This window comes from Streptomyces sp. NPDC034086 (assembly GCF_055575515.1).
The window spans coordinates 442,216-499,025 of record NZ_JBVISM010000003.1 but is presented as its reverse complement, the minus strand read 5'-3'; the positions used below and the strand labels follow the sequence as shown (position 1 = coordinate 499,025).

Below are 56,810 nucleotides of genomic sequence, written 5' to 3'. Positions count from 1 at the left end.
CACCAGCAGGCCGACGGCTCCGTGCGGGTCCCCCCGGTGCTCCGCCCCTACCTGGGCGGTCGCGAGGTCCTGGAGCCGATCACCAAGTGAGCCCCGCTCCGTTCCCGTACAAGCTCGTCGCGACCGACCTCGACGGGACGCTGCTGCGCAACGACGACACCGTCTCGGAGCGCACCCGTGAAGCGCTCGCCGCGGTCACCGCGGCGGGCGCGGCGCACATCGTCGTCACCGGCCGTGCCGTGCCCTGGACCCGGCACGTGCTGGACGATCTCGGGTACCGCGGGATCGCCGTGTGCGGGCAGGGCGCCCAGGTCTACGACGCGGGGGCGCACCGGCTGCTCACCTCGGTGACCCTGGACCGGCAGCTGGCCGGCCTGGCCCTGTCGAAGCTCGAGGCCGAGGTGGGGCCGCTGGCCCTGGCCGCCAGCCGCGACGGGGTGGAGGGCGAGGTCCTCTTCGGCCCCGGCTACCAGGTGCAGGGGGGCCTTCCGGCGCTCTACCTGGAGGACACGGCCGAGGTCTGGACCGCCCCGCTGAACAAGCTGTACATCCAGCACCCCGGGATGGGCGAGGACGAACTCGTCAAGGTGGCCCGGGAAATCGTCGGCAACCTCGTCGACATCGTCATGGCGGGCCCGGGGATAGTGGAGATCCTTCCGCTGGGCCTGAGCAAGGCCACCGGCCTGTCGCTGGCCGCACGGCGCCTCAAGGTCAAGGCCGCCGAGACCATCGCCTTCGGTGACATGCCCAACGACATCCCCATGTTCGGCTGGGCCGCGCACGGTGTGGCCATGGCCAACGCCCACGCGGAGCTGAAGGCGGTGGCGGACGAGGTGACGACCTCCAATCAGGAGGACGGTATCGCCGTGGTCCTGGAGCGCCTGCTGGGCGCCGGCTAGGAGCGGACGCAGCTCCCGGGAACCCCGCACCCCGGGATCGGACGGACGTACGAGAGGTCCGGGACGGCCCGCGCCGTGAGGCGCGCTCGAAGTGGCCGTCCCGGACCTTTTGTTACTCCCCGCACCACTCACTGTGCCCCTGCCGAACGGCCCGTACCAGCGAATTTCCCGGTCGGCCGCCGGTTCGGGGCGTCATCGGCGTGCCGACGCGGAGCGTGTTTCACGTGAAACGTCGTACGGGAGATCGGGGTCAGCTTCGTGTTTCACGTGAAACATCGGCCGTCCATCGGCGCCCCTGAGGGCCCCGGTGCAGTGTCAGCGGCCAGGCGAGGAGGCCGACGGCGAGCGAGACGGCATGGCCGTAATCGGTGAAGGTGCCGCCCGTGAGGAGGGGAAGGCCGAAGAAGGCGACCGCCCCGATGAGGTAGAACCACCGCCAGGGGCCGGGAAGCCGGTAGGTCAGCACGCCGACGGAGGCCGCCAGCCCGTAGCTGACGCCGATGTCGACGACGTGGGTCATGCTGTGGGGCGCACGGTGGTCCTGGATGGCCATCAACAGCAGCTTCTGGCTGACGAGGGTGGCGACGACATGAGCGGTCGCGACGATCAGGAGCCAGCGCAGGGTGCCGAGCCAGCGCTCGACGGGGGCGTGGAAGAACTCGAAGAGTGCGGCGTAGAGGGCGAGCGAGGCCGGGTTCTCGATCCAGAAGGCACTGCTGAGCAGCGCCCGGACCGGATACCTGTCCAGCTGGTGGATGTTGCTGCTGCTGCGGTGGAGCAGCACGTGGTCGAGCCGGTCCGGAGCGAGCGCGACGACCAGGCTGGTGACGGCCACGATCAACAGCCATATGTGCGTGCCGGGCGAGGACCGAATCCAGGACCGCACGGGCCTGGACGCCTCAGGCTCGGGGCGCTCGATCATGCACCGATGATGCCTGGCGAAGCTGTGCCCCGCCTGGCCGGTGGGCCGGGCGGGGCACGGTCGTCGACGCGTTCGCCGGCGCGGTGTGCGGCGGGTTCGCGGTGGGGCTCGCAGCGCGGTGTGCGGCGCTCCTACTCCTCGCCGGCGATGGTGAGGCGGCGCAGCTTCTGGCCCGCGTACAGGGTGGCGCCGACGGTGACCGCCAGGAGCAGGATCACCGCGGTGGGGAGGCCGACGCTCGCGTCGACGTACCCCTGTCCGGCGACCTTCTCGGCGAGGGCCAGGGCCCACTGCTGGACGCTGAGCGTCTTGGCTCCGGAGACCAGGCTTCCGAAGAGGGACTCCCAGATCAGGGCGTAGACGAGACCGAAGACGACCGCGTGCCGGCTGACGGTGCCCAGCAGCAGGAACAAGGCACTGTAGGCGATCGAGGCGACGAGGGCCGCGACCGTGTAGGCGATGGCGATCTGCTGGCCGTTGCCGTTGAGGATGAGGCCCGCGATCAGGGTGGGGATCGCGGAGAAGGCCATCGTGACCGCGATCGCGACGATCAGCTTGGTCATGATGATCGTCGGACGCTTCACCGGCTTGGAGAGCAGGTACACGATCGAGCCGTCGTCGATCTCGGGACCGATGGCGCCGGTGCCGGCGATGACACCGATCAGCGGGACCATCGTGGCGAGGGCGAAGCCTCCGAGGAGATCGGCCGCCACCTTGTCGTCCACCCCGGTGAAGAAGCGGACGGCGAGGGAGATGACGATCAGCAGCGCGGGCAGTGCGAAGAGGATCAGCGCACGGCGGCGGCCGAGCAGGGCGCGGTAGGTGAGCCGGGCGACGGTGGGGTTGTACATGGGTGCCAGCTCCTTCAGGCCGCGACGAGGTAGGAGAAGACCGACTCGAGGGACTCGTCGGAGGGCGAGACCGTCAGCAGCCGGATGCCGTGCGCGCGGGCGACGCGCGGCAGCAGCTCGGTGAAGCGTCCGAAGTCGACGGCCTGGATGCGCAGGGCGCCTTCCTGGAGGTCGACCTCGATGCCGGCGGTGGACGGGTCGGCGATCAGGGCCGCGGCGAGGGCCCGGTCGTCGGAGGAGCGGACGAGGTAGCGGTGCGGGCGGTCCGTCATCAGGCGGCGGATCTTGCGGAAGTCGCCGGATGCGGCGTGCCGGCCGGCGACGACCACCTCGATGTGGGAGGCGAGCTGCTCGACCTCCTCCAGGATGTGGGAGGAGAACAGGACGGTGCGTCCCTCGTCGCCCATCCGCCGCAGCAGGTCCATGAGCTGCATGCGCTGACGCGGGTCCATGCCGTTGAAGGGCTCGTCGAGAAGGAGCACCGACGGGTCGTGGACGAGGGCGGAGGCCATCTTCACGCGCTGGCGCATGCCCTTGGAGTACGTGGAGATCTTGCGGTCCTGGGCGTACTCCATCTCGACGGTGGCGAGGGCCCGGGCGGCCGCCGCGTCGTCGAGCCCGTGGAGTTCGGCGTTGGCGACGACGAATTCCCGGCCGGTGAGGAAGTCGTACATCGCCTCGCGCTCGGGTACGACGCCGATCTGCTGGTAGACCTGCTCGTTGCGCCAGATCGGTGCTCCGTCGAGGGTGACGGTGCCCGTGGAGGGGGCGAGGAAGCCGCCCATCATGTTGATGAGGGTGGACTTGCCCGCTCCGTTGGGGCCGAGGAGTCCGGTGACGCCGGGACCGATGCGCATGGTCACGTCGTTGACCGCGACGACGTTCCCGAACCAGCGGGAGGTGTGGTCGATGTCGATGATGGTCATGGGCGCGGCCCATTCCTTAGGGGGGTGGTGGTGGGCGACGGGTGGGAGGTCACAGCCCGGCCTTCCGGTAGCGGGCCATCAGGGCTGCGTAGGAGCCCACGATGAGGCCGAACACGACGAGCAGGTACACGATGCCGGTGGCGGCGGAGGGCCCCTCGCCGCCCGGGAAGGCAGAGGTGGCGCCGAGGAACGCGGTCTGTACTCCGTCGATCAGGGAGACCGGGGAGAACAGGCCCATCCACTCGATGGCACCGTTGTTCCCCGTGGAGTAGGCGACGGCCTGGATGGTGGAGACGGCCCCGTAGGGAATGAGCAGCAGGGCGATGACGGCGGCCACGCCGAAGCCGCGGCGCGGGGTGAGTGCGGCCATGACCAGGCCGAGGCCTGCGAAGAGCAGCGACAGCAGCAGTACCGACACCAGTCCCTGCCCGAATCCCTTGGTCTGGTGACCGAAGTCGAACTTCGCCAGCAGCGAGCCGATCCACATGATCAGCAGCGGGGTGGCGGTGAGGATGAAGAGGGCCGACGCCATGGCGGCGTACTTGGCCAGCACGTAGTCGACCCGCTCGATGGGCCGCGAGAAGTACAGCGGCACCGTCTTGAAGCGCAGGTCCCGCGAGACCGACTGGGGCGCCTGCGAAGCGAGATAGAGGCCGATGACCACCTGGGTGGTCAGGGCGTACGTCGTGTACTTGATCGGCAGATCGCTGGAGCCGGGGACGGCGATGGCCACCGCGACGATGATCAGCGCGGGTACGCACATCACCGCGAAGAGGATCATCGGCAGCACCTTGGACTTCGCGGAGCGGCCGAGGCCGTAGGCACCGCGCAGGGACTGCGAGAACAGCGAGGTGCGGGCGTATCCGCGGCCGAGCCGGGGCCCGTCGTAGGACCGGTAGCCGATGTTGTGGATCTGGGTCGAGGTCTCAGGCGCCATCGGAGCCGGCTCCCTTCGGGTGGGCGGGGGCCGAGGTCCGGTCGCTGTCGCGGAAGACCTCGGCGATGTGGTGCCGGCGCTGCTCCATGCGGACCAGGCCGAGGCCGAGGTCGGCGACGGTGTCGCGGACGGTGTCGTACGTGTCCTCGCCCAAGGCCTCGACGAGGAGGATGTGGCCGGCTCCGGGCAGGCCCTGCTCCTCGCCCGCGTGGAGGCTGACGCCCGCGGCGGTGAGTGCCTTGCGCAGGGCAGCCGTGCCGTCCGGGTGGGCGTCGGAGTCGGTGACCTCGACCGCGAGGGTGGTCGTGGTCTGGGTGAAGTCGCTGGTGGAGCTGGAGCGCAGCAGCTTCCCGCCGTCGACGACGACCACGTGGTCGCAGGTCCGCTCCAGCTCGCCGAGGAGGTGGGAGGTGACCAGGACCGAGATGCCGAAGTCGGTGTGGACGCGGCGGATCAGGCCGAGCATCTCGTCGCGGCCGACCGGGTCGAGGCCGTTGGTCGGCTCGTCGAGGAGGACCAGCTGCGGGTCGTGGACCAGCGCCTGCGCGAGCTTGACCCGCTGCTTCATGCCGGTGGAGTAGCCGCCGATGGGACGGTAGCGCTCCTCGTACAGTCCGACGTGGCGCAGCGTGTCGGCGGTCCGCTCACGGGCGGCGGTCGGCGGGAGCCCGGACATGCGCGCCATGTGGACGACGAACTCGGTGGCCGAGACGTCGGGTGGCAGGCAGTCGTGCTCGGGCATGTAGCCGACCCGCTCCCGGATGGCGCTGCCGTGCGTGGCGACGTCCAGTCCGAGCACGGCGGCGCGGCCCTCGGTGGCGGGGGACAGTCCCAGCAGGATCTTGATCAGCGTGGACTTGCCGGCTCCGTTGGCGCCCACGAGTCCGGTCACGCCGGGCCCGATGTCCAGGGAGAGCCGGTCGAGGGCGGTCACTCGGGGGTACCGCTTGCTCAGGCTTTCGGTCGCGATGACAGTCACGGCTTCGACGTTAGTGCTGCGGGGACCGCGGATCGTCAGACCTGGAGCGGGAACGCGTATCAGCCTTGAGGACTACGAACCCTGACGGAAGGCTGATGCGCCGGAGTTTTCCACAGGTCGGTGCATGGGCCTTGACGCGGTCTCCAGGCATTGTCACATTCATCAGTGTCAAGTTTCGGGAGCGTCGGGCCACAGGGACGGACGGGCGGCATGACTGGGGACACCAAGCAGCGCACCGCGCACGACTCCGGGCAGCTCTCCGCCGGACTGCGCGGCTTCAGAGAGGTCCAGCGGCTCGCGTACGAGTGCGCGGAGACGGTGGCGGCGCAACTGCGCCCCGGGGTGACCGAGCGCGAGGCGGCGCGGATGCAGCGCGACTGGCTGCGCGAGCGCGGGGTGCGGGACTGGTTCCACCTGCCCTTCGCCTGGTTCGGGGACCGGACCGCCTTCGCGAACTTCAGGATCCCGCTCCAGTTCTTCCCGACCTCGCGGCGGCTGGAGCCGGGGATGCCGTTCATCCTCGACATGGCCCCGGTGTACCGGGGTTACGCGGCCGACATCGGTTACTCCGGCAGTCTCGGCCTGAATCCGGTGCAGGACCGGCTGATGTCCGACCTGCGCCCGCACCGGGAGCTGATCCTGGAGCAGGTGCGCGAGCGCCGGCCGTTGCGGGAGATCTACGAGAACGTGGAGCGGCTGATGACCCGGCAGGGGTACGCCAACCGGCACCGCGCCTACCCCTTCGGCGTCATCGCGCACAAGATCGACCGGGTCAGGGAGCGGCGCTGGTCCCCGACCGTGTTCGGCTTCGGCGGCCAGTCCCTCAAGGGGCTGGCCTCCGACGCCCTGCACGGGCACCGGGAGGGCTGGTCACCGCTCTGGAGCCCCTACCGCTTCTCCGACCATCCGCCGCGGCCCGGGCTGTGGGCGGTGGAGCCGCACCTGGGCTTCCGGGGGACCGGCGCGAAGTTCGAGGAGATCCTGGTCGTCACCGACTCCAGGGATCCCGCGGAGAGCGCGTTCTGGCTGGACGACGACCTGCCGCACGTGCGGCGCTGGGCTGAGGAGAAGGCGGCATGAGCGGGATGAGCGGGACGGCACTGGAGGGCGCGCGCGAGCGCCGCGTGAGCACCGGCGGGATCGAGCTGTGCGTCGTGGAGCTCGGTGACCCGGACCGGCCGACCGTGCTGCTCGTGCACGGCTACCCGGACAGCAAGGAGGTCTGGTCGGAGGTCGCGGAGCGGCTCGCTCCCCGCTTCCACGTGGTGCTGTACGACGTACGCGGCCACGGGCGCTCCTCGGCTCCGGTGCCGCTGCGCGGGGGTTTCACTCTGGAGAAGCTGACCGACGACTTCCTCGCCGTGGTGGACGCGGTCAGTCCGGACCGTCCGGTGCACTTGGTCGGACACGACTGGGGTTCCGTCCAGGGCTGGGAGTTCGCCACGGTCGCCCGTACCGAGGGCCGGATCGCCTCCTTCACCTCCATGTCGGGGCCCTCCCTCGACCACTTCGGGCACTGGATCAAGCAGCGGATGGCGCGCCCCACCCCGCGGCGGGCCGCCCAGCTCCTGGGTCAGGGCGCCAAGTCCTGGTACGTCGGCATGCTGCACACGCCGGTGCTGCCGGAGCTCGCCTGGCGCGGGCCGCTCGCCAAGCGCTGGCCGAAGGTCCTGGAGCGGTTCGAGGGCATCCCGGCCGGCCCCTACCCGACGGCTTCGCTGCCCTCCGACGCCGCGCACGGTGCCTGGCTCTACCGGGACAACGTGCGGGCCCGGATGAGCCGTCCCCGCACCGACGCGTACGCGCACGTACCGGTGCAGCTGATCGTCGCGACCGGGGACGCCTTCCTCTCCGAGCGGCTCTACGACGACGTGGAGCACTGGGCGCCGGACCTGGTGCGGCGGACCGTGCCCGCGAAGCACTGGCTCCCCAGGACCCGGCCGGACCAGGTTGCGGCGTGGATCACCGACTTCGTCACCGCCCGCGAGGAGCCCGCCGCACGGGCGCCGGAGCTGCGTGCGCCGGGCAGGTACGCGGACCGGTTCGGGGGGCAGCTGGTGCTGGTCACCGGAGCGGCCAGCGGGATCGGGCGGACCACCGCGTTCGCGTTCGCCGAGGCCGGGGCCCGGATCGTGGCCGTGGACCGGGACGGGGAGGGCGCGGCGCGCACGGCCGAGATGGCTCGGCTCGTCGGCGCCGCCGAGGCATGGGGGGAGTGCGTCGACGTCAGTGACGAGCAGGCGATGGAGAAGCTCGCGGTGAAGGTCGCCGCCGAGTACGGGGTCGTCGACGTGCTGGTCAACAACGCGGGGATCGGCCTGTCGGGCTCCTTCCTGGAGACCGGCTCCGAGGACTGGAAGAAGGTCCTCGACGTCAATCTGTGGGGGGTCATCCACGGCTGCCGGATCTTCGGGAGGCAGATGGCCGAGCGCGGACAGGGCGGTCACATCGTCAACACCGCCTCCGCCGCCGCCTACCTGCCCTCCTCGTCGCTGCCCGCGTACAGCACCTCCAAGGCCGCGGTCCTCATGCTGAGCGAGTGCCTGCGCGCGGAGCTGGCGTCCAAGTCGATCGGGGTCTCGGCGATCTGCCCGGGCATCGTCAACACGAACATCACCGCCACCGCCCGGTTCGCCGGGGTGGACGCGGCGGAGGAGAAGCGCCGCCAGGAGCGCTCCTCTCGGTTGTACGGGCTGCGCAACTTCCCCCCGGAGAAGGTCGCGGACGCGATCCTGCTGGCCGTGGTGAAGAACCGGGCCGTGGTACCGGTGACCCCGGAGTCCAAGGCCGCCCTGTGGATGTCCCGCTTCGCCCCGAACACCCTGCGCCGGCTCGCGAGGCTGGAGCCCCGGCTGTGAGGCCGGCACGCCGCGGGCGGGTCCGCGCGGCCGGAGGGGCGGCCGCGGGGGCGTCGGCCGGCGGGCGTGTCCGCGCCGCCGGAGCGGTGGCCGCGAGGCCGGTCGCCGGCGGGCCGGGCACGGGCATACCCGGCTCCCGCGCGCGGTCGTACCATCCCACGCAGGAGGGCTCGCTGCTCGAGGCGGTCGAGCCCCCGGCGGCGTCTCCTGCCGCGCGGACCGCGGCGGGCGCGGTCGGCCGAGCCGCCATGTCGTAGGGAGCCGGGATTGTCCGATCAGGCGGTAGCCGAGTACCGGATCGAGGATCTGGCGCACCACAGCGGGGCGACGGTGCGCACGATCCGCGCGTACCAGGACCGCGGCCTGCTGCCGAAGCCGGAGCGCCGGGGGCGGTCCAACGTCTACCGGGACACGCATCTGGCGCGGCTGCGCCAGATCGCGGACCTGCTGGACCGCGGCTACACCCTGGCCTCCATCAAGGAGCTGCTGGAGGCCTGGGACGCCGGGCGGGGGCTGGGCGGCGTACTGGGCCTGGTCGCGGAGGTGCACGGGCCCTGGACCGACGAGGAGGCCGACCGGATCAGCCGGGCAGACCTCAACGCGCGGTTCGGCGGCCTGCCCGACGACGACGCGGTGGACGAAGCCTGCGAGCTGGGGGTCCTGGAGCGGATTCCGGGGCGTCCGGACGAGTTCCTCGTGCCCTCGCCGCAGGAGCTGGCGGTGGCGGCCGAGCTGTACGCGGCCGGGGTGCCCCTCGGGGCCATCACCGGGCACCTGCGGGAACTGCGCGGGCAGGTCGAGCACATCGCCTCGCGCTTCCTGGAGTTCACCACCGAGCACGTGTTCGCCCGCTATCTCGGGCAGGTGCCGCCGACGGACGCGGACGCGGCGGAGGCGGCGACGATGGTGCGCCGACTGCGGCCCCTGGCCCAGCAGACGGTCGACGCCGAGCTGGCACGGGCGATGCGGCTGTTCGCGACCCGGCACCTCCAGCGCCATCTGGGGGCACCCGGTGCGGCGCGGCCGGCCGGCCCCGCCCCGGTGGCCCTGCCCGCCGGGACCGTGCGGGCGGTGCAGGAACTGGTGGGTGCGGACCATGTGTCGGAGTTCGTCCGGGCCGCGACGGAACGGGAACTGCAGGCCCGGACGATGAACGATCTGGCGAGCCGAGGCGGCCGGTAATGCTCGATCGGTAGTCCACAGGAGGCCCGGGGGGCGAATCGCTCAGACAGCACCGAAACCCGCTGAAACGGCTGTGGACAACCCCCTTCCCCCTGTGGGCAACGTGGGCTATCGCCTAGACGATGGCCTCGAAGGCCCCGCTCGCACGCGGCATATCGGCCACCACGACCTCCGTCTCGGGCTGCCCGGAGCGCGGCGCTCCGGTGCCGTCGTCGTGGCGCTCGCGCCCGTAGAGGAGTACGGCCAGGGCGAGTCCGAGAGCACCGCCGAGCAGCTGCGCCACGACGAACCCGGGAAGGGACTGCGGGGCGATGCCGGTGAAGGAGTCGCTGAAGGCGCGCCCGATGGTGCCGGCCGGGTTGGCGAAGGACCCCGACGAGGTGAACCAGATCGCGGCGGCGATGTACCCGGCGACCGCGGCGGGGATCAGCTTCGGCCGGCTGATGCGCCCGAGGCCCTGGATGACCAGGACCAGTCCGGCGGTGGCGACGATCTCGCCGATCAGCAGGTGGCCCCCGTCGCGGACCTGGGTGGAGAAGGTGCCCGGGGTGCGGCCGAACATCGTCTCCGCCAGTACGGCACCTGCGATGGCACCGGCGGTCTGGGCGGCGGCGTAGGCGAAGGCCTCCCGCGCGTCGAGGCCGTCGCCCCCGGTGCGCCGCGTCCACCAGGCGGTGAGGGTGACGACCGGGTTGAGATGGGCACCGGAGAGGGGCCCGAACAGGGTGATGATCAGGCCGAGGCCGATCGCGGAGGCGAGCGAGTTGGCGACGAGGGCGACACCGGTGTCGCGGCTGAGGTTCGCGGCCTGGATGCCGGAGCCGATCACCACCACGAGCAGGCCTGCGGTGCCGATGAGTTCGGCAGCCACACGCCGAAGCAGTGAGGCCTTATCGGTCATAGTTTCTCCCTCTGGATACGTCGTGATGCGGAAAATGTATTCCGTATCTTGGAAATGCGATAGAGGGACGTGGGCCCCGCCCGGCCTGGAAAATCGCTGCTGCGAACCGCCTCGAGCCGCCAAGCTGGGCACATGGATGACCGACGCACCGTGAAGGTGTCCAGATACGTCTCGAAACACCTGCGCCACCAGCCGGAACGGATCGGACTGGCGCTCGACCCCCACGGCTGGGTGGAGATCGACGACCTCCTGCGGGCCGCCGCGGACCACGGATTCCCCTTCACCCGGGCCGAGCTCGACCATGTCGTCGCCGCCAACGACAAGCAGCGGTTCGCCGTCGACGGCACCCGCATCCGGGCCAGCCAGGGACACACCGTCGCGGTGGACCTGGACCTGCCGGAGGCCGAACCGCCCGCGCACCTCTACCACGGCACCGTCGCCGCCGCCCTGGACGCGATCCGCGCCGAGGGCCTGCGCCCGATGGGCCGCCACCACGTACACCTCTCGCCCGACCGCGAGACGGCGACCCGGGTCGGCGCGCGCCGGGGCCGGCCGGTGGTCCTCACCGTGGACGCCGGAGCGATGCGGGCGGCCGGGCACGTCTTCCGGATCAGCGCCAACGGGGTGTGGCTGGCGGAGGCCGTCCCGCCGCAATTCATCCGCTTCCGCTGACGGACCGGGCCGTCGGGGGAGCCGCCGGGCCGGTGCGGAATTCGCGGAGTGATTGTCGGATCGTCCACCTACTCTGTTCCTCGTTCCGGCATCAGTGAGGGGGGTACCTCGCGATCGCCGACCACCACGCGAGCAAGCGAGCTGATGCCTGATGACCTCCGTGTCCCCGTCCCCGTCCCCGTCCGAATTCCCCGCCGGTCCACCGGCCGAGGGCGCCGTCAACAACTTCCAGGTCGACCTGCGCGGCCTCGTCGACCTGCTCTCCCACCACCTCTATTCCAGCCCCCGCGTCTACGTGCGCGAACTCCTCCAGAACGCCGTCGACGCCGTGACCGCCCGCCATGCGCTCGAACCGGGCGCGGAGGTCCGCATCCGCCTGACCGCCACCGCCGGCCGCGTCACCATCGAGGACTCCGGCATCGGACTGACCGCCGCCGAGGCCCACTCCCTCCTCGCCACCATCGGCCGCAGCTCCAAGCGCGGCGGTGACGGTGCCTCCGCCGCCGAACTGCACGGCCTGGAGACCACCCGCCAGCAGTTCCTGGGCCAGTTCGGCATCGGCCTGCTCGCCTGCTTCGTCGTCGCCCGCCAGATCCGCGTCGTCACCCGGTCCGCCCGCGACCCCCGGGCGGCGCCCGTCGAGTGGCTGGCCACGGACGACGGCTCCTACACCGTGCGCGAACTGCCCCACGACGCCCGCCCCGAGCCCGGCACCACCGTCCACCTGGAAGCCCGCCCGGGTGCCGAGGAGTGGACCGAACCCGCCCGGGTCGAACGCCTCGCCCGCGACTACGGCTCCCTGCTCCCCCACCCGATCACCTTCGACGACGGCACCGGCGGCGCCCCCCGGCCCGTCACCGACCGGCCCGCCGTATGGGACCGCGCCCACCCCACCCCGGCCGCCCGGCGCGTCGCACTCGCCGGGCACTGCGCGCAGCTCTTCGGCTTCACCCCGCTCGACAGCATCGACCTCGACCTGCCGGTGGCGGGCGTGCGCGGGGTCGCGTACGTACTGCCCGAACCGACCAGCCCCGCCCACCGGGCCGGCCACCGCGTCCACCTCAAGGGCATGCTGCTCACCGACCAGGCCGACAACCTGCTGCCCGACTGGGCCTTCTTCGTCCGCGCGGTCCTCGACACCGACACCCTGCGGCCCACTGCCTCCCGCGAGAACCTCTACGACGACGAGACCCTCGCCGCCGTACGCGAAGCCCTCGGCGCCCGCATCCGCTCCTGGCTGGCCGAACTCGCCGCGACCGAACCGGAGCGGCTGGCGGCCTTCCTGAGCGTCCACCACCTCGGCGTGAAGTCCCTCGCCCGGCACGACGCCGAACTGCTCGGGCTGATGCTGCCCTGGCTGCCGTTCGAGACCAGCGACGGATCGATGAACCTGGAGGAGTTCACGGCGGCCCACTCCGAGATCCACTTCACGCGGACCGTCGAGGAGTTCCGCCAGATCGCCCCGATCGCCGCGGCGCACGGCCTCGGCGTCGTCAACGCCGGCTACACCTACGACGCCGACCTGCTCGCGCTGCTGCCCTCCGTACGCCCCGATCTGAAGGTCACCGAGCTGGACGCGGGAGCCGTCACCGACCGCCTCGACCCGGTCCCCACCGCCGCCGAACTGTCCCTCGCCTCCTTCCTCTCCACCGCCCGCACCCGTCTGGAAGCCCAGAGCTGCGACGTGGTGCTGCGCGCCTTCCAGCCCGTGGCCGTACCCGCGCTCTACCTCGACGACCGTCAGGCACGTCAGGAGCGGGACCGGACCACCGCCCTCGAGTCCGCCGACTCCCTGTGGAGCGGAATCCTCGGCTCGCTGCGCGGCTCCGGCCCGCGCGCCCGTCTCGTCCTGAACCACAACAACCCCCTGGTCCGGCGCATCGCGGGGCTCGCCGATCCCACGCTCGCCGGCACCGCCGTCGAATCGCTCTACGGCCAGGCCCTGCTGATGTCCCAGCGGCCGCTGCGCCCGGCCGACTCGGCCCTGCTCAACCGGGCCTTCATCGGGCTCCTGGAATGGGCGACCCACTCCGCCGAGACCCCGGCCGGCACGTCCCAGGAGGACGAGAAGTGAGCACCTTGACCCCCGAGGAGATCCGGCGCGCCCTGCGCGAGAACCGCGGGCTGCCCCACGGCGCCGCGCGCAACGCCCAGGCCGAGGCGCTGACAGCCGCCGCCGAGGTGTGCGGTGACAGCGAGGTGTTCCGGATCGCGCTGATCAACCAGATCGACTCCTACGAGTACAGCGCCGAACGGAGCCGGATGGTGGTCCCCTTCGCCCGCCTGCTCCAGGAGTACGACCGCGATCCGTCGGCCTTCACCCCGAACGACGCCCACTCCCTCTTCTGGCGCTTCAAGTGGGTCTCGGGCCAGATCATCAGCTCTCCCGACGTACCGGTCTCCTCCGTCACCGGCTACCTCGACGACATGGAGAAGCGCTACCGGATCGCCGGCTACAGCGAGCGGGCGGTACGCCAGTCCGAGTACTTCCTCGCGGACGCCATCGGCGACGACGAGCGCGCGGAGCGGGCCATGGCCCGGTGGCGGGCGGCCGACCGGGACGGGATGAGCGACTGCCACGCCTGCGAGACGAACTCCCAGGGCGTCTTCTGGGCGACCAAGGGCGAAGACGCCAGGGCGATCGAGGTATGGGGGCCCGTACTGAGCGGCGAACAGACCTGCATGGAGGAACCGCACCGGGTCCTCGCCCGGTCGCTGCTCCCCCTGCTGCGCCTCGGCCGCACCGATGAGGCCCGCTCGCACCACCTGCGCGGCTACCGGATGGCGCGGGGCAAGGAAAGCCTGCTGCGCGCGATCGGCCAGCACATCGAGTTCTGCGCCCTCACCGGCAACGAGGCACGCGGCGTGGAGATCCTCGCCGAGCACGGCGCGCACCTGCGGCCGCTCGTGGACGTCAGGACGCAGATGGACTTCTACGCCGGAGTCGTCGTCCTGCTGCGGCGCCTCGTCGACCTCGGCCACGGAGCCGACCCGACGGTGCCGTACGAGGGCTCCGCGCGCACCGTCGGTGAGCTGCACGGCGTCCTCCGCGGGGAGGCCCTCGGCATCGCGGGGCGGTTCGACGTGCGCAACGGCACCACCCGGGTCTCCGACCGGCTCCTGGAACGGCTCTCGCGGGCGCCGCTGGCCGACGCCCTGCCCCTGGGCGTACGCAGTGCCGCGCTACCGCAGCCGACGGCCCCGATCCCGGCACCGGCCGCCGCGGCGGTGCCGGTGAGCGCCACCGAGTTCGCCGGGCTCGTTGAGCGTGCCCGCGAGGCCCGCGACGCGGGCCACCCGGACGCGGACCGGCTGTGGGCGGAGGTGGCCGTACGGGTCTCCGCGCTGCCGGAACCGGAGGTGCACCCGTTGCTGCGCGCCGAGGTGGCCGACCACCGGGCCCTGACGGCCGCACGGGCCGGAGCACCCGAGGCGGCGGAACTGCTGGCGGCCGTCCGCGACGGCTACCGCGCGCTCGGGCAGGCCGAGCGCGCCGCCCTGGCCGAGCTGCGGCTGGCGAGCGCGGCCGCGCAGGCCGGGGCCGCGCCGGAGGAGGTCCGCGCGCTGCTGGCGGCGGGACTGCGGGCCGCCGAGGCGCTGGACGCGGCGGAACCGCTGCGGACCCGCCGGATCGCGGTCGCGGAACTGTCCGCGCTGCGGCTGGAGCCGTACCTGCGCTCGGCGGAGGCCGCCCGGGAACACGCGGCGGATCACGGGGACGGCCACCACGGGCACGACCACGGGAACGGGGACGGGGACGGTCATGACCACGGCCACGAGCTGCTGACGGCCGAACTCTCCGCCTTCGTCTCCTCTTACGGGCAAGCCCTCCCCGACCTGGCGGCCGAAGCCGAGGAGATGCTGGGCCGTCTGTCCCTCTCGCAGGGTGACACCGACCGGGCCCTGGAACTGCTGGCCTCCGCCGCGGAACGTGCCGTGGGGGCCGGGCGGCCGTGGCAGGCGGTGGATCCCCTCGTACTGCGGGCCGGGGTACTGCTCTCGCTGGGACGGACCGAGGAGGCCGAGGCGGCGGCGCGGTCCGGCCTGGAGCACTCCGCCGAGGAGACCGACCCCGAGCAGCATGGTCTCGTACGCCTCACCCTCGCGGACGTCCTGCTGCGCGGGCAGGACACGGTGACGGAGGCGGCCGAGCACGCCCTGGCGGCGGCGCACTGGTTCGACCAGGCCGGTCTGGCTGCCGACGGCGGGGCGCAGGCGCGGCGGATGCTGGCCCAGGCCTACGCCCGGGACGGCCGGACCGCCGACGCGGCGGAGGTGCTCCAGTCGGCGCTGCCCGACCTGCTGGAGCACGGCGAGGGACAGGCCGTCTCCGCCCGGGACTTCCTGGGGAATCTGCTGCGCGACCTGCGCGAGTCCCGGGCGGCCGCGGAGCAGTTCCTGCTGGCCGCCGAACTGGTGAAGGACTGGGAGGACCCGCGGCCGCAGGCACGGTTCGCGCAGGCGGCCGCCGACTGCCTTTCCGACGCGGGCCTGGACGAGGAGGCCGTCGCCGCGTACCGGCGGGCCCTGGAACTGCGCCGGCTGACCGGGGATGCGGTGGTCTCCGAGGTCCGGATCCTGCGTTCGCTGGCCTGGCTGGGGATGCGCGAGGAGGTCACCGAGGAGACGGTGGCAGCCGCCCGGGTCCTGATGGACGAGGCCGCCGAGGTCCTGGAGAAGGCCCTGGCGGCCGATGGCTCGCGGGATCCGGAACTGCTCTCCGAACTCGCTCAGACCTGGCACCAGCTGGCGCAGGTGCTGGACCGGCTGGTGAGTGCCCGACAGCCGGAGGGGGCGGGGGAGTCCCCGGCCGGGGACTCGCTGAGCCCGGCGGCTGTCGAGGCCCTGCGGCTGGAGGAGATCCGGTTGTGGGAGCGCGCGGCCGAGCTGTACGCGAAGCTCGGGCTGGAGCACCTCCAGGACCGCTTCCAGTGCCTGAACAACGCCGCCTGGACCCATCACGAGCTGGGCCGTCCCGCCGTGGGCGCCGCCCTCATCACGGCCCTGTTGGAGGAGGTCGAGACCCTTCCCGAGGGCATGGCTCCGGAATGGGTGGCCCCCCAGGCCCGGCGGGTCATCGCGCAGCTGACGGCCTGAGCCCCTGCCCGGCCCGGCCGGGCCCCGTCGCGTGACGGGGCCCGGCCGGGCCATGGGGTGCCTCAGCCGTCCAGCTGGGCGAGCGCCTCGGTGGCGATCCGCTCGAAGACGGCCTCGTCTGCGGCGAAGACGGAGTCCGGGATCGGCGCGTGGATGACCAGCTCGGTGAAACCCAGCTCGCGGTGCCGGCCGGCGAAGTCGACGAACGCGTCCACCGACTCCAGCAGGGTGCCGCGCTCCGGCGTGAAGCCGGTCAGCAGCACCTTCTCGATGGAGTCCGAGTCCCGTCCGATCTCCGCCAGGGCCTTCTCAAGACGCCCGTGCTGGACGCGCAGGGCTTCCAGCGACTGCTCGGGCGTGCCCTCGAAGACCTTCGGGTCGCCGGCGGTCACCCAGGCCTGGCCGTGGCTCGCGGCGAGCTTCACACCGCGCGGGCCGGTGGCCGCTACGGCGAACGGCAGGCGCGGGCGCTGGACGCATCCGGGAATGTTGCGTGCCTCGTGGGCGGAGTAGAAGGTGCCGTGATGCGTGACCGCCTGCTCGGTCAGCAGCCGGTCGAGGAGCGGTACGAACTCCGCGAAGCGGTCCGCCCGCTCGCGCGGGCTCCACTCCTCCTGTCCCAGCGCGGTGGCGTCGAAGCCGTTGCCGCCCGCGCCGATGCCGAGGGTGATGCGCCCGCCCGAGATGTCGTCCAGCGACATCAGGTCCTTGGCCAGGGTGACGGGGTGGCGGAAGTTCGGCGACGTGACCAGGGTGCCCAGACGGATCCGCTCGGTGACGGAGGCGGCAGCGGTCAGCGTGGGCACCGCGCCGTACCAGGGGCCGTCGCGGAAGGTCCGCCAGCTGAGGTGGTCATAGGTGTAGGCAGTGTGGAACCCGAGGCGCTCGGCCCGCTCCCACTGGGCACGGCCTCCCTCGTGCCACGGACGTACCGGCAGGATCACAGTGCTCAGGCGCAGAGTCATGCCTGCGAGCGTACGGTGGTCCGTGGCGCGTACACCAACCACCTGGGCGCCTGTTTCACGTGAAACATCTGCTGGAACGGCAACGGCCCGAGACCGTTTCACGTGAAACATCTGTCGGCGCAGGCACGGAGCCGCCTTCGGCATCGGGCAGGGAACCCGTCGAAGCCGGGAATGACCTCTCTTCTGGATCATGGTCCGGCGGCAGGGGCCCATGGGCGAAGATGGAGCGGTGACCTCGGCTTCCCAGCGCCCGGACGGGCCAATCCCCGTACCCCGGCTCATCGCCACCGATCTCGACGGCACCCTGCTCCGCGACGACAAGTCCGTCTCGCTCCGCACGGTCGCCGCGCTCGCCGCTGCCGAGGAGGCCGGGATCGAGGTCTTCTTCGTCACCGGCCGCCCGGCCCGCTGGATGGACGTGGTCGCCGACCACGTCCACGGCCACGGCCTGGCGATCTGCGCGAACGGCGCCGCCGTCGTGGACCTCCACGCCGGACGGGAGTTCGTCCAGGTCAGGGCGCTGCCCAGGGCCACCGCCCGTACGGTCGTGACCACCCTGCGGGAGGCCGCTCCCGGCACTTCCTTCGCGGTCGAGATGACCACCGGCATCAACTACGAGCCGGCCTACCCGCCGTTCTTCCAGGACCCGGGGGCCACCGTCGCCACCGCTGAGAAGCTGCTCCAGGAGGAGTCCGAAGACCGTGCGGCGCCGGTGCTGAAGCTGCTCGCGCACCACGCCGATCTGGCGCCGGACGAGTTCCTCTCCCTGGCCCGGTCCGCCGCCGGCGCCTACGCCTCGATCACCCGCTCCAGCCCCACCGCACTGCTGGAGATCAGCGGGCTCGGCGTCTCCAAGGCCAGCACGCTGGAGCTGTGCTGCGCGGAGCGCGGCATCTCTCCCGCCGAGGTCGTCGCCTTCGGGGACATGCCGAACGACGTGGAGATGCTCCGCTGGGCCGGGACCTCGTACGCGATGGGCAACGCCCACCCGGATGTGATCGCGGCCGCGTCCGGCCGTACAGTCGCCAACAACGAGGACGGGGTCGCCGTCGTCATCGAACGGATCCTGGCCGCACACGCGGCACGCGGTTAGGCCGTCTCTTTCGGATCTTGCCGGTCAAGCCCGCGGTGTCCGGTGCCGTGCATCGCAAGGCGGAGCGGCTCCCGATTACTGGACGTCCTCGGGTGCCTCGACAACGCGGCGAGGTGCGGTGCCGGGCAGCGCGGGTCAGGCAAGATCCGGAAGAGACGGCCTAAGCCGCCTGGCCGGGTCGCGTGGGGCGGCTCGGCCGACCTGGCCGGTCTCCACCAACACGACCGCCCCGCTCACAGCGGGGTCTCCCACACCAGGGTGGTCCCGCCCCCGTCCTCCCCGATGCCCGGCCCGTACCAGCTGGCCCCGCCGAGCGACTCCGCCCGGCGGCGCAGGTTCCGCAGCCCGCTGCGCCGACCGCCCTCCGGCATGCCCACGCCGTCGTCGGCGACCTCCAGCCGTACCCCGGGCCGGCCCCCGGGCAGGCTGACGGTGGAATCGACCAGCACCTCGATCCGGGAGGCGTCCGCGTGCCGGAACGCGTTCGACAGGGCCTCGCGCAGGGCGGCGATCAGGTTCTTTCCGACCAGTTCGCCGACGGCCGTGTCGACCGGGCCGACGAAGCGGTGCGCGGGCTTGAAGCCCAGCGGCACGGCCGCCATGTTGATCTCCCGCAGCACGCGGGTGCGCAGCCCCGACGGCGCCTCCGCCGGGCCCTGCTGGAGCGCGAAGATCGCGGTGCGGATCTCCTGGATCGTCACGTCCAGTTCGTCCACGGCCTTGCCCACCCCGTCACGGACCTCCGGGACGACGGAGCGTCGCTGCGCGCCCTCCAGCATCATTCCGGTGGCGAACAGCCGCTGGATGACGAGATCGTGCAGGTCCCGGGCGATCCGGTCGCGGTCCTCGAACACCGCGAGCCGCTCCCGGTCGCGCTGTGCCTCGGCCATCATCAGCGCCAGGGCCGCCTGGGAGGCGAACTGCGTGGCCAGGGTCCGCTCCGCCTCGGTGAAGGGCCTCTCGCCCCGGGAGCGCGGGGTGACCAGCGCACCCAGCACCCGTCCGCCACTGTGCAGCGGCAGCATCATGCAGGGCCCGTACGGGCTGGTCAGCGTACTGATCGTGCGGGGGTCGACGGCGGCGTCCTCCACGAAGACCGGCTCGCCCCGCAGCAACTCCTCCACCACCGGGCTCTCCGCGGGAACGACCACACCGAGCGAGGTGGCCGGGTTGTCCGCCGAGACCGCGACGATCTCCATGCCGCCCTCCTCGGCAGGCAGCATCACGATCCCGGCGGCGGAGTCGGCCAGACGGCGGGCCTGTTCGGCCACCACCGCAAGGGCGTCGTCCGCGTCCCCGCCGGACAGCAGGGCGGTGGTGACGGCCACCGAGCCGTCGATCCAGCGTTCGCGCTGGGTGGCGGCCTCGTACAGCCGGGCGTTGCCGATGGCGATGCCCGCCTCGGTGGCCAGCACCCGGACCATGTGGATGTCGTAGTCGTTGAACTCCACTCCGCCGTTCTTCTCGGCGAGGTAGAGGTTCCCGAAGATCTCCCCCTGCACCCGGATCGGGACGCCGAGGAAGGTCTTCATGGGCGGGTGGTGCGCGGGGAACCCCGCCGACCGGGGGTCCTTCGTCAGATCGGCGAGCAGCACGGTGTCGGGATGGGAGATGAGCGCGCCGAGCAGACCGCCCTTGCCGTCCGGGCGGTGCCCGATCCGATCTGCCAGCTCACCGCTGACACCGAAGGTGACGAAGTCCGAGAGCCCCTGGCCGTCCGTGTCGACGACCCCGATCGCCGCGTAACGGGCGTCCGCGAGTTCGGCGGCCGTCTCGCAGATGCGGTCGAGGGTGGAGTGCAGTTCGAGGCCGGTACCGACCGAGCGCATGGCTTCCAGCAGCTGCGGGACGCGCGCGGTCAGCTCGGTGGACAGCCCGTGCAGGCTGCGCGTGGCCCGGGCGGCGGCCTCCAGGGGATCCGGTGCGCCCCCACCGGATTCCGGTGATTCCTGCGACTCCTGCACTGACATGCTCTTGAGCCTAGTTAGTCCCGTTTAGGAGGGAAAGTCAGCCCCCGGTACGGGCGAGGGACCGATCCGCCTCCCGTTCCCGCTCCAGGAGGCGCCGCAGCGGCCCCTCGACCGCCGCCAGCTCGGCGTAGCCGCCCCGCTGCACGACTTCCCCCCGGTCCAGGACGAGTACCTCGTCCACCGCCGTCAGTCCGGCGAGCCGGTGGGTGATCAGCACGGTGGTCCGGCCCTCGGTGGCCGCCAGCAGATCCGCCGTCAGGGCGTCCGCCGTCGCCAGGTCCAGGTGCTCGGCCGGCTCGTCCAGGACGAGGACGGGGAAGTCCGCGAGCAGCGCCCGCGCCAGGGCCAGCCGCTGGCGCTGCCCGCCCGAGATCCGCTCCCCGTGTTCCCCGACCAGGGTGTCCAGCCCGTCGGGAAGGCCGTCGGCCCACTCCAGCAGCCGCGCCGCGGCGAGCGCCTCGCGCAGCTGCTCCTCGCTCGCGTCCGTACGGGCCAGGCGCAGGTTCTCGCGCACCGAGCTGTCGAAGAGGTGCGCGTCCTGCGCGCACAGGCCGACCATCCGGCGTACGTCGTCGCCGTCGAGCGCGCGCACGTCCGTCGCGCCCACGGTGTACACACCTTCGCGCGGGTCCAGGAACCGCAGCAGGACCTGCGCCAGCGTGGTCTTGCCCGAACCCGACGGTCCGACGACGGCGATGCGCCGGCCGGCCTCCAGGGTCAGGTCCAGCCCGTGCAGCGCGTCCCGCTCCTGCCCGGCGTGCCGGGCGGAGAGCCCGGTCAGCCTCAGCGGGAACGGTGAGGCCGGCAGCGCACCGGGCTCGGCCGGCTCCGCGACGGGCAGCGGAGCGTCGATGACCTCGTACACCCGCTCGGCACTGCGCCGTACCCGCTGGCGGTACTGGACGGCCAGCGGCAGCCCGGTGACGGCCTCGAAGGCGGCGAGCGGGGTCAGCACCACCACCGCCATGGCCACCCCGGACAGCCTGCCGTCCGCGACCGCCTCCGCACCGGCGAGCGCGGCGCACACCACGGTGAGCCCGCACACCAGGGCGGACAGCCCGCTGCCGAGCCCGGTGGCCGCGGCCCCGCGCGAGGCGATCCGCGTCAGCACGCCGTCGCTCTCCCGCGCCCGCTCCATCCGGCCGGACAACGCCCCCGCCACGGTCAGTTCGGCGGTGCCGGTCAGCAGGTCCGTGACCCGGGTGGCGAGTTCGCCGCGAGCGGGCGCCAGCCGCCGCTCGGCACGCCGCGCGCAGGCCCCGCTGACCAGCGGCACCCCGACCCCGGCCGCGAGCAGTCCCGCCGCGAGCACGGCCCCCGCCTCCGGCAGCATCCAGGCGGTGAACGCCACCGACCCGGTGCCCACGAGCACCGCGGTGCCGACGGGGAGGAGCCAGCGCAGCCAGTAGTCCTGGAGCGCGTCGGCATCGGCCACCAGCCGCGACAGCAGGTCCCCGCGCCGCTGCTCGCGCAGTCCGGCGGGGGCGATCCGCTCCAGCCGCCGGTACACCGAGACCCTCAGGTCGGCGAGCATCCGCAGGACGGCGTCGTGCGACACGAGCCGCTCGGCGTAGCGGAAGACGGCCCGCCCGATGCCGAAGGCCCGCGTCGCCGTGACGGCCACCATCAGGTACAGCACCGGCGGCTGCTCGGAGGCCCTGGAGATCAGCCACCCGGAGACGGCCATCAGCCCGACGCTGCTCCCCACGGCCAGCGCCCCGAGGAGCAGTCCCAGCCGGAACCGGCCCTGCCAGGCCGCGGCCACGGCCCGCACCCGCCGCAGCGGGTCGCCGCCGGAGCCGGTACCGCCGGCATTCCCGCCGGTCCGGCCGCCCTCGGTCCCTTCGGCTGCGGCTCCGAGGATCCACTTCCCGGGACCGGAGTTCACCGCCGCCCCGCGCGAAGCCGGGCCGTCCGCGTCGTCCCGGGCCGCGCCGCCGCCGGCGCCCGCGTCCGAGGCCGAGTCCGAGTCCGCGTCCGCGTCCAAGTGCGAGGCCGAGTCCGCGGCAGCACCCCCGGCCGTCTCCACCTCGGTGCCGGAAGGCGCGGCCGGCCTGCCCGGGGCGCCCTCGCCCACCGCCACCACCCGGTCCGCCACCGCCAGCAGCGCCGGCCGGTGCACCACGAGCAGCACGGTCCGCCCGGCCGCGAGTCGGCGTACGGCCTCCACGACGGCGGCTTCGGTCTCGCCGTCCAAGGCCGCGGTCGGTTCGTCGAGCAGCAGCACCGGCCGGTCCGCGAGGAACGCCCGGGCCAGGGCGAGGCGCTGGCGCTGCCCGGCGGACAGCCCGGTCCCGCCCTCTCCGAGCAGGGTCCGCGCCCCGGCTGGCAGGACTGAGACGAACTCCCACGCCCCGGCATCGCGCAGCGCCGTCTCCACCGCTTCGTCGGTGGCCCCGGGCCGGGCCAGGCGTACGTTCTCGGCGATGCTGCCCGCGAACAGGTGCGGCCGCTGCGGCACCCACGCAATCCGTTCCCGCCACTGGCCGAGGGAGAGTTCCGCCAGGTCCGCGTCCCCGACGCGCACCCGCCCGGCCGTCGGCGTGACGAAGCCCAGCAGGACGTTCAGCAGTGTGGACTTGCCCGCTCCGCTCGGCCCGGTGAGGGCCACGCACTCGCCGGGTCCGACGACGAGCGAGACGGGTCCGGGCGAACTGGCGCCGCGTCCCTCGTACCGGACCTCGACCCCGTCGAGCGAGATCCGCAGTCCGGTGACCGGCACGTCGGCGCCGCCGCCCGGTGCCGGGGCGGGGGTCTCCAGGACCTGGAAGATCTCTTCCGCGGCGGCCAGCCCCTCGGCGGCCGCGTGGTACTGCGCCCCGACCTGCCGCAGCGGCAGATAGGCCTCCGGCGCCAGGATCAGGATGACCAGTCCGGTGTACAGGTCCAGTTCCCCGTGGACGAGCCGCATGCCGATGGTCACCGCGACCAGTGCCACCGACAGCGTGGCGAGCAGTTCCAGTGCGAAGGAGGAGAGGAAGGCGATGCGCAGGGTACGCATCGTGGCCTGGCGGTAGTCGTCGGTGATCTTGCGGATCGACTCCGCCTGCGCCTTGGCCCGTCCGAACACCTTCAATGTCGGGAGGCCGGCCACCACATCGAGGAAGTGTCCCGACAGCCGGGACAGCAGGCGCCACTGGCGGTCCATCCGGCTCTGGGTGGCCATACCGATGAGGATCATGAACAGCGGGATCAGCGGCAGGGTGACCACGATGATGGCCGCCGATACCCAGTCCTCGGTGACGATCCGGGCGAGGACCGCCACCGGGACGACCACGGCGAGCCCCAGCTGCGGCAGGTAGCGGGAGAAGTAGTCGTCGAGGGCGTCCACGCCGCGGGTGGCCAGGGACACCAGGGATCCCGTGCGCTGCCCGCTGAGCCAGCCGGGCCCCAGTCCGGTGGCCCGGTCCAGCAGTCGGCCCCGCAGCTCGGACTTCACGGCCGCGCTCGCCCGGTGCGCTGCCAGCTCCGTCAGCCAGGCGACGAGCCCGCGCCCGAGCGCCACCGCCGCGAGCAGCAGCAGTGGCGTCCGGAGCGCGGCACCGTCGAGTCCCTGTTCGAAGGCTCCGACCACGATCTCGGCGATGAGCATCGCCTGACCGACGACCAGCCCCGCCCCGGCCAGGCCGAGAGCCACCACCGCTCCCAGGAAGAGCCGGGTGGAACGGGCGTACCGGAGCAGGCGCGGGTCGATCGGTTTCACGTGAAACATCCCCTCGGCAGGGTCGGGCAGGAGTGACGCGCGGCGCTCAGTGCGCGTCGACGATGTGCTGCGTGCCGATCCGCTTGCGGAACACCCAGTACGTCCAGCCCTGGTAGAGCAGGACCAGGGGCGTGGCCACGGCGGCGCACCAGGTCATGATCTTCAGGGTGTACGGGGTGGACGAGGCGTTGGTGACCGTGAGGTTCCAGGCATCGTTCAGCGAGGACGGCATGACGTTCGGGAACAGTGTCAGGAAGAGCATCGCGACGGCTGCCGCGATCGTGATCCCGGACAGGGCGAACGCCCAGCCCTCCCGGCCCGCCAGGTTGAACCCGAGGGCCGCGACCAGCGCGAGTACGGCGACGGCCATCGCGACCAGGCTCCATACGTCGCCGCGCGAGGCCTGTGTCCAGATGAGGAAGACCAGGGCCAGCACCGCCGTCACCCCGCCCAGCCGGGTCGCCAACGCCCGGGCGCGACCGCGGATGTCCCCGACGGTCTTCAGGGCGGCGAAGACGGCGCCGTGGAAGGTGAACAGGGAGAGGGTGACCAGGCCGCCGAGGACCGAGTAGACGTTGAGCAGGTCGAGGACGTTCCCGACGTACTCCATGTCCCCGTCGATCTTCACGCCCCGCGCGATGTTGGCGAAGGCCACGCCCCACAGGAAGGCGGGGATCAGCGAGGTCCAGAAGATCGCGTTCTCCCAGTTGGCCTGCCACCGCTCCTCGGACCGCTTGTGGCGGTACTCGAAGGCGACACCCCGGACGATGAGACAGCCCAGGATGAGCAGCAGCGGCAGGTAGAAGCCGGAGAAGAGGGTCGCGTACCACTCCGGGAAGGCGGCGAAGGTGGCACCGCCCGCAGTGAGCAGCCAGACCTCGTTCCCGTCCCAGACGGGGCCGATCGTGTTGATGAGGACCCGCTTCTCCGTGCGGTCCCGGGCGAGGAGCTTGGTCAGGACACCGATGCCGAAGTCGAAGCCTTCCAGGAAGAAGTAGCCGGTCCACAGGACGGCGATCAGTACGAACCAGACGTCGTGAAGTTCCATGGTGTGGTCTCCTCAGCCTCAGTACGAGAAGGCCATCGGCCGGTCGGGGTTCTTGTCGTCCCCGCCGATCCGGGTGGGCGGGTTGAGGTCGGCCTCGGTCAGCTCGGGCGGTCCGGCCTTGACGTACTTCACGAGGAGCCGGACCTCGATCACGGCGAGCACCGCGTAGAGCAGCGTGAAGCCGATCATCGACGTGAGCACCTCGCCCTGTGAGACGTTCGGCGAGACCGCGTCCCTGGTGCGCAGCACTCCGTAGACCACCCAGGGCTGGCGGCCCATCTCGGTGAAGATCCAGCCCCAGGAGTTGGCGATCAGCGGGAAGAGCATGGTCCAGAGCGCGGCGATCCAGTACAGCCGGGAGAACCGGGGACCGAGCGGCTTCTTGAAGAGGACCAGACGGGGGACCTCGTCCTCACCGGTGCGCAGCGCCGGCGGCAGCAGGAACCGCTTGCGGGTCAGCCACAGACCGAGCATGCCGATCCCGAGCGAGGCCATGCCGAAGCCGATCATCCAGCGGAAGCCCCAGTACGCAACGGGAATGTTGGGGCGGTAGTCGCCGGGGCCGAACTTCTCCTGCTCGGCCTTGTTGACGTCGTTGATGCCCGGGACGAAGGAGCTGAAGTCGCCGTTGGCGAGGAAGGACAGCACGCCGGGGATTTCGACGGCCACCTTGTTGTGGCCCTTCTCCACGTCTCCGTAGGCGAACACCGAGAAGGGAGCCGGCGCTTCGCCGTCCCAGAGGGCCTCGGCGGCGGCCATCTTCATCGGCTGCTGCTTGAACATCACCTTGGCCAGCAGGTCACCGCTGATCGCGGTGCCCATACCAGCGATGATCATGACGACCAGGCCGAGCCGCAGCGAGCTGCGCATCACCGGGACGTGCTTCTTGCGCGCGAGGTGGAAGGCGGCGATGCCGACCATGAACGCGCCGCCGACGAGGAACGCGGCCGTGATGGTGTGGAAGAACTGGGTGAGCGCCGTGTCCTGGGTGAGGACCGCCCAGAAGTCGGTGAGCTCGGCCCGGCCCCGCTCCCCGTTGAGGCGGTACCCGACCGGGTGCTGCATCCAGGAGTTGGCCGCCAGGATGAAGTAGGCGGACAGGACGGTGCCGAGGGAGACCATCCAGATGCAGGCCAGGTGGATCTTCTTCGGCAGCTTGTCCCAGCCGAAGATCCACAGGCCGATGAAGGTCGATTCGAAGAAGAAGGCGATCAAGGCCTCGAACGCCAGCGGGGCGCCGAAGACGTCCCCCACGAACCGCGAGTAGTCGGACCAGTTCATGCCGAACTGGAACTCCTGGACGATGCCGGTGACGACACCCATCGCGATATTGATCAAGAAAAGCTTGCCCCAGAACTTGGTGGCCCTGAGGTACTTCTCCTTCTCCGTCCGGACCCACGCGGTCTGCAAGCCGGCGGTCAGCGCGGCGAGCGAGATCGTGAGCGGCACGAAGAGGAAGTGGTAGACGGTGGTGATGCCGAACTGCCAGCGAGCCAATGTCTCAGGCGCCAAAGCTAGGTCCACGTCGTCTTCTCCTTGTCGTCGCCGTGGTCACAGCGGGCAGTCTGCCTGGCGGGTTCCCTCCCATACAGGGAGGAAGCAGGACACGCTTGTGAACGCGTTCACATTCACAAGCATTATGACGCACCACCTCCGGCCGGAATCAGCCGGGGTCCCCTTATCGGCCACTAGCCAAGAAATTCAACAGATTGTTGAATGTGGCCATGCAGATTCGAATCTCCTGGCCCGCGGGCCTGCTCACCGCGACCCTCGACGACACCCCGACCAGCAAGGCGCTGGCCGCGGCCCTGCCGATCTCCGCCTCGGCCCACACCTGGGGCGAGGAGGTCTACTTCGACACCGGGGTCTCCGTGGCCCTGGAGGAGGACGCCCGGCAGGTCGTCGAACCGGGCACGGTCGCCTTCTGGACCGAGGGCGACGCGCTCGCCCTGCCCTACGGCCCCACGCCCATCTCGCGCGGGGGCGAGAGCCGCCTGGCGAGCCCCTGCAACGTGCTCGGCTCGTTCGACGGCGACCCCCGCCTCCTGGCCACCATCCGCGACGGCGACCCCGTCCGCGTGGAACTCGTCTGACGACGGTCCCCGCGCGCACGACGGTGTCGGCCCCGGCTCCCGGGACCGGCCCCGGCTACAGCTCCTTGAAGAACGCCTCCGCGGTCTGGAGGAAGAGGTCGTTCGCCTCGGTCTCACCGATCGTGACCCGCAGGCCCTCGCCCGCGAAGGGCCGGACCACCACACCGGCCTTCTCGCAGGCCGCGGCGAAGTCGGCGGTCCGCTCCCCCAGCCGCATCCACACGAAGTTCGCCTGGGTGTCCGGAACCGTCCAGCCCTGCGCCAGCAGCGTCTCGTGCACCCGGTTGCGCTCGCACACCAGCGTCCCGACCCGGCCCATCAGCTCGTCCTCGGCCCGCAGCGACGCGACCGCCGCGTCCTGGGCGAGCTGGCTGACGCCGAAGGGAACCGCCGTCTTCCGCAGCGCCGCGGCCACCGGCTCGTGCGCCACCGCGAAGCCGACGCGCAGGCCGGCCAGCCCGTACGCCTTGGAGAAGGTCCGCAGCACGGCCACGTTCGGGCGGTCGCGGTAGAGCTCGATGCCGTCCGGAACGTCCGTGTCGCGCACGAACTCCCGGTACGCCTCGTCCAGCACCACCAGGACGTCCGACGGCACCCGGTCCAGGAACCGCTCCAGCTCGGCGCGGCGCACGGCGGTGCCGGTGGGGTTGTTGGGATTGCACACGAAGATCAGACGGGTCCGGTCGGTGATCGCGGCAGCCATCGCGTCGAGGTCGTGGACGTCCCCCTCGGTCAGCGGCACCTGCACCGACTTCGCGCCGGAGATCTGCGTGATGATCGGGTACGCCTCGAAGGACCGCCAGGCGTAGATGACCTCGTCACCCGGGCCCGCCGTCGACTGGATCAGCGACTGGGCCACGCCCACCGAGCCGGTGCCCGTGGCGATGTGCTCGACCGGCACCCCGAAGCGCTCCGCCAGCTCGTTCACGAGGCCCGTGCACGCCATGTCGGGGTAGCGGTTGAACCGGCCGGCCGCCGCGACCGCGGTCTCCAGGACCCCGGGGAGCGGCGGGTACGGGTTCTCGTTCGAGGACAGCTTGAACGCGACGGCCCCGCCCGCGGCCGCGGGCTTGCCCGGCTTGTAGGTGGGGATGCCGTCCAGCTCGGCGCGCAGCTTCGGGCTCTTCTCGCTCACCGCAGGTCCTCCTCGACCGTCCCGTCGACGTCTCCGTCGACTCAATACTGCTCACCTTATGAGGATTCCGCCGATCCGAGAATGGCGGGCGCCAGGAACGCAGGGGGAGCGCGCGCATATATGCGTGCGCCGGTGGCCTGCGCCGTGGCGCGCGTCCCTCGTGCAGGTGAGTTGAGAGCGGCCCGGGACGGCTCCGTTTTGGCATGCTCGTACCCGCCCACAAGCCTCACCCTCAGTTCCGAGCGCCAGAACCCTTCAATTCCAAGGTCATTGGGGGTGGCGAACCATGCAGAATCGTGCCTGTCAACGCGTGCATATGCACCTGAACCACCCTGGCCCCCGAGCCCTACTATCGGCTCGCCATGACAGCAGCAGGGAAGCATCAGGTGAGCCGGACCGAGACCACCCGGCGGGCCGGCGGCCGACAGAGCCGGGCCGGAATCAGGGACGTGGCCGCCGCGGCGGGCGTGTCCATCACAACCGTCTCCGACGCGCTCAATGGCAAGGGGAGGCTGCCGGACGCCACCCGCCGCCACGTCCGCGAAGTCGCCGACCGGCTGGGGTACCGCCCCTCCGCCGCGGCCCGCACCCTCCGTACCGGCAAGTCGGGCCTCATCGGCCTGACCGTGACCACGTACGGGGATGAACCTTTCACCTTCACCGAATTCGCCTACTTCGCCGAGATGGCGCGGGCCGCGACCTCCGCCGCGCTCGCCCGCGGCTACGCCCTCGTCATCCTGCCCGCCACCTCACGACACGACGTCTGGTCCAACGTGGCCCTCGACGGCACCGTCGTCATCGACCCCTCCGACCACGACCCGGTCGTCAGCGAGCTGGTCCGCCAGGGCCTGCCGGTGGTCTCCGACGGCAGGCCGGCGGGCACCCTCCCCGTCACCGCCTGGGTGGACAACGACCACGAGGCCGCCGTACTGGGCCTCCTCGACCACCTCGCCGCCGCGGGCGCCCGCCGCATCGGGCTGCTGACCGGAACCACCACCGACACCTACACCCGGCTCTCCACGACCGCCTACCTCAACTGGTGCGAACGCGTCGGCCAGGACCCCGTCTACGAGTCCTATCCCGCCCACGACCCGTGCGCCGGCGCCGTCGCCGCCGACCGGCTCCTCGCCCGCCCCGACCGGCCGGACGCCGTGTACGGGCTCTTCGACCCCAACGGCACCGACCTGCTCGCCGCCGCCCGGCGCTACGGGCTGCGGGTCCCCGAAGACCTGCTCCTCGTCTGCTGCAGCGAATCCACCGTCTACGCCAACACCGAACCTCCCATCACCACGCTCTCCCTCAAGCCCCGCCGCATCGGAACCGCCGTCGTACAGCTGCTGATCGACGCGATCGAGGGAGTGGACACCGGACGCCCCGTCGAACAGGTCGTGCCCACCGAGCTGATCATCCGCACGTCCTCCCAGCGCAGGACGCCCCGGACGACCGTCAGCCCGCCGCGCACACCGGCCCAGGACTGATCTCCGCACCCTCATACCCGGGGCCGACGGCACCGCCGAGGATTTCAACAACACTGAAATCGGGAGAAAAGGGCAGGAAGGAACGGCTCCGGCCAGGATTCACCACCCCTGGTGCGTCACAGAGCGCGAGCCGCATTCCTATGATGGGCGCACGACATCACGGACCCTCCGCCCAGGAGGTGAGGGGGTCCGCAGGTGTACGGCAGCGCGACGGTGGTGGAGGGGTCGATGACTCAGGGGGCCGGTCAGGGACCCGCGATGCGGACGGACACGCTGCGGGACTTCCGGGTTCCGGTCACCGAACCCGCGCCGTACGCCGTGCCCGCCACGCTGTCCGGCGAGCCCCCCGCGTACGGCGAGTACCCCGCGTACTACGAGGAGAGCGCGCCGCCCGCGCCCCCTCGGCCCGGGTACGCCCCCGACCGGCCCACCGCGGCTCCCCACGCCCGCCCCGGCACGGACACCGTTCCGCAGCAGCGCGCCGCGGGCGACGTCGAGTACGAGGACACCGACGGCGCCGACGACGGCTACACGCCCACGCAGCGCGATCTCCCCGTCATCGGCCGCGGCGCGCCGAGCGGGCCCGGCCACACCGTGCAGGTCCAGTACGTTCCCCAGGAGGCCCCGGGCTCCGGACCCGGCCCCCTCTACGTCGTCGGTGACGTCCACGGCTACCTGGACGAGCTCATCAGCGAACTCCAGGCGCAGAACCTCATCGACGCCGAGTGCCGCTGGTCCGCCGGCAACGCCCGGCTCTGGTTCCTCGGCGACTTCACCGACCGCGGCCCCGACGGCATCGGCGTCATCGACCTCGTCATGCGGCTCTCCGCCGAGGCCGCCGCCGCCGGCGGCTACTGCAAGGCCCTGATGGGCAACCACGAGCTGCTCCTCATCGGGGCCAAGCGCTTCGGCGACACCCCCGTGTCGTCCGGTGCCGGCACCGCCACCTTCCAGGCCGCCTGGCTGCTCAACGGCGGCCAGCGCGCCGACATGGAGCGCCTGGAGGACGTCCACCTCCAGTGGATGTCCCGCCTCGACGCGGCCACCCTGCAGGACGGCCACCTGCTCCTGCACTCCGACACCACCGCGTACCTCGACTACGGCGACTCCATCGAGGACGTCAACGACACCATTCACGAGCTGCTCAACCGCAACGACGCCGACATCACCTGGGACCTCTTCCGCAAGTTCACCAAGCGGTTCGCCTTCCGCGACGAGGAGACCGGTCCCCAGGCCGTACGGGAACTCCTGGCCACCTACGGCGGCGGCCGCGTCGTCCACGGCCACAGCCCCATCCCCTACCTGCTCGGCGAGGTCGGCACCGAGGACGGCGACGACTCCCACGGCCCCGAGGCCGTGGACGGGCCGCACGTGTACGCCGACGGGCTGGCCATCGCCATGGACGGCGGCGTGACGATGGCGGGCAAGCTGCTCGTCGTTCAACTACCTCTGCGCGACTGAGCGTTCTCGGAGCGGGGTATTTCAGCAAAGCCCTTGTCACGGCGTGGCAGGGGCGCTCTACCATCGCTCTATCCGTAGCAGGCTCTCCTCCGTTTACGCCGGATCCCCGGATCTACGCGGGCATACCGGCACGTACGGAGCATCGGGGGATGCACATGACCAGCGCTCCGCACCTGCTCACCGAAGACCGACCGGAGTTCGATCGGCTCCTCGACGAGGCGCTGCGCACCGCGGACCAACGGCCCGAACTCGCCACTCTGGGCGAACGGCTGAACGCCGAACAGTTGCGCACCATGGCCCAGGCCGCCACCACACTGCTGACCGCCGCCGCGGCCGCCGAGTACGACCACTACGTGCACGTGCGGGAGCAACTGCGCGACGCGGTCCTGTCCGCCCCGGTGACGGACGCCGAGGACGGCGCCGAGGACCAGGACGACGGGGCCGGCGTGAGCGCGGTCGTCGGCGTCCTCGCACCGGTGCTGGCGGGCACCGCGATGCTGATCTTCCTGTTGGTGGGGTACGCCCTCAAGATGATCGAGCCCGCCCCGGCCTTCGCCGAGACGATGCTGACGGCGGGCTGGCTCTTCGGCGGACTCACCGTGGCCGCCCTGCTCTTCGCGGTGATCGCGCTGCTCGTGACGGCCCTGCGCAACAGCTCCACGGAGGTGCCGGCGGAGGAGAGCGCGTCGATACCCGACGAGTTGTCCCGCGCGCGGGAGGCCTGGCGCAACGCGCTGCTGGAGCGGGGCATCGTGCCCTTCCTGCGCGACGCCCTGGCCGACCCGACCGCCGGACCGGGGTACCCCGTGCCGCGCACACCGGGCGCCGGGCGCATCCCCAGCCTGGGGTACACCCCGCCGGACTTCACCAGCCCCGGCCCGGCCTCCGGGGGACCCCGCCCCGGCTACAGCCCGCCGGACTTCACCAGCCCGGACTTCGGCGGCACGGATCACGACCCTGAGTGAAGCGTCGGCCCCCGGGGGCCCGTTTCACGTGAAACATTCGCCCGGGTCCGCCGGTTGTCCCGGCTGGGGAGAGGGCTGACCGACGACTCCCCCCGGAATCCCGTCGGTCAGCCCTCCCCCACGGATCAGTCGGCCAGCGGCAGGTAGACCCGGTTGCCCGAGGCCGCGAACTCGGCGGACTTCTCCGCCATGCCCGCTTCGATCTCATCGGCCTTCAGGTCACCGCCGTGCTCTCGGCGGATGTCCTGCGAGATCTTCATCGAACAGAACTTCGGACCGCACATGGAGCAGAAGTGCGCGGTCTTGGCCGGCTCGGCCGGGAGCGTCTCGTCGTGGAACTCACGGGCGGTGTCCGGGTCGAGGGCCAGGTTGAACTGGTCCTCCCAGCGGAACTCGAACCGCGCGTCCGACAGGGCGTCGTCCCACTCCTGGGCGCCCGGGTGGCCCTTGGCCAGGTCCGCCGCGTGCGCGGCGATCTTGTAGGTGATGACCCCGGTCTTCACGTCGTCCCGGTTGGGCAGGCCCAGGTGCTCCTTGGGCGTCACGTAGCAGAGCATCGCGGTGCCCCACCAGGCGATCATCGCGGCGCCGATGCCCGAGGTGATGTGGTCGTAGGCGGGCGCCACGTCCGTGGTCAGCGGGCCGAGCGTGTAGAACGGCGCCTCCTCGCAGATCTCCTGCTGGAGGTCGATGTTCTCCTTGATCTTGTGCATCGGGACGTGGCCCGGGCCCTCGATCATCGTCTGGACGTTGTGCCGCTTGGCGATGGTGTTCAGCTCGCCCAGCGTCTTCAACTCCGCGAACTGCGCGGCGTCGTTGGCGTCCGCGATGGAGCCGGGGCGCAGGCCGTCACCCAGCGAGTAGGTGACGTCGTACGCCGCGAGGATCTCGCAGAGCTCCTCGAAGTTCGTGTAGAGGAAGTTCTCCTTGTGGTGCGCCAGGCACCACGCGGCCATGATCGAGCCGCCGCGGGAGACGATGCCGGTCTTGCGACGGGCGGTCAGCGGCACGTACGGCAGCAGCACGCCGGCGTGGACGGTCATGTAGTCGACGCCCTGCTCGGCCTGCTCGATGACCGTGTCCTTGTAGATCTCCCAGGTCAGGTCCTCGGCCCTGCCGTCGACCTTCTCCAGGGCCTGGTAGAGCGGCACGGTGCCGATCGGGACCGGAGAGTTGCGCAGCACCCACTCGCGGGTGGTGTGGATGTTGCGGCCGGTGGAGAGGTCCATGACCGTGTCGGCGCCCCAGCGGGTCGCCCAGGTCATCTTCTCCACCTCCTCCTCGATCGAGGAGGTGACGGCGGAGTTGCCGATGTTGGCGTTGACCTTCACCAGGAACCTCTTGCCGATGATCATCGGCTCGATCTCCGGGTGGTTCACGTTGGCCGGGAGCACCGCGCGGCCCGCGGCGATCTCCTCACGGACGACCTCGGGGGAGACGTTCTCGCGGATCGCGACGTACTCCATCTCCGGGGTGATCTCGCCCCGGCGGGCGTACGCGAGCTGCGTGACGGCGGCCCCGCCGCGGCCCCGGCGGGGCTGGCGCGGGCGGCCCGGGAAGACCGCGTCGAGGTTCTTGAGACCCCCGCGCGGAGAGGTGTGCTTGATGCCGTCGTCCTCCGGGCGGACGGGGCGCCCCGCGTACTCCTCCGTGTCGCCGCGGCCGATGATCCAGTGCTCGCGCAGCGGCGGCAGACCCCGGCGCACGTCGGTCTCGATCTGCGGGTCGGTGTACGGCCCGGACGTGTCGTAGAGCGTCACGTCCTTGCCGTTGGTGAGGTGGACCTGGCGGACCGGCACCCGGATGTCCGGGCGGGAGCCCGCCAGGTATCCCTTGTGCCAGCCGGGCTGGCGCTCGGTCTGGCCGTCGGCGTTCTGGCTGACGGCAGGCGTGCGTGCGTCCTGAATGGTCATGAGACCTGATCTCCCTACGCCGGCATTACCCGGTAACAGGTTCGGCGGTCGGCGCAGCCTCCTCCCGTACGCATGCTCATGCGCGTACGGTGATCAGCGCCCTCTCAGCCCGGTGCTCCGAGCTCCCGCGTTGTGCAAAGTAGCCCCCACGTTAGCGTCGTGTGTGGCGTGCTGAACAGTGGGCCCCCTCATCTCTTGCGATGATCTGCCGGTGACGTCCTCGCCGCAGCCCCCCCACGAGCCCACCGAGCCCATGGGCCACACCGGCCCCGAGCACGCGTCCCACGGGAGTGCGGGCGCGCCCCCTCAGGGGCACTCCTCCGGCCACGCCCACGGGCACGGACACAGCCACGGCCACGGGCCGGCGGCTCCGGTCTCCAAGCACCTGCGCAAGGTGATCGCCGCCGTACTGATCCCCTTCGCAGCCGCCGTCTTCGTCGGGATGGCCGTGCTCTGGCCCGGCGGCGCCCCCGCGCACGAGCGCACCGGGGTGGGCTTCGACCGGCAGACCCAACAGGGCGAGGTCGTCGCCCTCGCGAAGGTGGACTGCAAATCGGTCAACGCCTCGCAGGTTCCTCCCACGGGCGACACCTCCACCCCCGAGGGGCGCGAGGCGCAGGCCGCCAGGGCCGGCGAGTGCAAGAAGGCCACCATCGAGGTGACCAGCGGACCGGAACGGGGCCGGGCCTTCTTCGAGATCGTCCAGCCCGGTGCGCCGCGGCAGTTGGAAAAGGGCCAGGAGGTGGTGGTGGCGTACGCGCCGGACGCGCCCCGGGACCTCCAGTACTCGGTGATCGACCTCAACCGCAAGCTCCCGATGGCCCTGCTGGCCGGCATCTTCGCCGTCGCGGTGGTCGTGGTGGGCCGGATGCGCGGCCTGTTCGCGCTCATCGCGCTCGTCGTCAGCTTCGGGGTACTGACGCTCTTCATCCTCCCGGCGATCCTGCAGGGCTCGAACCCGCTGCTCGTCGCGGTCATCGGAGCCAGCGCGATCATGCTGATCGCCCTCTACATGTGCCACGGTCTGACGGCCCGGACCTCGGTGGCCGTCCTCGGCACGCTGGTCTCGCTCCTGCTGATCGGCGTGCTGGGCTCGCTGTTCATCGGCTGGGCGTTCCTGAGCGGCAACACGGACGACAACACCGGGCTGATCCACGGGCTCTACCCGAGCATCGACATGAGCGGCCTGCTGCTCGCGGGCGTGATCATCGGATCGCTCGGCGTACTGGACGACGTGACCGTCACTCAGACGTCGGCCGTATGGGAACTCCACCAGGCGGACCCGGCGATGGGCCCGCGCGCCCTGTACCGGGCCGCCATCCGGATCGGACGCGACCACATCGCGTCGGTGGTGAACACCCTCGTACTGGCGTACGCCGGTGCCGCGCTGCCGCTTCTGCTGCTGTTCTCGATCGCCAACAGCAGCATGGGGACGGTGGCCAACAGCGAGCTGGTCGCCGAGGAGATCGTACGGACCCTCGTCGGCTCCATCGGGCTCGTGGCCTCGGTGCCCGTGACCACCGCCCTGGCGGCGCTGGTGGTCTCCGCCGACCGGCCGGGGACCGCGGGCGGCGTGGCCGCGGGACCGGCCGCCGGACCGGCCCGCGGCGGCCGGGGCCGGCGGCGGCGCAAGCGCTGAGGGAACCGAAGGACTCGATGAGGCGGCGCCGTTGCGGCTCCGCCCCTCAGCCGGCCTTGCGCTCGTCCTGCTGCGACTCGGAGAGGATCTTTCCGAGCGCCTGGTCGAGGCTCTCCTCGAAATCACCCAGACTGCGCTCCTGACCGAGCGGCACGAGCCGGTCGGTCCGGTCGAGGAAGGCGACGAGCGGCCCCGCGCCCGCGCGGAAGAGGGCCCGGTCCCCGCCGACCTGGAGACGGATGTGGACGTCGGACAGTTCGTCCGGGTCGGTGGGCGCGATGTGCACGTCACCGTCACCGCTCGGCTTGTTGATGCCGTCGAGCAGCAGTTCCCGGCCGAACGCCCAGGTCACGGGCGCGTCTCCGGGAAGGTGGAAGGTGAGGCGGACCGCGTAGGGGTCACGGGCGTCGTACCGCAGCTCCACCGGGATCCGGAACGCGAGCTCCTCGGAAACGAGGAAGCTCATCATGACCTCTGCCTGTACCGAATCGCGCATTGCCTACCCCTGTAGTGGAAGTGGCCAGGAATGATCCCCCAGGGCCTCTTGACAAGAGTGGTGGAAGCGGCGCCAGATCACAAGGAGTGAGTTTTCAGATACTGATAGAGAAGGAGAGGGTGCTCAACAGCGCGCCTACTTCACTCCGTAGTCGTTCGACAGCAGAGAGCAACCGATCTTCCTGGTGCAAGGGGAGAGAAATGGCCACGGTCGCGGCGATGTCGCCGACGGTGATCGGGATGGCCGCGCAGACGGTGCCCAGGGCGTACTCCTGACGCTCGATCACGGCTTGCGTGCGTTCCCGGGATCCGATCCGCTGCTCCAGGGCGTGCGCGTCGCGCACGGTGTAGGGCGTGACGCTCTCGACCGGGTGCCGCTCGTAGTAGTCCTTGCGCGTCTTCTCGTCGAGCTGGCCCAGCAGGCACTGGCCGATGGCGTGGGCGTGGCCGGTCGCGCGGACGTCGGCCCATTCCTCGCAGACGGGGTGGGCGGGCGTGTCCGAGACACCCACGATCTCGATCTCACCCTCGCGGAACACCGCGAAGTAGACGGGAGCCCCGACCGTGTCGCGGAAGTGGGCGAGCGAGTCGAGGATCATGCTGCGACGTTTCTGCTGGAGCCCGCCGCCCGCCAGCCGGCCGGCCGCGTCACCGAGCACGAACACCCCGCGCTGCCGGCGAAGATAGCCCTCGTGCGTCAGCGTGCGCAGCAGGTGGTACGCGGTGGGGAGCGGGAGCCCGGCCTCGCGCGCCAGCTGTTTCGCCGGAGCTCCCCCGCTATGCGACCCCGCCGCTTCCAGCAGCCGCAACGCCCGCTGCACCGAACCGATCAGGGTCGGCACACCGGGATTGTGAACGGAAGACAAAGCTCACCCCCAGGCGTGGCGGCGGGCCTCGGGGTGGCCCGCCCTGCGGGGGCCGCCCCCGCGTGTGCCGCGGCTCCTGGGGGTCGTGCTCAGCAGTTGCCCCGACGCGACCGCCCGTTCCGAGCGGAGGTATCGGCGCCCAGGGAACGGCACAGATTGCCACTGTATCCACCGGTTCCCGGCGTGTGGGCGGTGTGGCCGGTCCCGTTCCCCCGCCTGGGTTAATCCCCTTACCCGTTGGGGGTGGCGGACGGGCCCGGTGCTACCAGTCGCCCGAGGAGGCCTTCGAACCGGTGCCGGTGAACTTCTTCACCACGAACACCAGGCCGCCGACGAGGGCGACGAAGAGCAGCAGCTTGAAGGCGAACGAGATCAGCGTGCCGAGGATGGAGGTGATCACTCCGCCGAAGACGAAGAGCGCCAGCAGCGGAACGGCGACCCACTTCACCCACCAGGGCATACCCGCGAACATCGCTCGGATCCCGTCCATGTTCCTACCTCTTCCTCGTCCGTTGCTTTCCTCGCTCTCGATGCTAGGAGCCGGCCGCGCCGCGCAGGGGGCCCCGAGCCCCCGGAACCCCCTGACCCGCCCCTTAGGGGGATCGGGGACACGACCCTCAGGCCGGCGGCCGCCGGCGTGTGCTCAGCCCTCCGGCGGGGCGAAGACCACCATCACCTTCAGGGGCTCGGTGATGTGGTGGAACTTGTGCGGTACCCCCGCGGGGACGTAGACCACGCTGCCGTTCGCCACCACCGTCGTCTCCTCCCCGACCGTGATGGAAGCCCTGCCGCTCACCACGAAGTACACCTCGTCCTGACGGTGCGGCTGCTGCGGGTCGCTCTGTCCGGCATCGAGCGCGTACAGCCCGACCGACATGTTCCGTTCCCTCAGGAACTGCAGATAGGCGCCGTCGTTGGCGACCCGCTCCGCCTCGAGCTCGTCCAGCCGGAAGGCCTTCATCTTTCGCTTGCCCCTTGCTCTTGCCCGGTGGTGCCCGGGGATCCGCCGATCTGCCGATGCCCGGCCCGGATCTTCTCTGCCACGATCAGACACATGACGAATTTCGTAGTCAAGACGCTCGCCAACGCGGCGGCCCTGGCCGTCGCCATCTGGCTGGTCCCCTGGATCACGCTCGACGACGGCAGCAGCCTGGGCCGCCGCGCGCTGACGCTGATCCTGGTCGCGCTGGTCTTCGGACTGGTCAACCTCATCGTCAAGCCGGTGGTGAAGCTGCTCTCGTTCCCGCTGTTCATCCTCACGCTCGGCCTGTTCACCCTGGTCGTGAACGCCCTGATGCTGCTGCTCACCTCCTGGCTGGCCGAGCAGTTCGACCTCAGCTTCCACGTGGACGGCTTCTGGGCCGCCGTACTCGGCGCGCTGATCATCTCCGTCGTCTCCTGGGCCGTGAACCTGGCCCTGCCCGACAAGCACTGAGCGGGCCCGCGAGCACCGGTCCGCCGGCCGACGTACGCACCGCCGTGAAGGAGCACACCCCGTGACAGAGCACACCCCCGGCCGGACCGCCGGACCGCCGGCCGGGTCCGGCCCGTTCGGTGACGGCACGCGCGCCGTGCGCGCCGGGCTGCCGGAGCCCGTCAAGAACGAGCCGCCGCTGCCCGGACCGGTGTTCGCCGCCCACTTCCACCTCCCGGGCGAGGTCTCGGGCCCGTACACCTACGGCCGCGACACGAACCCCACCTGGACCCTGCTGGAACGGGCCATCGGGGAACTGGAGGCACCGGACGGGGAAGGGGCGGAGACCGTCGTCTTCGCCTCCGGAATGGCGGCCGTCTCCGCCGTCCTGCTCTCACAGGCCCGCACCGGCGACACCGTCGTCCTGCCCTCCGACGGCTATCAGGCGCTGCCCCTGGTCCGCGAACAGCTCGAGGCGTACGGAGTCCGCGTCCGCACCGCGCCGACCGGCCAGGACGCGCAGCTCGCCGCCCTCGACGGGGCCCGGCTGCTGTGGATCGAGACCCCGTCCAACCCGGGTCTCGACGTGTGCGACGTACGCCGCCTCGCGGGGGCCGCGCACACGGCGGGCGCCCTCGTCGCCGTCGACAACACCCTGGCGACCCCGCTCGGACAGCGGCCCCTGGAACTGGGGGCGGACTTCTCCGTCGCCAGCGGCACCAAGGGACTCACCGGCCACGGGGACCTGCTGCTCGGCTACGTCGTCTGCCGCGACCCGGAACTGGCCGCGGGCGTCCGCCGCTGGCGCAAGATCGTCGGCGCGATCCCCGGGCCCATGGAGGCCTGGCTGGCCCACCGCTCCCTGTCCACCCTCCAGCTGCGCGCCGAACGGCAGTGGGGCAACGCGCTGGCGGTGGCCGAGGTGCTGGCCGGCCGGCCCGAGGTGACCGGGGTCCGCTATCCGGGGCTCGCCTCAGACCCCTCCCACGAGACGGCTTCCCGGCAGATGCGGGGATTCGGCTCGGTGGTCTCGTTCGTCCTCCCGGACCGCGCCCACGCCGAGCGCTTCATGACCGCTCTGCACCTGGTGGAGGACGCCACGAGCTTCGGCGGAGTCCGGTCCACCGCGGAACGGCGCGGACGCTGGGGCGGCGACGCCGTGCCGGAGGGCTTCATCCGTTTCTCCGCCGGGGCCGAGGAGGCCGAGGACCTGGTCGCGGACGTGCGCCGGGCCCTCGACTCGGCGGCCGCCGGGGCCTGAGCGGCGGAGGAAGAAGGCAAGCGGTCCGAGCCTCCCCCCTGGTGGCTCGGACCGCGCCGGGTTCCCCGCGAGAAGAACCACGCTGACAAGGCTAGTTGACTCAGCGTCAGAGTCCAATCACGGTAACGACAGGGGCCTATCGGCATATTTATAGTTGAAGGCCCCCACCGAGAGGGGCCGCCATGGACCTGGCCCTGCTGCGTACCTTCGTCGCCGTGCACCGGGCCGGCTCGTTCACCCGGGCCGCCACGCTGCTCGGGCTGTCACAGCCCGCCGTCACCTCGCAGATCCGCACCCTGGAACGGCAGCTCGGCCGGCCCCTGTTCCACCGGCGCGCCCGGGGCGTCACCCCAACGGCCGTCGGCGACGAGCTGGCCCACAAGGCCGCCCCACACCTCGACGCGCTGCTCCGGATCGCCGAGACCGAGCGGGAGGCCGCCGGGACCCTGCGGACCCTGCACCTCGCCGGGCCCCCGGAGTTCCTCTGCCTGCGCGTGCTGCCCGCGCTCGCGCCCCTGGTCGGTCAGGGGCAGACCCTGCGCACCGCCCTCGTGCCCGGCGCCGAGGAGAACCTCGCCGGACTGGCCGCCGGGCAGCACGACCTGGTCGTCACCACCTCCCGTCCGCGTGGCGGCCCCTTCACCGCGGGCGCCCTCTGCGACGAGGAACAGGTGCTGGTGGCCGCGCCCTACTGGGCCGCCCTGGCCGACCCCGCCGCCCTGAACACGTCGGGCCCCGCGGCGCTCGACGGGATCCCGGTCGTCGAGGTCCACGAGAGCCTGCCGCTGGTCACCCGCTACTGGTCCACCGTCTTCGACTCCGTGCCCGACACCGCCGCCACGGTGGTGGTCCCCGACCTGCGGGCCGTCCTGGAATGCGTCCTGGCCGGCGCCGGGCTCGCCGTCCTGCCCCGCTACCTGTGCCAGGACGCCCTCGACCGCGGTGAGGTCGTCTCCCTGCTGGATCCAGCCGTCCCGCCGCTGCGCACGTGGTTCCTCGTCGTCCGGACGGGCAGCCTGGCGCTCGCCCACCTGGCCCGGGCCCACGACCGGCTGCTGCGCGCCGCCGCGCACTGGTGAGCCGACCGTTTCCGGCCGCCGACGCGTTTCAGACGGGCGGGCGCGGGCCACTCTTCTCCCATGACCGAACGTCCCGTGGTCAAACGCACCGCCCGCGCGATCCTGCTCGACGGTGACGACCTGATCCTCATCAAGCGCACCAAGCCAGGCGTCGACCCGTACTGGCTCACTCCGGGCGGTGGCGTGGAGGCCTCGGACCACACCGTCGTCGACGCCCTCCACCGAGAAATCCACGAAGAACTCGGCGCCAAGATCACCGATGTGGTGCCGTGCTTCGTCGACACCGTCGAGCACATCACCGACGGGGGAGTGACCGGGGTGAAGGTGCAGCACTTCTTCGTCTGCCGTCTCGAATCGATGGACCCCGGCCAGCGGCACGGCCCGGAGGTCGACGACCCCCAGGGCGAGTACGAGATCGTCCGCGTGCCCTTCAGCCGGGTCGGCATCGCCGCCGTCCACCTGGTTCCACTCTCACTGCGCCACTACCTCGACGGCAACATCGAGGGGGTCCGCGCCATGCACGCCCCCGACCTGGGCTGACGGGACCGGGGGCGGGCGGCTCCGTACCGCTTCAGCCGGCCACGCCCGCCAGCTCCTCGAGGGCGTCGTAGCGGATGCGCTCTCCGGGGATCCCGATCCGCTTGAGGGCGTCCACACCGTTGCGGATCATCGCGGGCGGTCCCGAGATGAAGGCGTCGTACGAGCTCCAGGGCCCGTTCTCACCGACCGCCTGCGGCAGCTGCCCGGCCAGCCCTTCGCCGACCACCGGCCGCACCGACAGCCACGGGTGCGAGCGCTGCAACCCGAGCAGGGTGTCCTTGTCATAGAGGTCGTGATCGCTGCGCGCCCCGAAGAAGACCTCCATCGGGCGCCGCTCACCGTGCTCGGCGACGTCCTCGATCAGCGCCTTGATCGGGGCGATGCCCGTACCGCCGCCCAGGCACAGCATGCCGTTGTCGGTGCTGTGGTCCACCACCATCGAACCGGCCGGCGGGCCCAGCCGCAGGACGTCGCCCGGCCGGGCGCGCCGTACCAGGGCGTTGGACACCCAGCCCGCCGGGACGGCCTTCACGTGGAAGGACAGCAGCCCGTCCGCGCGGGGCGCCGAGGCGAAGGAGTAGTGCCGCCAGACCCGGGGCCACCACGGGGTCTCCAGGCTGGTGTACTGGCCGGCGAGGAAGGGGTACGGCTGGTCGGGGCGGACCGTCAGCACGGCGATGTCCGAGGTGCGCAGGTCGTGCGCGACCACCTCGGCGTGCCACCAGGCCGGAGCCCTGGCCTCGTCCTCCGCCGCCGCGTCGATCATCGTCTGCGAGATGGTGGTGTACGCGCGCACCCAGGCCGCCTCGGCCTCCGGCCCCCAGGTGAGCTCCGCGTACCGGGCCAGCGCGCCGATCAACGCCTCTCCCACCACCGGGTAGTGGGAGGGGACGGTGCCGTACTTGCGGTGGCCGGCGCCGAGCCGGTGCAGGTACGGAGCCAGTACGGCCGGGTCGTCGATGTGCTCGGCGGCGGTCAGCAGGGCCTTCAGCAGCCGGTCGCGCTGGACGTCCATGGCCGGGGGGAACAACTCCCGGACCTCGGGGTGGCTCGTGAAGACCAGCGCGTAGAAGTACGAGGTCACCTTGTCGGCGACGGGTGCGATCTCGGCCAGGGTACGGCGGATGAGAACCGCGTCCGGGGAGGGCTCCATCGCACCGCCCCCGGAGGGTATCCAGCCCGTCGGTCTGGCCGATCTGGTGGGCGGAGCGTCCATGCGGTGCCTCGCTTCGAACTTCTCGGTCGGGTCTCACGCGCCACGGCCTCGAATCCGTGGTTCCGGGTTCACAGCGTGCCAGCCGGCCGCGAGCGCGGCGGGGGGAATGGAAAAAACGGTGCTTCGAACCCCCTTTTCCCCTTAAGATGCCTCGACTTCGGGGCGTGCCGCGCCCAGGAGCTGGTATGCCTCCCGCAGGTCACGGCCCTCGTAGACATGGGTGGCCCGCTCCGCCAGGTACGGGCGCGCGTTCACCGCGACCGAGCGCGGCACCACCTCGAAGAGCACCGCGTCCGTCATGGAGTCCCCGTAGGCGACACAGTCCGTACGGCCCACCCCGAACCGCGCGCAGAGCTGGTCCGCGATCTCCACCTTGCGCTCGGGCGTCAGGATCCCGGCCACGTCGACGGGCCGGGTGAAGGGCACCTCGGGGAAGACCGAGCCGTGCGCGGCGTGCGCGCCCCACTCCAGCAGCAGCTCCACGAAGAACGAGGGGGACAGCGAGATCACCGCGCAGTAGTCACCGCGGCCCCTGATCTCCGTCCAGACCTCCTGGATCCCCGCCAGCCACGGTGCTCCGTCGAAGGCCACCCGGACGTGCGCCGGCGTCAGTTCCGCCCACAGCTCCCGGGCCGCCACCGAGAACTCGTGCGGGCCGATCTTCCGCGCGCTGAAGGCGCGCTCCAGCGCGGCGATCTCGGTGTCCACCCCGAGCTGCCGGGAGATCTCCACCGGCGCGGCCGAGCCGTACATCAGGGTCCCGTCCAGATCGAACAGGTGCAGCGACGTCATAACCGCCGAGGCTAGCGGCTCCGTTCCGCCAGGGGCACTCCCCTGGCAGCGGCCGGGGGAAAGGGCGTGGCCCGAGGCACGACCGACGTGGTGGCGCCGCCATGTTTCACGTGAAACAGGCGAAGGGCGACACGAGCGGAGACGGCAACACCCGTGCGGGACGCGGGCCCTGTGCGGAACGAGCCGGTGTTTCACGTGAAACATCGGCTGACGGATCCCCGAATTCCCTGGACTCCTCCCAAGCACGTGATCCACTCTGGGCCGGTGACACCACCACAGCTCATCGACCTGCCGATCCGCGCACTGACCATGACAGACCTCCGGCACTGCGCCGATCTGTCCGAGGACCGCGGCTGGCCGCGCGAGGACCACAAGTGGGGGCTGCTCCTCACCGCCGGCGACGGCTACGGCATCGACGCACCCGACGGTCAGGGGCTCGCCGCCGCCTGTGTCGTCACCCAGTACGGCGAAACCGTCGAGAAGCCCGAACTCGCCGCCATCGGGATGGTCCTCGTCGCCGACCGCTACGCCCGCAAGGGTCTGGGCCGGCGCCTCATGAAGCACGTGTGCGACGGCCTGCTCGCCGGTATCCCGCTCACCCTGCACTCCACCCCCTACGGACGCCCGCTCTACGAGGAACTCGGCTTCGTCGCCACGGGTCGCGCGGAGATGCTCCGGGGCGCCTTCCGTCCCGAACAGGACTGTCCGGCTGACGGCCCTGCCGGTGTCCACGTCCGGCCGGCAGCCGCCGAGGACCTCCAGGGAATCATCCGGCTGGACACGGAGATCTTCGGGACCGACCGGACCCACCTCATCACGCGACTGCCGGCATTCAGCGACAGGCTGCTCGTCGCCGAGGACCCCTCCGGTGCCCTCATCGGCTACGCCGCGATCTGGCCCAACATGGACACCCATGTCGTCGGCCCCCTGATCGCCCGCGACACCGCCGTCGCCCAGGCCCTGGTCGGCGCATTGGCCGCGGGCACCGAACGGGACCTGCGCACCGATGTGGACGTGCGCCACGAAGAACTCCTCGCGTGGCTCAAGGCACGCGGCCTCGAGTCCGTGGCCTTCAACGCCGTCATGACCCGGAACCTCCCCAGCCTGCCCGGCGACTGGTCCCGCCGCTGGGCTCCCCTCACGGTCGCCGCCAGCTGAGACGAGGACACCTGCCCATGACCGAAGCACCCGACCTGCTCATCCGCCCCGCCACGGAGGCCGACCTTCCCGAGATCGTCGCCATGCTCGCCGACGACCCGCTCGGCGCCACCCGCGAGTCACCCGACGACCTGACCCCGTACACCGCGGCCCTGAAACGGCTGACCGACGATCCCCACCAGCACCTCGTCGTCGCGGTCCGCGGTGACCGGGTCGTGGGGACGCTCCAGCTCACGATCGTCCCCGGGCTGTCCCGCAAGGGCGCCACCCGTTCCATCATCGAGGGCGTCCGGGTCCACGCCGACGAACGCGGCAGCGGCCTGGGAACCCGGTTCATCGAGTGGGCCGTCGAACGGTCCCGGCAGGAGAACTGCCAACTGGTCCAGCTCACCTCGGACGTGACCCGTACCGACGCCCACCGGTTCTACGAGCGGCTCGGCTTCACCGCCTCCCACGTGGGGTTCAAGCTCCAGCTCTGAGCAGCCCGGCACGGGCCGGGCCGCCGTCGGTGGCCCGGCCTACGATCGGGAGGATGAGCCCCAGCCTCCCCCTCATCACCACCGCCGAGCGTCGCCACCGTCTGGGCCGGCGGCACCGTCTGGTTCCCTCCGCCCGCGCCCGTACCGCCAGCCAGGCCGCCGACGCCGTCGTAGCCCTGCACGCCACGGACGCCGCGACCGTCTACCTGTCCGTCCGGGCCCGGCTGGCCGAGGGCGGGCCCGACGTGATCACGCACGCCCTGTACGAGGACGTCAGCGTGGTCCGCATGCTCAGCATGCGCAACACCCTCTTCGCCGTCTCGGCCGGACTCGCCCCGTACGTGGACGCGTCCACCGCCCGCGGGATCGCGATGAAGGAACGCAGGACGCTGCTCAAGCACTTGGAGGAGGACGGCCGGGGCCTCGACGCCGACTGGCTGGCGCACGCGGAGGCCGCCGCCCTCGAGGCACTCGACGCCCGCGGCGCTTCGACGGGCAGCCAGCTCTCCGCGGCGGTACCCGCCCTGCGGCAGAAGATCACCATCGCCCGGGGCAAGAAGTACGAGACCGAGACCGGCGTGGCCACCCGCGTCATCCGCCTCCTGGCCGCCGACGGCCGCATCCGGCGGGACCGGCCCCGCGGAACCTGGACCTCCAGCCAGTTCCGGTGGGTCCACAGCCAGCCCTGGCCCTCCGTGCCCGCCGCCGAGGCCCGCGCGGAGATCGCCCGCCGCTGGCTCCACGCCTACGGCCCGGCCACCGAGGCCGACCTCAAGTGGTGGACCGGCTGGAGCCTCACCGACGTACGCGCGGCGCTGGCCGCCGTGGGCCCCGAGCAGGTCCGCCTCGACGACGGTGGAACGGGGCTCGTCTGCCCGGGAGACACCGGGCCCGAGCCGGCCCCTGAACCCTGGGCCGCCCTGCTGCCCGGCCTCGACCCCAGCGCCATGGGCTGGGCCGACCGGGGCTTCCACCTCGACCCGGCCCACCGCCCCGCCCTGTTCGACTACGCGGGCAACATCGGGCCCACCGTGTGGTGGAACGGCGAGATCGTCGGCGGCTGGGCCCAGCGTCCGGACGGGGAGATCGTCTGGCGACTGCTGGGCAGCCCCGGCCGGGCCGCCGAGGAGGCGGTCGCGGCCGAGGCGGCCCGGCTCGCCGACTGGGTGGGCACCGCCCGTGTCACCCCCCGCTTCCGCACCCCGCTCGAGCGTGAACTGGCCGCCTGAACGCCGCGGCCGAAGGGGGCGGCCCGGGAGACGTCAGCCGATGCCCCGCCAGCCCCGCGGGTCCACCCCGCCGGGCACCGGGGCGCCGGGGTCATAGGGCTCGCGCGTGAAGACGAAGGAGGCGAGGTCGAGGTGGCTCACGGAGCCGTCCTCGCGCCTGACGGCCCGCAGCGTCTCGCCCGCGTAATACCCCGTCACACCGGTCCAGGTGCCGTCCGGTCCGGCCCGGAAACGGGCCGGCCGGCCGGTGGCCCCGACCGGGCTCAGCTCCAGGGATCCGTCCGAGTTCAGCCGGAGGACCTGCGCCGAGGTACCCCAGTACCAGGGGCCGCACAGTTCCAGCGACACCTGGTCGTCCTCCTTGAACGGACGCCACGGTTCGGGGATGCGCGGCTCCGCCTCCGCGACGATGGCGATCAGGTCGGTGGCCACCGTCGAGGCCGGCAGGCCGGACGTGCAGTTCGACAGTACGACCGCGGCCACGTCGTCCGCCTCGCTGAACCACAGTCCCGCGACGAACCCGGGCAGCGAACCACCGTGCCCGGCGAGCCGGCGGCCGCCCTGGTCCGCCAGCTGGAGGCCGAGCCCGTATCCGAGTTCCGCCATGCCCGGCTCGGGAGGAGCCGCAGAGGTGCGCATCTCCCGTGCGCTCCCGGCGCTCAGCACCCGGTCGTCGCCCCGCATCAGCAGCCGCGCGAACCGGGCCAGGTCGCCGGTGGTGGACCAGAGCTGTCCGGCCGCGGCCATCAGCCCCAGGTCCTCGGACGGCTCCGGCATCATCACGTCCGCCCACGGGTGCACCGCCCAGCCGCCCGCGTGCGGGGCCCGCGGCTGCGGGCTCGTACGGTTCAGGCCCAGCGGCTCCAGCACCTCGGCGCGCAGCACCTCCTCCCACGGCTTCCCGCGCAGCGCCTCGACGAGCGAACCGAGCAGGGTGTAACCGGGGTTGGAGTAGTGGTGCCGGGTACCCGGCACGTGCTTGAACGGCTCGGCCCCGAGCACGTCGGCGAGTTCCGGCCGCAATGCGGCCGACGAGCGCTCCCACCACTCACCCGGGGTCTCCGCCGCGAGACCGGAGGTGTGCGCCAGCAGCTGTCCGATGGTCACCTCGTCCGCGCCGCTGCCGGGGAGGTGCTTGCCCAGCGGATCCGACAGGTCCAGCAGGCCTTCGTCCCGCAGCCGCATCACCAGGACGGCGGTGAAGGTCTTGGTGATCGACCCGATCCGGTACTGGACGTTCCCGTCCGGCCCGTGCCCCTCCACGGAGGTCCGGGATCCTTCCCAGACCACCTCCCCGCCGCGCACGACGGTCGCCACCAGCGAAGGGGTCCGCCCCTCGCGCTGGGCGACGGCGATCCGGTGCCGGAGGGCACGCCGGGTCGCGGGGAGCAGTTCCAGGTCTTCAGAGAGCGCGTCCATGATCGGGATGCTACGTGTTGGCCATGTCCACGAACCGCGAATAATGGCCCTGGAAGGCGACCGTGATGGTGGCCGTCGGGCCGTTTCGGTGCTTGGCGACGATCAGGTCCGCCTCGCCGGCGCGGGGCGATTCCTTCTCGTACGCGTCCTCGCGGTGCAGCAGGATCACCATGTCGGCGTCCTGCTCGATCGAGCCGGATTCACGCAGGTCGGAGACCATCGGCTTCTTGTCGGTGCGCTGCTCGGGACCACGGTTCAGCTGGGACAGCGCGATCACCGGGACCTCCAGCTCCTTGGCCAGCAGCTTGAGGTTTCGGGACATGTCGGAGACCTCCTGCTGGCGGCTCTCGGGACGGCGCGAGCCGCCCGACTGCATCAGCTGCAGGTAGTCGATGACGACGAGCGAGAGGTCGTTGCGCTGCTTGAGCCGGCGGCACTTGGCCCGGATCTCCATCATCGACAGGTTGGGGGAGTCGTCGATGTACAGCGGGGCGGCCGAGACGTCCGGCATCCGGCGGGCGAGCCGCGTCCAGTCGTCGTCGGTCATGGTGCCCGAGCGCATGTGGTGGAGCGCCACCCTGGCCTCCGCCGAGAGCAGGCGCATGGCGATCTCGTTGCGGCCCATTTCGAGGGAGAAGATGACGCTCGGCAGGTTGCTCTTGATGGAGCAGGCGCGGGCGAAGTCCAGCGCGAGCGTGGACTTGCCCATGGCGGGCCGGGCGGCGATGACGATCATCTGGCCGGGGTGCAGACCGTTGGTCAGGGAGTCCAGGTCGGTGAATCCGGTGGGGACGCCCGACATCTGGCCGGAGCGCGAACCGATCGCCTCGATCTCGTCGAGCGCGCCCTCCATGATGTCGCCGAGCGGCAGGTAGTCCTCGGAGGTCCGCTGCTCGGTGACGGCGTAGATCTCGGCCTGGGCGCTGTTGACGATCTCGTCGACGTCTCCGTCCGCCGCGTAGCCCATCTGAGTGATCTTCGTACCGGCCGCGACGAGACGGCGCAGGACGGCCCGCTCGTGGACGATCTCGGCGTAGTACTCGGCGTTCGCCGCGGTCGGAACGGACTGCACCAGGGTGTGCAGGTACGAGGCGCCGCCGACCTTGCTGATCTCGCCGCGGCGGGTGAGCTCGGCGCCGACCGTGATCGGGTCGGCGGGCTCGCCCTTCGCGTAGAGGTCGAGGATGGCCTGGTAGATCGTCTCGTGCGAGGGCCGGTAGAAGTCGTGCCCCTTGAGGACCTCGACCACGTCGGCGATCGCGTCCTTGGACAGCAGCATGCCGCCGAGCACCGACTGCTCGGCGTCCAGGTCCTGCGGCGGAACGCGCTCGAAGCCGCCTCCTCCGCCGTCCCAGGAGCCGCCCTCCCGTCCCCGGTCCTGCTGGTCGTCCCCGCGGCCGCGGCCGTCGCCGCCGCGACGCGGACGGGCGGGCAGACGGTCACTGGGACCACTGTCGGCCCAGGGGTCGTCCATGGGCTCGGGCATGCTCACCGGGCCGCCTCCTCCGTCCGCGAACGCGGACCCTCGCCGTGGCACTCTTTCTACGACACGGCTCTGACATTTGGGACACCCGAAGCGGCTCTGGGCGCGTCGGGCAACGCACAACGGTAGGGCCGCGAGCGGCGTCAGCCAATCTTGTTATCCACAGGCTGTGTGGATGAGATGTGGACGACGGAGCCAATGCTGTGGGTAAGTCGCCCGAAGCTGTGCACAGAGCGGGGGACGGCGCTGTGGACAAAATCACCCGGCCACCCCCTGCACCCCGTTTGACCTGCAATTTCCCCACCGCGCGGACCCGGGGAAGAAAATTCTTGGCCACTGTCTCAAGATCGCCCCCAACGGGCCGGAAAGAACGCCCAAGTCAGCGGCTTAGTAAGGGTCCTAGGGACCTTGTATCCATTACCTGTGGAAGATTAGATTGAGCACATGACACAGGCCCCCACCACCACGAAGGCGACCGGGAAGCGGTACGACCGCGAGATCCTCGCGCTGGCCTTGCCGGCCTTCGGCGCACTCGTGGCCGAGCCGCTCTTCGTGATGGCCGACAGCGCCATCGTGGGACACCTCGGCACCCCCCAGCTGGCCGGCCTCGGCATCGCGGCGGCACTGCTCACCACCGCCGTGAGCGTCTTCGTCTTCCTCGCCTACGCCACCACCGCCGCCGTGGCCCGGCGCGTCGGCGCGGGCGACCTCCAGGCAGCCATCCGGCAGGGCATGGACGGCATCTGGCTCGCCCTGCTGCTCGGCACCGCCGTCCTCGTCGCCGTCCTGTTCACCGCCCCCGGCCTGGTCTCCCTCTTCGGGGCCTCGGACACCGCCGCTCCGTACGCCGACACCTATCTGCGGATCTCCGCGCTCGGCATCCCCGCCATGCTCGTGGTCCTGGCGGCCACCGGCGTCATCCGCGGCCTCCAGGACACCCGCACCCCGCTCTACGTGGCCATCGGCGGCTTCGCCCTCAACGGTGCCCTCAACGTGGCGCTGGTCTACGGCGCGGGTCTCGGCATCGCGGGATCCGCCTGGGGCACGGTCATCGCCCAGTGGGCCATGGCCGGCGCGTACCTCTTCGTGGTCGTCCGCGGCGCCCGGCGCCACGGCGCCTCCCTGCGGCCCGACGCGGCGGGCATCCGTGCCTGCGCCCAGGCGGGAGTGCCCCTGCTGGTCCGCACCCTGTCCCTGCGCGCCATTCTGATGATCGCGACAGCCGTGGCGGCCCGGCTGGGAGACGCCGACATCGCCGCCCACCAGATCCTGCTGTCCCTCTGGAGCCTGCTCGCCTTCGCCCTGGACGCGATCGCCATCGCCGGCCAGGCCATCATCGGCCGCCACCTGGGTGCCGGCGACACCGAGGGAGCCCGGGCCGTGTGCCGCCGGATGCTGATGTGGGGCATCGTCACCGGCGTCGTACTGGGCCTGCTGGTCGTCCTGGCGCGTCCGGTGTTCATCCCCCTGTTCACGAGCGACCCCGTGGTGGAGGACACCCTGCTGCCCGCCCTCCTGGTCGTGGCCCTGAGCCAGCCCGTCTGCGGAGTCGTCTTCGTCCTGGACGGAGTGCTGATGGGGGCCGGTGACGGGCGGTACCTGGCGTGGGCGATGCTGGTGACCCTGGCCGTCTTCGCGCCGGCCGCCCTCCTGGTCCCGGCCCTCGGCGGCGGTCTGACCGCGCTCTGGTGGGCCATGACCTTGATGATGCTGGTCCGGATGGTCACCCTCCAGCTCCGCGCGCGCTCGGGCCGCTGGCTGGTCGCGGGGGCGACCCGATAACGGCCGGTGGATGTTTCACGTGAAACGGGAGACCGGTTCCCATGGAAACGCAGGCCGTTTCACGTGAAACAGCGGGCCTGAGGGCAGCGAGCCGTTTCACGTGAAACATCGCTTCCCGGAAACGACGAAGGGCCGCACCCCGGAGGGTGCGGCCCTTCATGCGCTGCCCTTAGGCAGCGACGACCTCGATGCCCACGTTCGCGACGACCTCGGCGTGCAGACGCACGGAGACCTGGTACGAACCGAGGGTCTTGATCGGGGAGCCCAGCTCCACGCGACGCTTGTCGACCTTCGGGCCACCGGACGCCTCGACCGCGGAAGCGATGTCGGCCGGGGTGACGGAACCGAAGAGGCGACCGGCGTCACCCGCGCGGGTGGCCAGACGGACCTTCACGCCCTCGAGCTTGGCCTTGACCTCGTTGGCCTGCTCGATGGTCGCGATCTCGTGGATCTTGCGGGCGCGGCGGATCTGCGCCACGTCCTTCTCGCCACCCTTGGTCCAGCGGATCGCGAAACCACGCGGGACCAGGTAGTTGCGAGCGTAACCGTCCTTGACGTCGACGACATCGCCGGCGGTGCCGAGGCCAGAGACCTCGTGGGTCAGGATGATCTTCATTAGTCGGTCACCCTTTCCTTATCGCGCGGTGGACGTGTAGGGCAGCAGCGCCATCTCACGGCTGTTCTTGACGGCCGTGGCGACGTCACGCTGGTGCTGCGTGCAGTTGCCGGTAACGCGGCGGGCACGGATCTTGCCGCGGTCGGAAATGAACTTCCGCAGCATGTTCGTGTCCTTGTAGTCCACGTAAGCGGTCTTGTCCTTGCAGAACGCGCAGACCTTCTTCTTAGGCTTGCGCACAGGCGGCTTCGCCATTGTGTCTCTCCTGTGTGATCAAGAAGTTTGGAAGGAGCTGCCCTAGAAGGGCGGCTCGTCCGAGTAGCCACCGCCGGAGCCGCCGGAGCTTCCGCCCCAGCCGCCCCCGCCGCCGCCCTGCTGGCCGCCGGCCGGCGCGCTGGACGCCCACGGGTCGTCGGAGGGAGCTCCGCCGCCCTGGGGACCAGCGCTGGGGGCTCCGCCCCAGCTGCCGCCGCCGCCCTGCTGCTGGCCGCCGCCGCCGTATCCACCCTGGCCACCGCGACCGGTGGTCTTGGCGACCTTGGCCGTGGCGTTCTTGAGGCTGGGGCCGACTTCCTCGACGTCCAGCTCGTAGACCGTGCGCTTGACACCCTCACGGTCCTCGTAGGACCGCTGCTTCAGCCGGCCCTGCACGATGACGCGCATGCCTCGCTGAAGGGACTCGGCGACGTTCTCAGCCGCCTGCCGCCACACCGAGCAGGTCAGGAACAGGCTCTCGCCGTCCTTCCACTCGTTGGTCTGACGGTCGAAGGTGCGGGGGGTGGACGCGACACGGAACTTCGCGACCGCCGCACCCGAGGGGGTGAAGCGCAGCTCGGGGTCGTCGACGAGATTGCCGACGACCGTGATGACGGTCTCGCCTGCCATGGATGGAAACCTCTCGGCGGGGATTGCTGCTGGGCTGCTGTGCTACTCGGTCCCGATTACCGCTGAACCTGGGTTCAGTGGGTCTCGGGGCGAAGGACCTTGGTCCGGAGAACCGACTCGTTCAGGTTCATCTGGCGGTCGAGCTCCTTGACGACCGCAGGCTCGGCCTGCAGGTCGATGACCGAGTAGATGCCCTCGGGCTTCTTCTTGATCTCGTAAGCGAGACGACGACGGCCCCAGGTGTCGACCTTCTCGACCTTTCCGTTGCCCTCACGGACGACGGAGAGGAAGTTCTCGATCAGCGGGGAGACAGCGCGCTCCTCGAGATCGGGGTCGAGGATGACCATCACTTCGTAGTGACGCATGTGGAACCCACCTCCTTTGGACTCAGCGGCCACGGTCGTTCCGTGGCAGGAGGGTCGTGATGCGTGCCGCACGGCGTCCGAGAGCAGACACCGCGCAGACCGTACAGACTACCTGCTCGCCTCCTTCCGGTTGAAATCCGGCGGGAGGAGGCCACACTCTGTATGCGTCGGGTGTGCTCGGTGCCACGTCCCCGCCCCAGGTCGGAGGCGCGCCGCGCACCGCTCTGCGTCAGCCAGGAGGTGCCTTCCGATGGCACAGGCCATGCATCGCCAGTCCTCGCCCCCGCCGATCTCGCTCTTCTCCACCGACGGCAAGTCCCATCCGGTCCAGGACACCCTGATGGTGGTCACCCTGGTCCTCGGCGCCGTGGCGTTCGTCACTGCGTTCTTCCACCATCTGCACCTGCTCAGTTCCTGGGCCGGGCTGATCGGGATCGGGACCGGGCTGTACGGGCAGTTCATCTCCGCCACCACCCGCGAGCGCTTCGTGCTGATCATCGGCCTAGGCGCGTCTGCCATCGGCTTCATGCTCGGAATGGCGCACGGCGGCCTCTTCGGTGGCTGGCTGGGCTGACCGGGCGACCTCCGGGACGGGGCGCCGTCCTTCCTCCGGCCCAGGCACCGGCCCGTACCGGCCTGTCCCCCAGATGGGTGGCGCCACCGTCGCAGTAGGCTTCGCGCCATAGCAGCGAAGCCGCCGGAGGAGACACCCCGCATGAGCCTGTCCCTGAGCACCATCAGCCGCGAGCAGCATCTGGCGTACCTCCAGAGCCTGCCTTCGGCTAGCCACTGCCAGGTCCCGGCATGGGCCGACGTCAAGAACGAGTGGCGTTCGGAGAACCTCGGCTGGTTCGACAAGAGCGGCCAACTCGTCGGGGCGGCGCTCGTGTTGTACCGCCAGCTGCCCAAGGTGAAGCGCTACCTCGCGTACCTCCCCGAGGGCCCCGTCATCAACTGGTACGCCCCGAACCTCGAGGAGTGGCTCCAGCCGATGCTGGCCCACCTCAAGCAGCAGGGCGCCTTCACCGTGAAGATGGGCCCGCCCGTCGTCATCCGCCGCTGGAACTCGGCCGCCATCAAGGCCGGCATCCAGGACCCCGAGGTCAAGCGCCTGCGCGATGTGGAGGCCTCGTACATCGAGCCCCGCGCCTTCGAGGTGTCCGACAAGCTGCGCCGCATGGGCTGGCAGCAGGGCGAGGACGGCGGTGCCGGTTTCGGCGACGTCCAGCCCCGCTACGTGTTCCAGGTCCCGCTGGCCAACCGCTCCCTGGACGACGTCCTCAAGGGCTTCAACCAGCTGTGGCGCCGCAACATCAAGAAGGCCGAGAAGGCCGGCGTCGAGGTCGTCCAGGGCGGTTACGAGGATCTGCCGACCTGGCAGTACCTCTACGAGATCACGGCCGAGCGCGACAAGTTCCGCCCGCGCCCGCTCAGTTACTTCCAGCGCCAGTGGACGGCCCTCAACTCCGAGGACCCCAACCGCATGCGGCTGTACATCGCCAAGCACGAGGGGGAGCCGCTCGCCGCCGCCACGATGCTCACCGTCGGCCAGCACGTCTGGTACTCGTACGGCGCCTCCGCCAACCACAAGCGCGAGGTCCGTCCCTCGAACGCGATGCAGTGGCGCATGCTGCGCGATTCGTACGCGCTGGGTGCCAGCGTCTACGACCTGCGCGGCATCTCTGACACGCTGGACGAGAACGACCACCTGTTCGGCCTGATCCAGTTCAAGGTCGGTACGGGCGGCGAGGCCGTCGAGTACGTCGGCGAGTGGGACTTCCCGCTCAACAAGGTGCTCCACAAGGCGCTCGACATCTACATGTCGCGCCGCTGACCCAGCTGTTTTTCGAGAGAGGTTCCGGACGGGCATGGCGCTCACGCTCTACGTCGACACCGCGCGCTGGCGTGCGCACCAGAAGCAGATCACGGACCAGTTCCCCGGTCTGATCCCGGTCTGCAAGGGCAACGGCTACGGCTTCGGCCACGAGCGGCTGTGTGAGGAGGCGACCCGGATGGGCGCCGACATCCTGGCCGTCGGGACCACGTACGAGGCCGCGAGCATCAAGGACCACTTCGGGGGCGACCTGCTCGTCCTCACCCCCTTCCGGCGGGGTGAGGAGCCGGTGCCGCTGCCGGACCGGGTGATCCGCTCGGTGTCCTCGGTGGACGGGGTCCGCGGACTGGTCGGGGCCCGCGTGGTCATCGAGTGCATGAGCTCGATGCGCCGCCACGGCATCTCCGAGCAGGACCTGGGCCTGCTCCAGTCGGCGATCGAGGACGTCCGGCTGGAGGGCTTCGCCCTGCACCTGCCGCTGGACCGCCCCGACGGCTCGGACGCCGTCGAGGAGGTCATCGGCTGGATGGACCGGCTGCGGGCGGCCCGGCTGCCGCTGCACACCATGTTCGTCAGCCACCTGCGGGCCGAGGAGCTGGCACGGCTCCAGCAGCAGTTCCCGCAGACCCGGTTCCGGGCACGCATCGGCACCCGGCTGTGGCTGGGCGACCACGACGCCACCCAGTACCGGGGCTCGGTCCTGGACGTCACCCGGGTCGCCAAGGGTGACCGCTTCGGCTACCGCCAGCAGAAGGCCGCCTCGGACGGTTGGCTGGTCGTGGTCGCGGGCGGCACCTCGCACGGAGTGGGCCTGGAGGCCCCCAAGGCCCTCCACGGGGTCATGCCGCGCGCCAAGGGCGTCGCACGGGCCGGGCTGGCCACCGTCAACCGGAACCTGTCGCCCTTCGTCTGGGCCGGCAAGCAGCGCTGGTTCGCGGAGCCGCCCCACATGCAGGTGTCGATCCTGTTCGTGCCCTCGGACGCGACCGAGCCGAAGGTGGGCGACGAGCTGGTGGCCCACCTGCGCCACACCACGACGCAGTTCGACCGGGTGCTCGACGCCTGAGCCGCCGGGGACCGGCCGGGCCGGCGGGGCCCGGTCAGTCCTTGACGTCCACGCCCCAGGCGACCCGCTGTCCTTCCGAAGGCGCCGCGTACCGCGGCGCCTTCGCCTTGTCCGAGAGGGTGAAGACGTCCTCGGCCCCGTCCAGGACCCCTCCGGAGGGGTCGTCCGAGCCGTCGCGGCGCACGACGTCGCGCTCGGGCAGCAGGACGTCCCGTACGACGACGGCGCAGAGGTAGAGGGTGGCCAGCAGGTGGGCGGTGATGGCCAGCTGGTAGCCCTCCACGGGCAGGCCCTGGTGCTTGTCCCCGCTGCTGGTGTAGGCGAGATAGAACCAGATCCCCAGGAAGTAGGCGACCTCTCCCGCCTGCCAGATCAGGAAGTCACGCCAGCGGGGCCGGGCCAGGGCGGCGAGCGGGATGAGCCACAGCACGTACTGGGGTGAGTACACCTTGTTGGCCAGGATGAAGGCGGCGACGACCAGGAAGGCGAGCTGGGCGAAGCGCGGGCGCCTGGGGGCCGTCAGGGTGAGCAGTCCGATGGCGAGGCACAGCAGCAGGGTCAGCCCGGTCGCATAGGTGTTGGCCCCTTCGAGGGGGTTGCCGGTGCGCTGGGAGATCAGCAGCCAGACGGAGCCGAAGTCGATGGGCCGCTCCTGGCTGAACTCGTAGAACCGCTTCCAGCCGTCCCAGGCGACGTACATGACCGGCCCGTTCACGAGGAGCCAGGAGACCGCCGCGCCGAGGACGGCGGCTCCGTACGCCCGCCATTTCCCGGCCCGCCAGCAGAGGACGAAGAGCACCCCGAGCAGCAGGACCGGGTAGAGCTTGGCCGCGGTCGCCAGGCCGATGAGCACGCCGGCGAGCAGGGGCCGGCCACGTGACCACATCAGCATCGCCGCGGCGGTCAGCGCCACGGCCGGCAGGTCCCAGTTGATGGTGGCGGTCAGCGCGAAGGCCGGCGCGAGGGCGAGGAGCAGGGCGTCCCACGGCCTGCGGCGATGGGTGCGGGCGACGCAGACGGCGATGACGGCGGCGCAGGCCATCAGCATGCCCGCGTTGACCATCCAGTACATCTGCTCGCGGTGCTGGATGGAGCCGGAGGTGGGCGTCATCCACGACGCGACCTGCATGAAGGCTCCGGTCAG

The 56,810-nt window shown here is 71.3% G+C and carries 51 protein-coding genes (2 of these 51 only partly in view); 25 read left to right on the top strand and 26 right to left on the bottom strand.

Features of this window, described 5'->3' with window-relative positions; genetic code table 11:
• Positions 1-90 carry the final stretch of a serine--tRNA ligase gene (gene serS / locus ACZ514_RS12230; RefSeq protein ID WP_468164151.1) on the top strand. It extends 1,188 nt beyond the left edge of the window, so only the last 90 of its 1,278 coding nucleotides appear in the window; the start codon falls outside the window, past its left edge; its stop codon occupies positions 88-90.
• Positions 87-899, top strand: a complete 813-nt coding sequence (locus ACZ514_RS12225; protein ID WP_467885251.1) for an HAD family hydrolase — start codon at positions 87-89, stop codon at positions 897-899. The genes serS and ACZ514_RS12225 overlap by 4 nt, the downstream gene beginning before the upstream one ends.
• A 250-nt stretch (positions 900-1,149) precedes the next feature.
• Here the strand turns inward: ACZ514_RS12225 and ACZ514_RS12220 are convergent, their stop codons facing one another.
• The 5 genes from ACZ514_RS12220 to ACZ514_RS12200 form a co-directional block, all read right to left on the bottom strand.
• A complete protein-coding gene (locus ACZ514_RS12220) occupies positions 1,150-1,821 on the bottom strand; it encodes a rhomboid-like protein (RefSeq protein ID WP_469124645.1) in 672 nt (223 codons plus the stop codon).
• A 131-nt stretch (positions 1,822-1,952) separates the two neighbouring features.
• Complete coding sequence (locus ACZ514_RS12215; protein ID WP_468164144.1) at positions 1,953-2,672, bottom strand: ABC transporter permease; 720 nt, start codon at positions 2,670-2,672, stop codon at positions 1,953-1,955.
• A gap of 14 nt (positions 2,673-2,686) precedes the next feature.
• Positions 2,687-3,598: an ABC transporter ATP-binding protein gene (locus ACZ514_RS12210; protein ID WP_468164142.1), complete on the bottom strand. Its 912-nt coding sequence runs from the start codon at positions 3,596-3,598 to the stop codon at positions 2,687-2,689.
• A 49-nt stretch (positions 3,599-3,647) separates the two neighbouring features.
• The gene (locus ACZ514_RS12205; RefSeq protein WP_468700573.1) at positions 3,648-4,535 is read right to left on the bottom strand and encodes an ABC transporter permease; all 888 of its coding nucleotides are present in this window, start codon (positions 4,533-4,535) and stop codon (positions 3,648-3,650) included.
• Complete coding sequence (locus ACZ514_RS12200) at positions 4,525-5,514, bottom strand: ABC transporter ATP-binding protein (protein WP_468164138.1); 990 nt, start codon at positions 5,512-5,514, stop codon at positions 4,525-4,527. Before ACZ514_RS12200 ends, ACZ514_RS12205 begins: the two co-directional genes overlap by 11 nt.
• 210 nt (positions 5,515-5,724) lie before the next feature.
• On the opposite strand from ACZ514_RS12200, the gene ACZ514_RS12195 reads away from it, so the two are divergent.
• From ACZ514_RS12195 to ACZ514_RS12185, 3 genes are all read left to right on the top strand, one after another.
• Complete coding sequence (locus ACZ514_RS12195) at positions 5,725-6,594, top strand: M24 family metallopeptidase (protein WP_468700571.1); 870 nt, start codon at positions 5,725-5,727, stop codon at positions 6,592-6,594.
• A 5-nt stretch (positions 6,595-6,599) separates the two neighbouring features.
• Entirely contained in the window at positions 6,600-8,372 is a 1,773-nt protein-coding gene (locus ACZ514_RS12190; protein ID WP_469124697.1) for an SDR family oxidoreductase, read from the top strand.
• Positions 8,373-8,639: 267 nt separating this feature from the next.
• Positions 8,640-9,554 carry a MerR family transcriptional regulator gene (locus ACZ514_RS12185; RefSeq protein WP_468164134.1) on the top strand — a complete coding sequence of 305 codons (915 nt, stop codon included), beginning with the start codon at positions 8,640-8,642 and terminating at the stop codon, positions 9,552-9,554.
• A gap of 115 nt (positions 9,555-9,669) precedes the next feature.
• Here the strand turns inward: ACZ514_RS12185 and ACZ514_RS12180 are convergent, their stop codons facing one another.
• The gene (locus ACZ514_RS12180) at positions 9,670-10,425 is read right to left on the bottom strand and encodes an aquaporin (RefSeq protein WP_469124644.1); all 756 of its coding nucleotides are present in this window, start codon (positions 10,423-10,425) and stop codon (positions 9,670-9,672) included.
• Positions 10,426-10,587: 162 nt separating this feature from the next.
• On the opposite strand from ACZ514_RS12180, the gene ACZ514_RS12175 reads away from it, so the two are divergent.
• The 3 genes from ACZ514_RS12175 (at position 10,588) to ACZ514_RS12165 (ending at position 16,224) form a co-directional block, all read left to right on the top strand.
• Positions 10,588-11,127 (top strand): RNA 2'-phosphotransferase, encoded by a 540-nt coding sequence (locus ACZ514_RS12175; RefSeq protein WP_468164130.1) that lies wholly within the window; start codon positions 10,588-10,590, stop codon positions 11,125-11,127.
• 151 nt (positions 11,128-11,278) lie between these two features.
• The gene (locus tag ACZ514_RS12170; protein WP_469124643.1) at positions 11,279-13,201 is read left to right on the top strand and encodes an HSP90 family protein; all 1,923 of its coding nucleotides are present in this window, start codon (positions 11,279-11,281) and stop codon (positions 13,199-13,201) included.
• On the top strand, positions 13,198-16,224 hold the full coding sequence (locus ACZ514_RS12165) for a tetratricopeptide repeat protein (RefSeq protein ID WP_469124642.1): 3,027 nt from the start codon (positions 13,198-13,200) through the stop codon (positions 16,222-16,224). The genes ACZ514_RS12170 and ACZ514_RS12165 overlap by 4 nt, the downstream gene beginning before the upstream one ends.
• Positions 16,225-16,286: 62 nt before the next feature.
• On the opposite strand, the gene ACZ514_RS12160 is transcribed toward ACZ514_RS12165, so the two are convergent.
• Positions 16,287-17,189: an LLM class flavin-dependent oxidoreductase gene (locus ACZ514_RS12160; RefSeq protein ID WP_468164124.1), complete on the bottom strand. Its 903-nt coding sequence runs from the start codon at positions 17,187-17,189 to the stop codon at positions 16,287-16,289.
• A 211-nt stretch (positions 17,190-17,400) separates the two neighbouring features.
• On the opposite strand from ACZ514_RS12160, the gene ACZ514_RS12155 reads away from it, so the two are divergent.
• Positions 17,401-18,282: a Cof-type HAD-IIB family hydrolase gene (locus ACZ514_RS12155; RefSeq protein ID WP_468164122.1), complete on the top strand. Its 882-nt coding sequence runs from the start codon at positions 17,401-17,403 to the stop codon at positions 18,280-18,282.
• Between the two features lie 233 nt (positions 18,283-18,515).
• On the opposite strand, the gene ACZ514_RS12150 is transcribed toward ACZ514_RS12155, so the two are convergent.
• From ACZ514_RS12150 to ACZ514_RS12135, 4 genes are read right to left on the bottom strand one after another with little or no spacing between them, the layout of a single operon-like run.
• Entirely contained in the window at positions 18,516-20,252 is a 1,737-nt protein-coding gene (locus ACZ514_RS12150; protein WP_468164120.1) for a GAF domain-containing sensor histidine kinase, read from the bottom strand.
• Between the two features lie 37 nt (positions 20,253-20,289).
• Complete coding sequence (gene cydD, locus ACZ514_RS12145; protein WP_469124641.1) at positions 20,290-23,955, bottom strand: thiol reductant ABC exporter subunit CydD; 3,666 nt, start codon at positions 23,953-23,955, stop codon at positions 20,290-20,292.
• Positions 23,956-24,001: 46 nt separating this feature from the next.
• Entirely contained in the window at positions 24,002-25,003 is a 1,002-nt protein-coding gene (gene cydB / locus ACZ514_RS12140; RefSeq protein WP_468164116.1) for a cytochrome d ubiquinol oxidase subunit II, read from the bottom strand.
• Between the two features lie 18 nt (positions 25,004-25,021).
• The gene (locus ACZ514_RS12135; RefSeq protein ID WP_468164114.1) at positions 25,022-26,527 is read right to left on the bottom strand and encodes a cytochrome ubiquinol oxidase subunit I; all 1,506 of its coding nucleotides are present in this window, start codon (positions 26,525-26,527) and stop codon (positions 25,022-25,024) included.
• A gap of 200 nt (positions 26,528-26,727) precedes the next feature.
• On the opposite strand from ACZ514_RS12135, the gene ACZ514_RS12130 reads away from it, so the two are divergent.
• On the top strand, positions 26,728-27,096 hold the full coding sequence (locus ACZ514_RS12130; protein WP_468164112.1) for a cyclophilin-like fold protein: 369 nt from the start codon (positions 26,728-26,730) through the stop codon (positions 27,094-27,096).
• A 55-nt stretch (positions 27,097-27,151) separates the two neighbouring features.
• On the opposite strand, the gene hisC is transcribed toward ACZ514_RS12130, so the two are convergent.
• A complete protein-coding gene (hisC, locus tag ACZ514_RS12125) occupies positions 27,152-28,231 on the bottom strand; it encodes a histidinol-phosphate transaminase (protein ID WP_468164110.1) in 1,080 nt (359 codons plus the stop codon).
• Between the two features lie 362 nt (positions 28,232-28,593).
• Between hisC and ACZ514_RS12120 the strand changes: the two genes are divergently transcribed.
• The 3 genes from ACZ514_RS12120 to ACZ514_RS12110 all read left to right on the top strand — a co-directional run bounded on the left by ACZ514_RS12120 (position 28,594) and on the right by ACZ514_RS12110 (position 32,135).
• Positions 28,594-29,709 (top strand): LacI family DNA-binding transcriptional regulator, encoded by a 1,116-nt coding sequence (locus tag ACZ514_RS12120; RefSeq protein ID WP_468164108.1) that lies wholly within the window; start codon positions 28,594-28,596, stop codon positions 29,707-29,709.
• Between the two features lie 213 nt (positions 29,710-29,922).
• Positions 29,923-31,170 carry a metallophosphoesterase gene (locus ACZ514_RS12115; protein WP_468164365.1) on the top strand — a complete coding sequence of 416 codons (1,248 nt, stop codon included), beginning with the start codon at positions 29,923-29,925 and terminating at the stop codon, positions 31,168-31,170.
• A gap of 149 nt (positions 31,171-31,319) precedes the next feature.
• On the top strand, positions 31,320-32,135 hold the full coding sequence (locus ACZ514_RS12110; RefSeq protein WP_468164106.1) for a hypothetical protein: 816 nt from the start codon (positions 31,320-31,322) through the stop codon (positions 32,133-32,135).
• A 125-nt stretch (positions 32,136-32,260) separates the two neighbouring features.
• Here ACZ514_RS12110 and thiC read toward each other — a convergent pair whose 3' ends face one another.
• Positions 32,261-34,048, bottom strand: coding sequence for a phosphomethylpyrimidine synthase ThiC (gene thiC / locus ACZ514_RS12105; RefSeq protein WP_468164104.1), 1,788 nt, complete (start codon positions 34,046-34,048; stop codon positions 32,261-32,263).
• A gap of 253 nt (positions 34,049-34,301) precedes the next feature.
• Here thiC and ACZ514_RS12100 point away from each other — a divergent pair, with 253 nt between their 5' ends.
• Complete coding sequence (locus ACZ514_RS12100; RefSeq protein ID WP_469124696.1) at positions 34,302-35,687, top strand: YibE/F family protein; 1,386 nt, start codon at positions 34,302-34,304, stop codon at positions 35,685-35,687.
• 46 nt (positions 35,688-35,733) lie between these two features.
• On the opposite strand, the gene ACZ514_RS12095 is transcribed toward ACZ514_RS12100, so the two are convergent.
• The 4 genes from ACZ514_RS12095 to ACZ514_RS12080 form a co-directional block, all read right to left on the bottom strand.
• The gene (locus ACZ514_RS12095; protein ID WP_468164101.1) at positions 35,734-36,183 is read right to left on the bottom strand and encodes an SsgA family sporulation/cell division regulator; all 450 of its coding nucleotides are present in this window, start codon (positions 36,181-36,183) and stop codon (positions 35,734-35,736) included.
• Positions 36,184-36,277: 94 nt separating this feature from the next.
• On the bottom strand, positions 36,278-37,024 hold the full coding sequence (locus ACZ514_RS12090; RefSeq protein WP_469124640.1) for an IclR family transcriptional regulator: 747 nt from the start codon (positions 37,022-37,024) through the stop codon (positions 36,278-36,280).
• 286 nt (positions 37,025-37,310) lie between these two features.
• Complete coding sequence (locus ACZ514_RS12085) at positions 37,311-37,538, bottom strand: DUF5326 family protein (protein WP_468164096.1); 228 nt, start codon at positions 37,536-37,538, stop codon at positions 37,311-37,313.
• Between the two features lie 153 nt (positions 37,539-37,691).
• Positions 37,692-38,009: a cupin domain-containing protein gene (locus tag ACZ514_RS12080; RefSeq protein WP_468164094.1), complete on the bottom strand. Its 318-nt coding sequence runs from the start codon at positions 38,007-38,009 to the stop codon at positions 37,692-37,694.
• A gap of 93 nt (positions 38,010-38,102) precedes the next feature.
• Between ACZ514_RS12080 and ACZ514_RS12075 the strand changes: the two genes are divergently transcribed.
• From ACZ514_RS12075 to ACZ514_RS12060, 4 genes are all read left to right on the top strand, one after another.
• A complete protein-coding gene (locus ACZ514_RS12075; protein ID WP_468164092.1) occupies positions 38,103-38,483 on the top strand; it encodes a phage holin family protein in 381 nt (126 codons plus the stop codon).
• A gap of 61 nt (positions 38,484-38,544) precedes the next feature.
• Entirely contained in the window at positions 38,545-39,723 is a 1,179-nt protein-coding gene (locus ACZ514_RS12070; RefSeq protein WP_469124639.1) for a cystathionine gamma-lyase, read from the top strand.
• 182 nt (positions 39,724-39,905) lie between these two features.
• Positions 39,906-40,802 carry a LysR family transcriptional regulator gene (locus tag ACZ514_RS12065; protein WP_468164088.1) on the top strand — a complete coding sequence of 299 codons (897 nt, stop codon included), beginning with the start codon at positions 39,906-39,908 and terminating at the stop codon, positions 40,800-40,802.
• 60 nt (positions 40,803-40,862) lie between these two features.
• A complete protein-coding gene (locus ACZ514_RS12060) occupies positions 40,863-41,342 on the top strand; it encodes an NUDIX domain-containing protein (protein WP_468164086.1) in 480 nt (159 codons plus the stop codon).
• Between the two features lie 31 nt (positions 41,343-41,373).
• Here the strand turns inward: ACZ514_RS12060 and ACZ514_RS12055 are convergent, their stop codons facing one another.
• Positions 41,374-42,495: a globin domain-containing protein gene (locus ACZ514_RS12055; protein WP_468164084.1), complete on the bottom strand. Its 1,122-nt coding sequence runs from the start codon at positions 42,493-42,495 to the stop codon at positions 41,374-41,376.
• 204 nt (positions 42,496-42,699) lie between these two features.
• Positions 42,700-43,350, bottom strand: a complete 651-nt coding sequence (locus tag ACZ514_RS12050; RefSeq protein WP_469124638.1) for an HAD family hydrolase — start codon at positions 43,348-43,350, stop codon at positions 42,700-42,702.
• 264 nt (positions 43,351-43,614) lie between these two features.
• Here ACZ514_RS12050 and ACZ514_RS12045 point away from each other — a divergent pair, with 264 nt between their 5' ends.
• The 3 genes from ACZ514_RS12045 to ACZ514_RS12035 are packed head-to-tail and all read left to right on the top strand — an operon-like array spanning position 43,615 to position 46,216.
• Entirely contained in the window at positions 43,615-44,508 is an 894-nt protein-coding gene (locus ACZ514_RS12045; protein WP_469124637.1) for a GNAT family N-acetyltransferase, read from the top strand.
• A gap of 17 nt (positions 44,509-44,525) precedes the next feature.
• A complete protein-coding gene (locus ACZ514_RS12040; protein WP_468698701.1) occupies positions 44,526-44,987 on the top strand; it encodes a GNAT family N-acetyltransferase in 462 nt (153 codons plus the stop codon).
• Between the two features lie 53 nt (positions 44,988-45,040).
• Entirely contained in the window at positions 45,041-46,216 is a 1,176-nt protein-coding gene (locus ACZ514_RS12035) for a winged helix DNA-binding domain-containing protein (protein ID WP_469124636.1), read from the top strand.
• A gap of 33 nt (positions 46,217-46,249) precedes the next feature.
• Here the strand turns inward: ACZ514_RS12035 and ACZ514_RS12030 are convergent, their stop codons facing one another.
• Together ACZ514_RS12030 and dnaB are read right to left on the bottom strand one after the other, a co-directional pair.
• On the bottom strand, positions 46,250-47,635 hold the full coding sequence (locus ACZ514_RS12030) for a serine hydrolase domain-containing protein (protein WP_469124635.1): 1,386 nt from the start codon (positions 47,633-47,635) through the stop codon (positions 46,250-46,252).
• Positions 47,636-47,645: 10 nt separating this feature from the next.
• On the bottom strand, positions 47,646-49,109 hold the full coding sequence (dnaB, locus tag ACZ514_RS12025) for a replicative DNA helicase (RefSeq protein WP_468164363.1): 1,464 nt from the start codon (positions 49,107-49,109) through the stop codon (positions 47,646-47,648).
• Between the two features lie 453 nt (positions 49,110-49,562).
• On the opposite strand from dnaB, the gene ACZ514_RS12020 reads away from it, so the two are divergent.
• Positions 49,563-50,900 carry an MATE family efflux transporter gene (locus ACZ514_RS12020; RefSeq protein ID WP_468164072.1) on the top strand — a complete coding sequence of 446 codons (1,338 nt, stop codon included), beginning with the start codon at positions 49,563-49,565 and terminating at the stop codon, positions 50,898-50,900.
• 169 nt (positions 50,901-51,069) lie between these two features.
• Here ACZ514_RS12020 and rplI read toward each other — a convergent pair whose 3' ends face one another.
• From rplI to rpsF, 4 genes are all read right to left on the bottom strand, one after another.
• The gene (gene rplI / locus ACZ514_RS12015; RefSeq protein WP_125594108.1) at positions 51,070-51,516 is read right to left on the bottom strand and encodes a 50S ribosomal protein L9; all 447 of its coding nucleotides are present in this window, start codon (positions 51,514-51,516) and stop codon (positions 51,070-51,072) included.
• Positions 51,517-51,534: 18 nt separating this feature from the next.
• Complete coding sequence (rpsR, locus tag ACZ514_RS12010) at positions 51,535-51,771, bottom strand: 30S ribosomal protein S18 (RefSeq protein WP_005315025.1); 237 nt, start codon at positions 51,769-51,771, stop codon at positions 51,535-51,537.
• A 42-nt stretch (positions 51,772-51,813) separates the two neighbouring features.
• Complete coding sequence (locus tag ACZ514_RS12005) at positions 51,814-52,401, bottom strand: single-stranded DNA-binding protein (RefSeq protein ID WP_468475167.1); 588 nt, start codon at positions 52,399-52,401, stop codon at positions 51,814-51,816.
• Positions 52,402-52,475: 74 nt separating this feature from the next.
• A complete protein-coding gene (gene rpsF / locus ACZ514_RS12000) occupies positions 52,476-52,766 on the bottom strand; it encodes a 30S ribosomal protein S6 (RefSeq protein WP_004950685.1) in 291 nt (96 codons plus the stop codon).
• Positions 52,767-53,016: 250 nt separating this feature from the next.
• On the opposite strand from rpsF, the gene ACZ514_RS11995 reads away from it, so the two are divergent.
• From ACZ514_RS11995 to ACZ514_RS11985, 3 genes are all read left to right on the top strand, one after another.
• Complete coding sequence (locus ACZ514_RS11995; protein ID WP_468164068.1) at positions 53,017-53,340, top strand: hypothetical protein; 324 nt, start codon at positions 53,017-53,019, stop codon at positions 53,338-53,340.
• A gap of 141 nt (positions 53,341-53,481) precedes the next feature.
• On the top strand, positions 53,482-54,600 hold the full coding sequence (locus ACZ514_RS11990) for a lipid II:glycine glycyltransferase FemX (RefSeq protein WP_079428650.1): 1,119 nt from the start codon (positions 53,482-53,484) through the stop codon (positions 54,598-54,600).
• Positions 54,601-54,634: 34 nt separating this feature from the next.
• A complete protein-coding gene (locus tag ACZ514_RS11985) occupies positions 54,635-55,666 on the top strand; it encodes an alanine racemase (RefSeq protein ID WP_468164066.1) in 1,032 nt (343 codons plus the stop codon).
• Between the two features lie 34 nt (positions 55,667-55,700).
• On the opposite strand, the gene ACZ514_RS11980 is transcribed toward ACZ514_RS11985, so the two are convergent.
• Positions 55,701-56,810, bottom strand: the 3' portion of a protein-coding gene (locus ACZ514_RS11980) for a glycosyltransferase family 87 protein (protein WP_468164064.1). 375 nt of this gene lie beyond the right edge of the window; only the last 1,110 of its 1,485 coding nucleotides appear in the window; the start codon falls outside the window, past its right edge — the gene reads right to left on this strand; the stop codon is at positions 55,701-55,703.

Coding starts and splice junctions, on each gene's coding strand:
- ACZ514_RS12220 (WP_469124645.1), bottom strand. CDS start 1,821: ATGATCGAGCGCCCCGAGCCTGAGGCGTCCAGGCCCGTGCGGTCCTGG.
- ACZ514_RS12215 (WP_468164144.1), bottom strand. CDS start 2,672: ATGTACAACCCCACCGTCGCCCGGCTCACCTACCGCGCCCTGCTCGGC.
- ACZ514_RS12210 (WP_468164142.1), bottom strand. CDS start 3,598: ATGACCATCATCGACATCGACCACACCTCCCGCTGGTTCGGGAACGTC.
- ACZ514_RS12205 (WP_468700573.1), bottom strand. CDS start 4,535: ATGGCGCCTGAGACCTCGACCCAGATCCACAACATCGGCTACCGGTCC.
- ACZ514_RS12195 (WP_468700571.1), top strand. CDS start 5,725: ATGACTGGGGACACCAAGCAGCGCACCGCGCACGACTCCGGGCAGCTC.
- ACZ514_RS12190 (WP_469124697.1), top strand. CDS start 6,600: ATGAGCGGGACGGCACTGGAGGGCGCGCGCGAGCGCCGCGTGAGCACC.
- ACZ514_RS12175 (WP_468164130.1), top strand. CDS start 10,588: ATGGATGACCGACGCACCGTGAAGGTGTCCAGATACGTCTCGAAACAC.
- ACZ514_RS12170 (WP_469124643.1), top strand. CDS start 11,279: ATGACCTCCGTGTCCCCGTCCCCGTCCCCGTCCGAATTCCCCGCCGGT.
- ACZ514_RS12160 (WP_468164124.1), bottom strand. CDS start 17,189: ATGACTCTGCGCCTGAGCACTGTGATCCTGCCGGTACGTCCGTGGCAC.
- ACZ514_RS12155 (WP_468164122.1), top strand. CDS start 17,401: ATGGGCGAAGATGGAGCGGTGACCTCGGCTTCCCAGCGCCCGGACGGG.
- ACZ514_RS12150 (WP_468164120.1), bottom strand. CDS start 20,252: ATGTCAGTGCAGGAGTCGCAGGAATCACCGGAATCCGGTGGGGGCGCA.
- cydB (WP_468164116.1), bottom strand. CDS start 25,003: ATGGAACTTCACGACGTCTGGTTCGTACTGATCGCCGTCCTGTGGACC.
- ACZ514_RS12130 (WP_468164112.1), top strand. CDS start 26,728: ATGCAGATTCGAATCTCCTGGCCCGCGGGCCTGCTCACCGCGACCCTC.
- ACZ514_RS12120 (WP_468164108.1), top strand. CDS start 28,594: ATGACAGCAGCAGGGAAGCATCAGGTGAGCCGGACCGAGACCACCCGG.
- ACZ514_RS12110 (WP_468164106.1), top strand. CDS start 31,320: ATGCACATGACCAGCGCTCCGCACCTGCTCACCGAAGACCGACCGGAG.
- thiC (WP_468164104.1), bottom strand. CDS start 34,048: ATGACCATTCAGGACGCACGCACGCCTGCCGTCAGCCAGAACGCCGAC.
- ACZ514_RS12100 (WP_469124696.1), top strand. CDS start 34,302: ATGGGCCACACCGGCCCCGAGCACGCGTCCCACGGGAGTGCGGGCGCG.
- ACZ514_RS12095 (WP_468164101.1), bottom strand. CDS start 36,183: ATGCGCGATTCGGTACAGGCAGAGGTCATGATGAGCTTCCTCGTTTCC.
- ACZ514_RS12085 (WP_468164096.1), bottom strand. CDS start 37,538: ATGGACGGGATCCGAGCGATGTTCGCGGGTATGCCCTGGTGGGTGAAG.
- ACZ514_RS12080 (WP_468164094.1), bottom strand. CDS start 38,009: ATGAAGGCCTTCCGGCTGGACGAGCTCGAGGCGGAGCGGGTCGCCAAC.
- ACZ514_RS12075 (WP_468164092.1), top strand. CDS start 38,103: ATGACGAATTTCGTAGTCAAGACGCTCGCCAACGCGGCGGCCCTGGCC.
- ACZ514_RS12065 (WP_468164088.1), top strand. CDS start 39,906: ATGGACCTGGCCCTGCTGCGTACCTTCGTCGCCGTGCACCGGGCCGGC.
- ACZ514_RS12060 (WP_468164086.1), top strand. CDS start 40,863: ATGACCGAACGTCCCGTGGTCAAACGCACCGCCCGCGCGATCCTGCTC.
- ACZ514_RS12055 (WP_468164084.1), bottom strand. CDS start 42,495: ATGGAGCCCTCCCCGGACGCGGTTCTCATCCGCCGTACCCTGGCCGAG.
- ACZ514_RS12050 (WP_469124638.1), bottom strand. CDS start 43,350: ATGACGTCGCTGCACCTGTTCGATCTGGACGGGACCCTGATGTACGGC.
- ACZ514_RS12040 (WP_468698701.1), top strand. CDS start 44,526: ATGACCGAAGCACCCGACCTGCTCATCCGCCCCGCCACGGAGGCCGAC.
- ACZ514_RS12035 (WP_469124636.1), top strand. CDS start 45,041: ATGAGCCCCAGCCTCCCCCTCATCACCACCGCCGAGCGTCGCCACCGT.
- ACZ514_RS12030 (WP_469124635.1), bottom strand. CDS start 47,635: ATGGACGCGCTCTCTGAAGACCTGGAACTGCTCCCCGCGACCCGGCGT.
- dnaB (WP_468164363.1), bottom strand. CDS start 49,109: ATGGACGACCCCTGGGCCGACAGTGGTCCCAGTGACCGTCTGCCCGCC.
- ACZ514_RS12020 (WP_468164072.1), top strand. CDS start 49,563: ATGACACAGGCCCCCACCACCACGAAGGCGACCGGGAAGCGGTACGAC.
- rplI (WP_125594108.1), bottom strand. CDS start 51,516: ATGAAGATCATCCTGACCCACGAGGTCTCTGGCCTCGGCACCGCCGGC.
- rpsR (WP_005315025.1), bottom strand. CDS start 51,771: ATGGCGAAGCCGCCTGTGCGCAAGCCTAAGAAGAAGGTCTGCGCGTTC.
- ACZ514_RS12005 (WP_468475167.1), bottom strand. CDS start 52,401: ATGGCAGGCGAGACCGTCATCACGGTCGTCGGCAATCTCGTCGACGAC.
- rpsF (WP_004950685.1), bottom strand. CDS start 52,766: ATGCGTCACTACGAAGTGATGGTCATCCTCGACCCCGATCTCGAGGAG.
- ACZ514_RS11995 (WP_468164068.1), top strand. CDS start 53,017: ATGGCACAGGCCATGCATCGCCAGTCCTCGCCCCCGCCGATCTCGCTC.
- ACZ514_RS11990 (WP_079428650.1), top strand. CDS start 53,482: ATGAGCCTGTCCCTGAGCACCATCAGCCGCGAGCAGCATCTGGCGTAC.
- ACZ514_RS11985 (WP_468164066.1), top strand. CDS start 54,635: ATGGCGCTCACGCTCTACGTCGACACCGCGCGCTGGCGTGCGCACCAG.